This window comes from Bradyrhizobium sp. YCK136, assembly GCF_044570075.1.
GTDB lineage: Bacteria > Pseudomonadota > Alphaproteobacteria > Rhizobiales > Xanthobacteraceae > Bradyrhizobium > Bradyrhizobium diazoefficiens.
Genome location: NZ_CP172424.1, coordinates 8769639 through 8825357, shown reverse-complemented (window position 1 = coordinate 8825357; position 55719 = coordinate 8769639). Strand labels below are relative to the sequence as shown.

At 63.2% G+C, this 55719-nt stretch carries 51 protein-coding genes and 1 pseudogene (2 of these 52 running past the window's edge); 23 read left to right on the top strand and 29 right to left on the bottom strand.

What is annotated here, in order from left to right:
• Positions 1-1179: the 3' portion of an IS256 family transposase gene (locus tag ACFLEY_RS42640; RefSeq protein WP_396604997.1), read on the top strand. The gene continues 9 nt to the left of window position 1, outside the view; 1179 of the gene's 1188 nt are visible here — the last part of the coding sequence; its start codon lies off the left edge, out of view; it ends in the stop codon at positions 1177-1179.
• Positions 1180-1911: 732 nt separating this feature from the next.
• Here ACFLEY_RS42640 and ACFLEY_RS42635 read toward each other — a convergent pair.
• Positions 1912-3255 (bottom strand): IS1380-like element ISBdi2 family transposase, encoded by a 1344-nt coding sequence (locus ACFLEY_RS42635; RefSeq protein WP_396604427.1) that lies wholly within the window; start codon positions 3253-3255, stop codon positions 1912-1914.
• A gap of 463 nt (positions 3256-3718) precedes the next feature.
• Between ACFLEY_RS42635 and ACFLEY_RS42630 the strand changes: the two genes are divergently transcribed.
• Positions 3719-4303, top strand: a complete 585-nt coding sequence (locus tag ACFLEY_RS42630) for an NYN domain-containing protein (protein WP_060909209.1) — start codon at positions 3719-3721, stop codon at positions 4301-4303.
• Between the two features lie 78 nt (positions 4304-4381).
• Here ACFLEY_RS42630 and ACFLEY_RS42625 read toward each other — a convergent pair.
• Positions 4382-5511 (bottom strand): IS3-like element ISRj2 family transposase gene (locus ACFLEY_RS42625; RefSeq protein WP_085967151.1). Its coding sequence is split into 2 segments (ribosomal slippage): positions 4382-5259 and positions 5259-5511, totalling 1131 coding nucleotides; the frame shifts between segments, so codons are not numbered across the junction.
• A gap of 378 nt (positions 5512-5889) precedes the next feature.
• Between ACFLEY_RS42625 and ACFLEY_RS42620 the strand changes: the two genes are divergently transcribed.
• Positions 5890-7602 (top strand): outer membrane beta-barrel protein, encoded by a 1713-nt coding sequence (locus ACFLEY_RS42620; RefSeq protein ID WP_211434535.1) that lies wholly within the window; start codon positions 5890-5892, stop codon positions 7600-7602.
• A 115-nt stretch (positions 7603-7717) separates the two neighbouring features.
• On the opposite strand, the gene ACFLEY_RS42615 is transcribed toward ACFLEY_RS42620, so the two are convergent.
• The 3 genes from ACFLEY_RS42615 to ACFLEY_RS42605 all read right to left on the bottom strand — a co-directional run bounded on the left by ACFLEY_RS42615 (position 7718) and on the right by ACFLEY_RS42605 (position 9600).
• A complete protein-coding gene (locus ACFLEY_RS42615; protein ID WP_060909208.1) occupies positions 7718-8026 on the bottom strand; it encodes a GMC oxidoreductase in 309 nt (102 codons plus the stop codon).
• Between the two features lie 25 nt (positions 8027-8051).
• On the bottom strand, positions 8052-8189 hold the full coding sequence (locus ACFLEY_RS42610; RefSeq protein WP_249163558.1) for a hypothetical protein: 138 nt from the start codon (positions 8187-8189) through the stop codon (positions 8052-8054).
• 640 nt (positions 8190-8829) lie between these two features.
• Positions 8830-9600: a hypothetical protein gene (locus tag ACFLEY_RS42605; protein ID WP_060909207.1), complete on the bottom strand. Its 771-nt coding sequence runs from the start codon at positions 9598-9600 to the stop codon at positions 8830-8832.
• Between the two features lie 168 nt (positions 9601-9768).
• Here ACFLEY_RS42605 and ACFLEY_RS42600 point away from each other — a divergent pair, with 168 nt between their 5' ends.
• Together ACFLEY_RS42600 and tnpB are read left to right on the top strand one after the other, a co-directional pair.
• Positions 9769-10167 (top strand): transposase, encoded by a 399-nt coding sequence (locus ACFLEY_RS42600; protein ID WP_026192391.1) that lies wholly within the window; start codon positions 9769-9771, stop codon positions 10165-10167.
• Positions 10164-10466 carry an IS66 family insertion sequence element accessory protein TnpB gene (gene tnpB, locus ACFLEY_RS42595; protein ID WP_060909277.1) on the top strand — a complete coding sequence of 101 codons (303 nt, stop codon included), beginning with the start codon at positions 10164-10166 and terminating at the stop codon, positions 10464-10466. The genes ACFLEY_RS42600 and tnpB overlap by 4 nt, the downstream gene beginning before the upstream one ends.
• Here tnpB and ACFLEY_RS42590 read toward each other — a convergent pair.
• A complete protein-coding gene (locus ACFLEY_RS42590; RefSeq protein WP_060909278.1) occupies positions 10420-12525 on the bottom strand; it encodes a recombinase family protein in 2106 nt (701 codons plus the stop codon). The genes tnpB and ACFLEY_RS42590 overlap by 47 nt on opposite strands.
• Before the next feature lie 550 nt (positions 12526-13075).
• On the opposite strand from ACFLEY_RS42590, the gene ACFLEY_RS42585 reads away from it, so the two are divergent.
• The 4 genes and pseudogenes from ACFLEY_RS42585 to ACFLEY_RS42570 all read left to right on the top strand — a co-directional run.
• Positions 13076-13288, top strand: a complete 213-nt coding sequence (locus tag ACFLEY_RS42585) for a hypothetical protein (RefSeq protein WP_396604426.1) — start codon at positions 13076-13078, stop codon at positions 13286-13288.
• A 29-nt stretch (positions 13289-13317) separates the two neighbouring features.
• Complete coding sequence (istA, locus tag ACFLEY_RS42580) at positions 13318-15075, top strand: IS21-like element IS1631 family transposase (RefSeq protein WP_100214066.1); 1758 nt, start codon at positions 13318-13320, stop codon at positions 15073-15075.
• A 4-nt stretch (positions 15076-15079) separates the two neighbouring features.
• A complete protein-coding gene (gene istB / locus ACFLEY_RS42575) occupies positions 15080-15847 on the top strand; it encodes an IS21-like element IS1631 family helper ATPase IstB (protein WP_038952109.1) in 768 nt (255 codons plus the stop codon).
• A gap of 72 nt (positions 15848-15919) precedes the next feature.
• Positions 15920-16246, top strand: a pseudogene (locus tag ACFLEY_RS42570) (SDR family oxidoreductase); the annotation flags it as partial.
• A gap of 3 nt (positions 16247-16249) precedes the next feature.
• On the opposite strand, the gene ACFLEY_RS42565 reads toward ACFLEY_RS42570, so the two are convergent.
• From ACFLEY_RS42565 to ACFLEY_RS42555, 3 genes are read right to left on the bottom strand one after another with little or no spacing between them, the layout of a single operon-like run.
• Positions 16250-16432, bottom strand: a complete 183-nt coding sequence (locus tag ACFLEY_RS42565) for a hypothetical protein (RefSeq protein WP_396604425.1) — start codon at positions 16430-16432, stop codon at positions 16250-16252.
• Positions 16429-17136: a hypothetical protein gene (locus tag ACFLEY_RS42560; protein WP_396604424.1), complete on the bottom strand. Its 708-nt coding sequence runs from the start codon at positions 17134-17136 to the stop codon at positions 16429-16431. Before ACFLEY_RS42560 ends, ACFLEY_RS42565 begins: the two co-directional genes overlap by 4 nt.
• An 11-nt stretch (positions 17137-17147) precedes the next feature.
• Positions 17148-18506, bottom strand: a complete 1359-nt coding sequence (locus ACFLEY_RS42555; RefSeq protein WP_211434128.1) for an MBOAT family protein — start codon at positions 18504-18506, stop codon at positions 17148-17150.
• Positions 18507-18690: 184 nt separating this feature from the next.
• Between ACFLEY_RS42555 and glpK the strand changes: the two genes are divergently transcribed.
• Both glpK and ACFLEY_RS42545 read left to right on the top strand, forming a co-directional pair.
• Positions 18691-20193, top strand: coding sequence for a glycerol kinase GlpK (gene glpK / locus ACFLEY_RS42550; RefSeq protein WP_060909201.1), 1503 nt, complete (start codon positions 18691-18693; stop codon positions 20191-20193).
• A 242-nt stretch (positions 20194-20435) separates the two neighbouring features.
• Positions 20436-21029 (top strand): N-acetyltransferase, encoded by a 594-nt coding sequence (locus ACFLEY_RS42545; RefSeq protein WP_060909200.1) that lies wholly within the window; start codon positions 20436-20438, stop codon positions 21027-21029.
• Positions 21030-21466: 437 nt separating this feature from the next.
• On the opposite strand, the gene ACFLEY_RS42540 is transcribed toward ACFLEY_RS42545, so the two are convergent.
• Positions 21467-21892, bottom strand: coding sequence for a DUF6636 domain-containing protein (locus tag ACFLEY_RS42540; protein ID WP_011084229.1), 426 nt, complete (start codon positions 21890-21892; stop codon positions 21467-21469).
• A 16-nt stretch (positions 21893-21908) separates the two neighbouring features.
• Positions 21909-22892, bottom strand: coding sequence for a threonine/serine dehydratase (locus ACFLEY_RS42535; protein WP_060909199.1), 984 nt, complete (start codon positions 22890-22892; stop codon positions 21909-21911).
• A gap of 27 nt (positions 22893-22919) precedes the next feature.
• Here ACFLEY_RS42535 and ACFLEY_RS42530 point away from each other — a divergent pair, with 27 nt between their 5' ends.
• The gene (locus ACFLEY_RS42530; RefSeq protein ID WP_011084231.1) at positions 22920-23222 is read left to right on the top strand and encodes a helix-turn-helix transcriptional regulator; all 303 of its coding nucleotides are present in this window, start codon (positions 22920-22922) and stop codon (positions 23220-23222) included.
• Positions 23223-23353: 131 nt separating this feature from the next.
• Positions 23354-23983, top strand: a complete 630-nt coding sequence (locus ACFLEY_RS42525) for a glutathione S-transferase family protein (RefSeq protein WP_060909198.1) — start codon at positions 23354-23356, stop codon at positions 23981-23983.
• Positions 23984-23999: 16 nt separating this feature from the next.
• Here the strand turns inward: ACFLEY_RS42525 and ACFLEY_RS42520 are convergent, their stop codons facing one another.
• The 5 genes from ACFLEY_RS42520 to metF all read right to left on the bottom strand — a co-directional run bounded on the left by ACFLEY_RS42520 (position 24000) and on the right by metF (position 31448).
• Positions 24000-25007, bottom strand: a complete 1008-nt coding sequence (locus ACFLEY_RS42520) for a DUF3592 domain-containing protein (protein ID WP_211434129.1) — start codon at positions 25005-25007, stop codon at positions 24000-24002.
• A 358-nt stretch (positions 25008-25365) separates the two neighbouring features.
• Entirely contained in the window at positions 25366-26058 is a 693-nt protein-coding gene (locus ACFLEY_RS42515) for a hypothetical protein (protein ID WP_244423869.1), read from the bottom strand.
• Between the two features lie 56 nt (positions 26059-26114).
• Positions 26115-26246 carry a hypothetical protein gene (locus tag ACFLEY_RS42510; RefSeq protein ID WP_277996652.1) on the bottom strand — a complete coding sequence of 44 codons (132 nt, stop codon included), beginning with the start codon at positions 26244-26246 and terminating at the stop codon, positions 26115-26117.
• A 426-nt stretch (positions 26247-26672) separates the two neighbouring features.
• Entirely contained in the window at positions 26673-30530 is a 3858-nt protein-coding gene (gene metH, locus ACFLEY_RS42505; RefSeq protein WP_060909197.1) for a methionine synthase, read from the bottom strand.
• 6 nt (positions 30531-30536) lie between these two features.
• The gene (gene metF / locus ACFLEY_RS42500) at positions 30537-31448 is read right to left on the bottom strand and encodes a methylenetetrahydrofolate reductase [NAD(P)H] (RefSeq protein WP_060909196.1); all 912 of its coding nucleotides are present in this window, start codon (positions 31446-31448) and stop codon (positions 30537-30539) included.
• 384 nt (positions 31449-31832) lie between these two features.
• On the opposite strand from metF, the gene ACFLEY_RS42495 reads away from it, so the two are divergent.
• Positions 31833-32846, top strand: a complete 1014-nt coding sequence (locus tag ACFLEY_RS42495; RefSeq protein WP_060909195.1) for an LLM class flavin-dependent oxidoreductase — start codon at positions 31833-31835, stop codon at positions 32844-32846.
• Positions 32847-32937: 91 nt separating this feature from the next.
• Here ACFLEY_RS42495 and ACFLEY_RS42490 read toward each other — a convergent pair whose 3' ends face one another.
• Both ACFLEY_RS42490 and ACFLEY_RS42485 read right to left on the bottom strand, forming a co-directional pair.
• Entirely contained in the window at positions 32938-33798 is an 861-nt protein-coding gene (locus ACFLEY_RS42490; RefSeq protein WP_011084238.1) for a prephenate dehydratase, read from the bottom strand.
• 21 nt (positions 33799-33819) lie between these two features.
• On the bottom strand, positions 33820-34560 hold the full coding sequence (locus ACFLEY_RS42485) for a 3-deoxy-manno-octulosonate cytidylyltransferase (protein ID WP_011084239.1): 741 nt from the start codon (positions 34558-34560) through the stop codon (positions 33820-33822).
• Positions 34561-34780: 220 nt separating this feature from the next.
• On the opposite strand from ACFLEY_RS42485, the gene ACFLEY_RS42480 reads away from it, so the two are divergent.
• The 6 genes from ACFLEY_RS42480 to ACFLEY_RS42455 all read left to right on the top strand — a co-directional run bounded on the left by ACFLEY_RS42480 (position 34781) and on the right by ACFLEY_RS42455 (position 43295).
• Complete coding sequence (locus tag ACFLEY_RS42480; RefSeq protein WP_011084240.1) at positions 34781-35335, top strand: cytochrome c family protein; 555 nt, start codon at positions 34781-34783, stop codon at positions 35333-35335.
• Between the two features lie 210 nt (positions 35336-35545).
• Positions 35546-37462: an extracellular solute-binding protein gene (locus tag ACFLEY_RS42475; RefSeq protein ID WP_060909193.1), complete on the top strand. Its 1917-nt coding sequence runs from the start codon at positions 35546-35548 to the stop codon at positions 37460-37462.
• 14 nt (positions 37463-37476) lie between these two features.
• A complete protein-coding gene (locus ACFLEY_RS42470; protein ID WP_060909192.1) occupies positions 37477-39363 on the top strand; it encodes an extracellular solute-binding protein in 1887 nt (628 codons plus the stop codon).
• Positions 39364-39365: 2 nt separating this feature from the next.
• Positions 39366-40475: a microcin C ABC transporter permease YejB gene (locus ACFLEY_RS42465; protein ID WP_011084243.1), complete on the top strand. Its 1110-nt coding sequence runs from the start codon at positions 39366-39368 to the stop codon at positions 40473-40475.
• On the top strand, positions 40475-41653 hold the full coding sequence (locus ACFLEY_RS42460; protein WP_028173513.1) for an ABC transporter permease: 1179 nt from the start codon (positions 40475-40477) through the stop codon (positions 41651-41653). The genes ACFLEY_RS42465 and ACFLEY_RS42460 overlap by 1 nt, the downstream gene beginning before the upstream one ends.
• Before the next feature lie 4 nt (positions 41654-41657).
• Entirely contained in the window at positions 41658-43295 is a 1638-nt protein-coding gene (locus tag ACFLEY_RS42455) for an ABC transporter ATP-binding protein (protein WP_060909191.1), read from the top strand.
• 86 nt (positions 43296-43381) lie between these two features.
• Here the strand turns inward: ACFLEY_RS42455 and ACFLEY_RS42450 are convergent, their stop codons facing one another.
• Positions 43382-43612 (bottom strand): hypothetical protein, encoded by a 231-nt coding sequence (locus ACFLEY_RS42450; RefSeq protein ID WP_060909190.1) that lies wholly within the window; start codon positions 43610-43612, stop codon positions 43382-43384.
• A gap of 37 nt (positions 43613-43649) precedes the next feature.
• A complete protein-coding gene (locus ACFLEY_RS42445) occupies positions 43650-43931 on the bottom strand; it encodes a hypothetical protein (RefSeq protein WP_082755581.1) in 282 nt (93 codons plus the stop codon).
• 283 nt (positions 43932-44214) lie between these two features.
• Here ACFLEY_RS42445 and ACFLEY_RS42440 point away from each other — a divergent pair, with 283 nt between their 5' ends.
• Complete coding sequence (locus ACFLEY_RS42440) at positions 44215-44466, top strand: hypothetical protein (RefSeq protein ID WP_171901085.1); 252 nt, start codon at positions 44215-44217, stop codon at positions 44464-44466.
• Positions 44467-44594: 128 nt separating this feature from the next.
• Here ACFLEY_RS42440 and ACFLEY_RS42435 read toward each other — a convergent pair whose 3' ends face one another.
• From ACFLEY_RS42435 to ACFLEY_RS42420, 4 genes are all read right to left on the bottom strand, one after another.
• Positions 44595-45704 (bottom strand): IS630 family transposase, encoded by a 1110-nt coding sequence (locus ACFLEY_RS42435; protein ID WP_060908300.1) that lies wholly within the window; start codon positions 45702-45704, stop codon positions 44595-44597.
• A gap of 77 nt (positions 45705-45781) precedes the next feature.
• Entirely contained in the window at positions 45782-46891 is a 1110-nt protein-coding gene (locus ACFLEY_RS42430) for an IS630 family transposase (protein WP_060908300.1), read from the bottom strand.
• A 63-nt stretch (positions 46892-46954) separates the two neighbouring features.
• Entirely contained in the window at positions 46955-47809 is an 855-nt protein-coding gene (locus ACFLEY_RS42425) for a C40 family peptidase (RefSeq protein WP_011084247.1), read from the bottom strand.
• Positions 47802-49175 (bottom strand): M17 family metallopeptidase, encoded by a 1374-nt coding sequence (locus tag ACFLEY_RS42420; RefSeq protein ID WP_060909188.1) that lies wholly within the window; start codon positions 49173-49175, stop codon positions 47802-47804. The genes ACFLEY_RS42425 and ACFLEY_RS42420 overlap by 8 nt, the downstream gene beginning before the upstream one ends.
• Before the next feature lie 204 nt (positions 49176-49379).
• Between ACFLEY_RS42420 and ACFLEY_RS42415 the strand changes: the two genes are divergently transcribed.
• Together ACFLEY_RS42415 and ACFLEY_RS42410 are read left to right on the top strand one after the other, a co-directional pair.
• Positions 49380-49580 (top strand): hypothetical protein, encoded by a 201-nt coding sequence (locus ACFLEY_RS42415; RefSeq protein WP_060909187.1) that lies wholly within the window; start codon positions 49380-49382, stop codon positions 49578-49580.
• 203 nt (positions 49581-49783) lie between these two features.
• Positions 49784-50599 carry a tetratricopeptide repeat protein gene (locus tag ACFLEY_RS42410; RefSeq protein WP_060909186.1) on the top strand — a complete coding sequence of 272 codons (816 nt, stop codon included), beginning with the start codon at positions 49784-49786 and terminating at the stop codon, positions 50597-50599.
• Between the two features lie 62 nt (positions 50600-50661).
• Here ACFLEY_RS42410 and ACFLEY_RS42405 read toward each other — a convergent pair whose 3' ends face one another.
• The 5 genes in view from ACFLEY_RS42405 to ACFLEY_RS42385 are tightly spaced (at most 21 nt apart) and all read right to left on the bottom strand, a layout consistent with a single transcriptional unit that may run on beyond the window.
• Positions 50662-51636 carry a type II secretion system F family protein gene (locus ACFLEY_RS42405; RefSeq protein ID WP_011084251.1) on the bottom strand — a complete coding sequence of 325 codons (975 nt, stop codon included), beginning with the start codon at positions 51634-51636 and terminating at the stop codon, positions 50662-50664.
• 9 nt (positions 51637-51645) lie between these two features.
• Entirely contained in the window at positions 51646-52623 is a 978-nt protein-coding gene (locus ACFLEY_RS42400) for a type II secretion system F family protein (RefSeq protein ID WP_060912739.1), read from the bottom strand.
• Between the two features lie 16 nt (positions 52624-52639).
• Positions 52640-54103 (bottom strand): CpaF family protein, encoded by a 1464-nt coding sequence (locus tag ACFLEY_RS42395; protein ID WP_011084253.1) that lies wholly within the window; start codon positions 54101-54103, stop codon positions 52640-52642.
• 21 nt (positions 54104-54124) lie between these two features.
• Positions 54125-55393, bottom strand: a complete 1269-nt coding sequence (locus tag ACFLEY_RS42390) for an AAA family ATPase (RefSeq protein ID WP_060909184.1) — start codon at positions 55391-55393, stop codon at positions 54125-54127.
• Positions 55390-55719, bottom strand: the final stretch of a protein-coding gene (locus tag ACFLEY_RS42385; RefSeq protein ID WP_060909183.1) for a CpaD family pilus assembly protein. It continues 405 nt past the right edge of the window; only the last 330 of its 735 coding nucleotides appear in the window; its start codon lies beyond the right edge, outside the window — the gene reads right to left on this strand; its stop codon occupies positions 55390-55392. Before ACFLEY_RS42385 ends, ACFLEY_RS42390 begins: the two co-directional genes overlap by 4 nt.

The window sequence follows — 55719 nt, the reverse complement described above, 5'->3', positions numbered from 1 at the left end:
GTGATCCAAATTGATGAGGCCCGGATTCGAGATCACCTGGGCGAGATGGTCCGCGGGACGGTGGAAGAGACACTGAACGCCATGCTGGAGGCCGAAGCGGACCAGCTGTGCGGTGCTGGGCGTTATGAGCGCAGCCCGGCCCGGCAGGACACGCGGGCGGGCAGCTACGAGCGAACGCTGCAGACCAAGGCGGGCGACGTCAATCTGAAGGTTCCGAAGCTACGGCGGCAAACCTTCGAGACGGCGATTATCGAGCGCTACCGGAGGCGGGAGAGCTCGGTCGAGGAGGCGCTGATCGAGATGTATCTGGCCGGGATTTCGGTTCGGCGGGTCGAAGACATTACGGAGGCGCTGCGGGGCACCCGGGTCAGCCCGAGCACAGTGTCGAACCTGAACAAGAAGATCTATACCAAGATCGAGGCGTGGCGGAATCGCAGGATCGAAGGCGAGCATCCGTATCTCTACCTCGACGGCATCGTGATGAAGCGCAGCTGGGCTGGTGAGGTTCGCAACGTCTCGCTGCTGGTGGCCTCGGCGGTCAATGCCGAGGGGTTCCGGGAGATCCTCGGCATCTGTGAGGGCGCCAAGGAGGACAAATCCGGCTGGTCATCGTTTCTGCGGCATCTCGTCGATCGCGGTCTCAAGGGCGTGCAGTTGGTGGTTTCCGACGCGTGCCGAGGTCTTGTCGAAAGCGTTGCGGATTATCTGCCCGAGGCACGCTATGAACGCTGCATGGTGCATTTTTATCGCAATGTCTTCAGCCACGTGCCGTCGACCCGGGTCCGCGAGGTGAGCCACATGCTCAAGGCCATTCATGCCCAGGAGAGCCGCGCCGCGGCCGACGACAAAGCCAGGACCGTCATCGCGGATCTGCGGGCAAGCCGTATGGCCAAAGCTGCTGATCTCGTCGAGCAGGCAGTTCACGAGACGCTCGCCTACTATGCCTTTCCAGATATCCATTGGCGGAAGATTCGAACGAACAATCCGCTCGAGCGCATCATGAAGGAGATCCGGCGACGAACCCGTGTCGTCGGCGCCTTCCCCGACGGTCAATCCTGTCTCAATTTGGCGGCGGCCCGGCTGCGGCACATTGCCGGAACGGCGTGGTCGACCAAATGCTACATGAACATGCGACCGCTCTATCAGCCACAACTCTCTGAAACCGGAGCCGTCGCCTGATCAAAGTGCGAAAGATTCTGGACAGTACCTCGTCGCGCACAGCTCGTCGAGGATCCGTCCCTTCTCCGCTCGTTTGGCCGATCGGTAACGCTCCGTTACCACCGACACCACCTCGCGCCGCGCGCCCATGCTGATCTTCCCGCCATAGACGCCACCGAACCAATTCGATGGCACCGACCCAATCATCGGCGAGAAGTTGTCCAGTAACATTCTGGGTGAGGCAATGCGGGGGTCCTTATTCCATGCCGAAACACAAGCGGTCATGCGTACCGCGTAAACAGGCCGAACACATGGCTGCTCCGACCAATGCTGCAAAGTGAAGTTTCTTCTTGCCAACCCGGAGCCGTCCACACATGGCCCAACGCGGAAGTCCTGCGACGTCCGCTTTCGCGCCGAGGCATCCCGGATCAGACGGCGTCCCCATTATGAGTACACGCCCTTCTGTAATGGGCCCGATGATGTCAAGCCTCCCGAGTGAACGCCACGCCGCCGAGCTCATGCTTCTGTTCGTGGTCGACGCCTGGCCGCCACATCATGCTGTCAGAGGGAGCGGTGAGCCTATCTAGCCCGTCCTATTCGTGAGAGTGCGGCTTTTGGGCCCGATTGATGCGGCCGCACATCTTGTCTGACGAGGCGCACAGGATTGCCTTCGGCTTTTCGCCGCCTGACGACCGGTACTTTGCAACGCGCTTGAGGGATGGGTTGGGCGAAGGGGGGCGGACGCCCCGCCGGTCAAGGACCGAGCGGCAGCAGCGCGCCGGGCAAGCAGCGGATCAGGTCGGCTTCGGGACATGCCGCGGCAAACGCAAGGCGAATGCGGCTCGAGGTCTCGACCACACGGGCGGCGAGCTTCAAGAGCCGAAGACGCAGCGTCGCGAACTCGGCAGCGGCCAATTCCCGGACTTTGGGAATGGCCTCGCGCACGGTCAGCATCAGCCAATAAGCGGCCGTATGGAGCACGAGACGGACCTGGTTGGCGAGCGCCGAACGGCAGCTGGTGCGGTCGGAGGCGAGCTGTGTCTTATGCAGCTTGATCAGATTCTCTGCTTGGCCGCGCGCGCAATACAGGCTGTCGTAGATCCACTCGGCCGAGCCGACATCGAGGCTGGTGACGACGAAACGGATGTCGAGGCCGAGCATCGTCGCCTCAATACGGGCGACGGTGCGCCGTTCGCGATCCCAGGACTTTGCCTTGTGGCGCGTCTCGGTATAGCCACGCAGAACCGGCAGGTTCTCGATGGCGCGTCGGGTGCGGATGTCGTCGGCGACCTCGTCGACTTTTCTGGCGAGAGGCTTGGTGCCGGACAGACCGAAGATGTAGTCGATGCCGTTGGTCTCGCACCACGCCATGGCCTCCGGCCGGGCATAGTGCCCGTCGCCACGGAACGTAATTTGCGTGTTGTGCCACCGCGTGCGGATATGCCGTACCAGGCGGCGCAGAAGGGCACGCACCTCGACGCCGCCCGGCGTCTTGCCGGGCCGCAGCACGACGGCCACGGGCCGGCTCTTCTCCGTGTCGTAGACGTGGATCGGCAGAAAGCAGCGTTCATCATAATGAGCGTTGAACAGCGAGAGCTGCTGATGGCCGTGGACGACGTCGCAGGTATCATCGATGTCGAGCGTGACGGATGCCGGCTCGTGGGGGTAGCTATCCATCCATGCGTCGACCAAAATGTAGGTCAGCCGGATCACGTCGCGCAGGCGCGGAGCATTCTCCAGCCGCGACAGCGTCGGCTGGGAACACAAATATCGGCCCGTGTCCGGCAGGCGACCGCAGGCCAGCTTGAATGCCGGATCGGACCGCAGATGATCGAGGTCGTCGGCGTCCTCGTAGCCGCAGCAGATCGCGAACATGCGCGCGCGGAACATATCGACCAGGCTGTGCACGACCCGCGTCGGATCGCGCCGATCCGGGAACACCCGGGCCAGATTGTCGGCCAAGCCGAGACGCCGCTCGGCCATCGCCAGAAGCATCACGCCCCCGTTCGAGGTTAGGCGCCCACCATCGAAGGCAGCTGTGACTTTCTTGGCGTGAATGGCTGGAAACGAGAAGGGCGGAATCGTATCGTCGGTCATGGCGGGCGTGGCGTTCGCGGTTGGAGGTGATGGGGTTGGCTTCACAACCGAATCCTACGCCGTATCAGCGCTTTACACCACGCTCGCCAGCCTCTCGGGCGCCTCTTACGAATAAGACAGGCTAGCAAGTTCGCCCAGGCGCTCTACCTCACCTCTTCAGTTCTTCATTTTGAGACAAGTTGGGTCTTCGGATAGCTGCATCAGTCGGCCTTCGAGAACGGCCGCCTAAGCCGGGAACGATTGGGGAGTAAGGCTGTTGGTCTCTTCCGCAACATTCTAGCGCTCAGTTGAGCTGAAACAGTTTGGAGGTTTTTTGTGGAGATGGAGAGCTTGCTTGGCCTCTTGTGAAGAGCGATCTTTCATCCACACGACGGACCGCTCCAACTCTCCGTCTAATATTCGCCGTGTTCTAGCGGATAACCTGGGCGGCCCCCGCGCATTGATTTTGAAAGTCGGAGCAGCAATGTCACCTTTCGGCAAGACCGCACTCTTTATCGATGGCGCCAACCTCCACGCAACCGCGAAGACCCTGGGCTTCGACATCGACTACAAGCGCCTCCTCAAGGAATACCAGAGTCGGGGCACACTGCTGCGCGCGTTCTACTACACGGCGATCATCGAGGATCAGGAGTATTCGTCGATCCGTCCGCTGATCGACTGGCTCGACTACAACGGCTACGCCGTCGTCACCAAGGCAACCAAGGAGTTCGTCGACGCCAGCGGCCGCCGCAAGGTCAAGGGCAACATGGACGTCGAGCTCGCGGTCGACGCCATGGAACTCGCCAGGCACATCGACCAGATGATTCTGTTCTCCGGCGATGGCGACTTCCGTTGCCTGGTGGAGGCGGTACAGCGCCGCAGTGTTCGCGTGACCGTGATCTCCTCCCTCGCCAGCCAGCCGCCGATGGTCGCCGACGAACTTCGGCGCCAGGCGGACGAATTTATTGACCTAGCGGAGTTGATGCCAAAGGTGGGGCGCGAGAGCTGGCCCCGGTTGTTTGGACAGCGCCCCGCTGGATTTAAGTGGATTCCTGCCGGGTTATGCTGAACGCGGGGCTTTACGGTTTTGTCGTTGCGTCGGGAGGGCGTAGCCCGACCAGAGCGACGACAAAACCGTCGGCGACGGTCATGCGGCCATCACCATAGCTTGCGTGCCGAAGTAAGCCTCGTCGGGCGTGCGCCCGTCAAGGCTCGAGTGAGGGCGTCCCTGATTGTAGAAGGCCAGATACTTGGCAATTGACGCTCGCGCCTCGGACACGCTGTCGTAGGCGCGGAGATAAACTTCTTCGTATTTGACCGTGCGCCAGAGCCGCTCGACAAACACGTTGTCGCGCCAGGCGCCCTTGCCGTCCATGCTGATGGCGATCTTCGCGTCCAGCAGCACATCGGTGAACTCGAGGCTGGTGAACTGGCTGCCCTGATCCGTGTTGAAAATCTCGGGCCTGCCGTGCTTCGCCAACGCCTCCTGGACCGCTTCGACGCAGAAGGCCGCCTCCATTGTGATCGAGACGCGATGGGCCAGGACCCGTCGGCTGAACACATCGACGACCGCCGCGAGATAGACGAAGCCACGCCGCATCGGAATGTAGGTGATGTCCATTGCCCACGCATGGTCGGGCCGCTCGATCTTCAATCCGCGCAACAGGTACGGGTAGATCTTGTGACCCGGAGCCGGCTTGCTCGTGTTCGGGCGACGATAGACCGCCTCGATCCGCATGCGCTTCATCAGCGTCGCGATGTGGCGGCGACCGGCGTATACGCCCTCCCGCCGCAGCAACGATCGCAGCATACGCGCTCCCGCGAAGGGATAATCGAGATGCAGCTCATCGAGCCGACGCATCAAGGCAAGGTCCTCGGCCGAAACTGGCCGAGGTTCATAGTAGACCGTGCTGCGAGCCAGCTTCAGGACCTTCGCCTGGCGCACGATAGAAAGATCATGATCGCGGTCGATCATCGCTTTGCGCTCAGCAGGCCCGCCTTGGTGAGCGCGCCGGACAAAAAATCGTTTTCCAACGCCAGCTCGCCGATCTTGGCATGTAACGCCTTCAAATCGACCGGCGTCTCGGCCGATGTCTTGTCATGCCCAAACACGCCGGCGGCGCCTTCCAGGAGCTGGTTTTTCCAGATCGTGATCTGGTTCGGATGAACATCAAACAGCTGCGCCAGCTCCGCCAGTGTCTTGTCGCCTTTGACCGCAGCCAAAGCAACCTTCGCCTTGAATGCCGGAGAATGCGTCCGGCGGCTCTTCTTCGTCATCTTCGCTCCTGATTCGCAGCAAGAATCCTCGCCGCTGTCAGGCAGAAAATCCACTCAAGCTACTGTCCGAATTTGCGGGGCCAGCTCTGTGGCGCTCGCGGTCGAAGGTGATCGGTTGGCTTCGCAACCGAATCCTGCGCCGCATCAGCGCTACACCACGCTCGCCAGCCCCTCAGGCGCGCTCTTGCGAATAAGACGGGCGAACAGCGCGACTGTCGGGTTTGAGACCAATGTTCCCAATTTGACGCGCGTATCCAGTAGTAGGCGTGGAGAACCTCGATTTTCGAGCGGCACGCTGCTTGCTTCATTCGCGGCGCCGCCACCGATGCCGGCGCGAAGGCGCTCGGTAATGGACGGGAATGCGCAGCGGAGTGTTTGATGCGATCTGGAGTTCTTGTTTGGGGAGCCACAACAATTGCGCTCGTCACAAGCGAAGCAACCAATTCGGCTGACCTTGAGCCAGCGGTGCAACTGCCCTCGGCGGTGTGGAGCTGGTCGGGAGGCTATATTGGCGGGCACGTCGGCGGTGGTTACGGCCGAACGTCCTTCAGTGATCCCTATGGTCCATCGATCTATGGCGACGTCGTGGATACCCCTGTGTTCCTGGCGGGTGGGCAGATCGGCTACAATTGGCAGAAGAATAGCTGGGTGTTTGGCCTCGAACTGGATGCCAGCGGGGCTGTTTCCGACGGCACCAATACCTGCCTCGCGGCCTCTGGCTTTGTTGTGAGCGCAAACTGCAAGGCAGGTCCAAACCTCTTTGCCACCGGGACCGGTCGCGTCGGTTACGCGTTCGGCGCTCTCGGCCATACGCTGGCCTATCTCAAGGGAGGCGTGGCTTGGCAAGCCAATCACGGCAACGTCCTCAATAACAACGAATTTAATGGCTTCTGGCCACAGGAGAAAACCCATTTCGACTATGGTCAGGTCGGTGGCGTCATCGGGCTGGGCGTCGAGCAAGCGCTTACGCCTGCATGGTCGGTCAAAGTAGAGTATGACTATCTGCATTTCAGTGGGCCGAGTGTCGCGCTCCCTCCGACGGTGCAGTTTCCGCCGTTCGCAATCGTTCCGGCGAACACAACCAGCCTGTCCAGTAACTACCACATCGGAAAGATCGGTTTGAACTATCATTTTGGCGCCGACCCGCAAGCGGCGCGATGGTCCGATGCGCCGTTGTTCGCGAAAGCAACGGACAGCGTGCCGCCGATTGCTGACACAGCCGGTTGGTCGTTCGAAGGCGGCTCGCGGCTCTGGCTCAGCCGCGGACGATTCCAATGGGACGCCAGCGCTGTGCCCGATGAGATCGCTACTGGAGATCCTAATATTCTTATATCAAGGCTCACCTACCACGGCCTCGACGGACTTTCCGGGGAGTTATTTGGCCGCCTTGACAGCCCGTGGGGAGTGTTCCTGAAGAGCAACGTTGGCATCGGGCGCTTCGACAAAGGAAACATAAACGATGAAGATTGGGGCCTCGATCGCAGTCTCTCCTATGTCAACACGATATCAGGCCAGGCCAACGGGAGGTTCACTTATTACACGGCCGACGTAGGTTACGATTTCCTGCGCGGCGCCAACTACAAGGTCGGCGGCTTTATCGGCTGGACCTACTACGAACAGAGCTCCGACTCCATCGGATGTGTAGAGATCGCCAACCCGATGAGGACATGCTTGCGGCCAGGTGACGACACGGTCATTGGAAGCCAGAATACTCAGTGGAATGCACCTCGTGTCGGTCTAAGCGCTGAAACCATGCTCACCGAGCGTTGGCGCTTGAGCACCGACGTCGCTTACCTGCCTTGGACCAATTTCAAAGGGCGTGACTATCATCTCTTGCGCCCGTTCACCACCTTCATTGATCAACGCGGGAACGGAGGCGGGGGCGTCCAGCTCGAAGGCGTGTTGTCTTACTTCATTACCAAGAACTTCAGCGTCGGCGTCGGCGGCCGCTATTGGGCAATGTGGACCCAAAAGGACAGCGATGTGATATGCACAGGCTGTGATGGCCCGGGAACCACTTTGACTGAGTTTTCGAAGTTCAGCATGGAGCGCTGGGGCACGTTCTTTCAGGCGTCCTATAAGTTCAATTGAGAGCGCCGACCGCAGCCAAGCTTGGGAAGAGCAGTGACTGGACCCAGTGGCCTTCGTTCAGCGCCGCTTGGCGCGAACGTATGGCTGGTGTGTAGACCGATGTAGAGTTGAATGACTAGACTTGGCCGGGGACTTGCCCCTTCCTTAAGGCATTCACGATGTGAGTGCCGACGCGCAGGGCGTTTGCAACCACCGTGACCATTGGATTGAGGCCGAGCCCAGTCGGCATGAAGCTGGAGTCTACCACGAACACGTTTTTCGCTTCGTGTAGTCGGCAAAATCGATTTACGACGGAGGTCTCCGGGTCATCCCCCATGCGGCAGGTGCCCATTTGATGATCGCCGACCAATGATAGGATGGCTGGGGTTGGTTCCGCGCGCAAGATAACCCCGGCATCCGTTTGCTTTTTGAATATCTTGGCCATCGCAATCTGGCCCACGCGATCGACATTAATCTCGTTGGAGATCGAACCGGTTGAGCTGGTTGAACGAGATCTTCTCGCTCTCGGAGGTGGCCGGGTAGAGCGCGACCGGACAGGTCACCAGGGACAAACGCAGGAAGCCTTTCCAGTTGGCGCGGGGGGCCATGTACGCAGAACTCCGGTCGGGGCGGCTTGGATTCAAGACGAACGGCGGAGCCTGGTTCCGACATGGTGGCGCTTCGCCACGCGATTTTACCAAAACCAACGGGCGGCATCGCCTCCCGGGTGCCGTCTTGGCCATCGCAAGCCGAGGGGATCTGAAGCCCCTCGGAATCGACTGAGATTGACGGCCCGACGGACCGAATCGTTGAAAGAGCCTTTGAGGCTGACTCGCGCGCGAGGCAGTCCATATCCCATCCTCTGGCGAATGGGTCCGATTCAGTCCTAAGTTATATTACGTCAGCTCCGCTTCCTGCAGCGTAGTTGGTAGCGTTGGTGGTATCGGTCGCGGTCGCGAGGTGCATACCTTAGATCTTTCATATAGTTAATCGGCATTTTCGATGACGATTGCAGGAACGTCGCTCACCCTCACACTATCGACCGCGCCTTCGTCGCGCTTGAAAGCGCGGGATGAGAGCTCGGATTGAGCGCGCGGGCGCCTTAAGCGCCGCGCCCCCCAAGCACGCCGGCCGTCGCCACTCCAGTTCGCCGTTACTACGTAACCGGCGAAACTGGCGAACTGGCGGAAGCTCCGACCTTCAAGCGAGCAGCGGTCGCCAATTCATCGCCAGTTGTCGCCGGTTGCTCTATTCGTCGTCCTCTCTACGATCTGGTAGCGGCAATTCAGGCTGGAAAGGTCCGGGTGCGATAAAGTCGCGCTCCTTGCCATCTCTGTCCTTCCGGCGATCGACCTTGAGAACCTTGTTAGCAATCCATGTTTTGATGATGGTTTTGATACGTTCGATCTGCCCCGGATCGTTCAGGCCACCGTGCGAGATTGGGATGTTCAGCCGCGTCGCGAGCGCATAACCGATCCAGTTCGGCGACCGCATGTCGGTTCGATATTCGCCAGTTGCCGCCAGTGATCTCGCCAGTTCCACGTGTTCCGGGGTGACACCGTGAAAGGGGTTCGGCGGCGACCATGAAATGGCGGCTGCAACCTGATCCCCGTTCGCGAGAGTTACGACAATCAGGCGCATCCATTTGGCCCGCCCAAGCGGGCCCATGTTGGCTTTACCGTTCGAGGCCCGGATATGCAGTCGCCGCTCGTCCTCGGAAAGTCCGAGCTTGCGGGCTTCCTCCTGGCTCATGAAGTTGAAGACTCGCGCCGAGCGCACTGCCCAGATGACCGCCGAAGCTCCGCGAGCGTCTTCAACGGTGGTCTCAGTTTGCCCTGGCTTGGGCTTGCCGGGGTGATAGACTTCGCCGGCCGAGTTGGTTCGGTTGGCGATGGCGCCGAATCCTTCCTTGATGACGACATCCATGTGGCCATTGTCGTTCTCGGCCACCGCGTGGAACCCGACGAGGGGGTCGACCAAGAAGACGTCGATCCTCTGTCGCTGGATGAAGCCTTCCATATACGCCGCGACCGCTGCATCGATGACCGGCGCGCCTCTGTCCAGAACGGCAATCCGTAGCGGATTGTCGGTAAGCGGAGCTTTTCTCCCATTTGATTGACTGGTTTCGCTTCGGCTTTCGCTCTGCGATCCTTGGCTTGTCAGAGAGCCGAGAGGAGACTGAAGGCGATGGAACAATCGGGGGAGGAAGCCGAAGCTGATGGCTTTGTAGGGAAGCTTACGCGCCGGACGCGTTCTGGAGGCCGGTTATGGTCTGCGGAGATCAAGGGGCGCGCTGTTTTCGAGAGCATGAAGCCCGACGCCCGGGTATGTGATGTCGCACGGCGTTACGGTGTGAAGGCCCAGCAGTTGACGACGTGGCGCAGATTGGCGCGTGCTGGCCGGCTCGCATTGGTCACGGACGACGCGGCGGATTTCGTGTCGATCGAGCTAAGCGATCCAGTGGCGTCAGGCAAGAGCGAGGGGCCCGTCGAGATTACGATTGGCAAGGTTTCGGTCCGCCTGGATGCGGACGTGTCGGCGGTGCGGATCGCGGAGATCGTGACTGCGATCGAGCGCGGCGCATGATCATTCCGGCGCAGGGACTGCGGATTGTGCTTGCTGTGCGTCCTGTTGACTTCCGGTGCGGGCACGACGCGCTGGCCGGTCTTGTGCAAAACACGCTTGGGCTCGATCCGCATTCGGGCCTGATCGTGGTTTTTCGTTCGAAGCGCGCCGACCGGCTGAAGATTTTGCTATGGGACGGCACGGGCCTCGTTTTGGTCTACAAGCGCCTTGGCCGCGATGGTCGTTTCGAGTGGCCGCAGATCAGCGACGGCGTCATGCATCTGACGCGCGTGCAGTTCGAAGATGCCCCTCCTTGTTAGGCTGACAGATTCTTAGATCAAGTTGCGCGATGACGTGGTTTCGAAGGTCTCCGATGGCGTGAAGAACGGATGGTGTATTCGGGAAGAGATAGGCGCCGCTGGGCTGGCGATCAATTAGCAAACGCTTGGTTCGGATCTGAACATAGAGCCAGTTTACTGGAATCTCGAGCCTTCGGGCCAGTTCGGGCGGGCTGAGGTATGAGTCGTCATGCTCCCATCGGCTGCGCTGGGCAGTTACCTTGATGGCGGCGGCACGACGGAGCCGCCCAACGGTGATAGGCAGCACCTTATCGGCGCAACGGGGAGAGCGGTGACCTTCCCGAGTAAGGATTGTGGCGATCTTGTCGTCTGGGACGCCGTCGCGAGCGAGCGTCAGAAGGCGTTCCCGCATCTCTGTGCCTCGCGTCAATCTGGTGACGGAGTTGACGCTCATCTTCACTTCGAGCTCCGTCACGGCGCCTCCCCGCCAGACGATCCTAGCCAGGGCCAAGTCGCGCTCACCGCGGTCGAGAACGACCTTTTCGATGAGACATCGCAACAACGCCTTGCGATGCGCATCCGAGATAGTCTCGTCACCCCATATCTGCGGGAGGCGGCCGGTGAGGCTGATGACCTTGTCGTTGAGCTCCTTGCTTATGGCCACTTGTGTGATGGCTTTGGGCGGCGTCTGTCGGGCAAGCGCCTCTTCGGCGGCGCGCACGTCGTTTAGCGCCGCTTCCCATCGACGCTCGAGTTCCGAGGCGACCAACCGATTATCTGGATCAGCTCGGTTGAACTGCCGTTCGGCGAGCGCCGCCGTGTATCGCTTGCGCTCGAGCTCTCGTTCTGCACTGGAGCGTAGCGCATTGTTCGTCTGCTGCTGCACCCGGCGGGAGCGCGACAAGGCATCGAGTTCGGCCGGCGCTAGTGCGGTTAGGAATGCGTCGCCAACGGCTGCATCGATATGGGCGGCGCGGATGTGTTGGCAGGTTGGCTGACCTTCCTGGGTACGCAGGTGATTGCATACATATTCGCCGCCGCCCTTGTAGCGGACGTACATCTTATGGCCACATCGTGCGCACCAGGCAATGCCGTGGAGCAGGAGCTCGCCATTGCGAGGCGCGCCGCGGGTTTTGATGCGCATGTATTCGGCTCGGTTATCTCTGATGACGGATCGGATTTTTTCATAAATTGGCCAGTCGATATAGGCTGGATATCGATCTTTAACGACGATCCGCCACTCCTCCATCGGCCGCGGAGCCTTTTGTGGCAGGGCCCCCTCCCGCTTCGGCGGCCGGAAGCGGGTTCGTCCATAGACAAAGGCGCCCGCGTATGCGGGGTTCTTCAAGATCGCCGCGACGGCAGCCAGCGTCGCGCGCGTCCAGCACAAATCGCCATATCGATCACGACGCGGCAGTTCCAGGTCACGCTCGTTCAACGCTCGCATGACCTTGGCAACGCTGCGCAGCTGCAGGAATAACTGGAAGACGAGACCGAGCCGCCCTTGCACGGCCATGTCGGGATCCTTAACGACCACACCGCTCGGGTCCCGCATCAGCCCGATTGGCAGCATAACCGCAAGTTCGCCGCGTTCGGCTTTGGCCAGCAGGCCGGCGGTCAGCCGGCTGCGGATCGTATGTAGCTCAAGCTCGGAGATCGAACCCTTCAGCCCGAGAAGCAACCGTCCGTTGGGAGTGCCCGGATCATAGACACCATCGCGGTCGGCGATCAGGCAGCCACGTAGACCACAGATATCCAGGAGCGGATACCAGTCGGTACAATTACGCGCCAAGCGGGTCACGTCGATCGACAGGATGAGTCCCACTTCACTCAGGCCAACACGGCCAACGAGTTCCTTGAAGCCGTTACGCTGTGCTATAGACGCGCCGCTCAACCCGAGATCGGCATCAATCACGTCGATGGCCGCCTCACGCCATCCGAGTTCGCGGGCGCGCTGGCGAAGCGCGTATTGAAGGCGCAGGCTCTCCTGATTGCTTACGACCTGATGGGGCGTCGACTGCCGGATGTAGACTACGGCTTTGCGCGCCAAGTGGCTTGGTGTGACCAGCTCGGACTTCATGAGGGATCTCCGCCAAAATTGCGGCGACGTCTTCGACGATCTGGCGTCGGAGCGCGGGCGTCAGCGTCGACCAAAGATCGGCTGGATCCATGCTCATGTGCGTCGGGACAATCCGCTGTCGATAAAAGCTCGAGTAGAGCCTCCATACTCAGCTTAATCTGATTTGCCTCTTGCTCATAATATTCGATTGCGGTTGCTTGAATCAGAAGACTGCTTCCTGCGCGATACTCAACTTCATACGAAGCGGGAATGCCTCGGCCTCGCTGACCGATCTTCCTAATCACTCGATATGAGCGCCCCCACAAAGGATGGTGGGGGTCCCGAACCTCGACCACCTCCGGAAATGATTCGTCAGACTCACTATCAGGAAGCGAGTGGGCGAACGGATTGTCGCGACGCCAGCTGCGGCGAACTGACTCAGACCCGACAACCTGTTTCGCGCGGGGCTTTGGGATGATAGCTTGCGGATGTGCCGCCGTCCCCCATTGATCCCGCCCGTCTTGCAGCGCTGCCCGCCGATTTGCGCGCGCTCTTCCGCGCGCAGGAAGCGATGATTGAAGCCGAGCGTCGTCGCGCAGACGATGAATGCTCGGCGCGCCTTCATGTCGAGAGTGAACTGGCTGCGTCCAAAGAGAGCGTCGAACGCCTCGAACTGCTCGTGAAGGAGTACGAGCGCGCACGTTTCCCCCGTGGGTCGGTCAAAATCCCCCGGGTATGGTCACTTGAAACTCCCCCACCTGATGATCGCCGTCAGCGCCGCTGAACAGCAGTAGCCGGTCAGGCAGGACGTTTATGTTCGACCCCTTTAGCCAGCAAGGGGCCGGGGAGTTGAACGTCTTGAAGCGACATCTGCAAAGCACCGTACTTACATTACTTGATCGCAACACCAGCCAGCGCGAGATTCACCGGCTGACGGGTGTCGATCGCAAGACGATCCGGCGTTATCAGGCGCTGCGGGCCGGTGCGGAGGCAAATTCCCCCGGGGAAGTGACCACCGGCTCGGTGAGCGCGGACGGCCAAATTCCTCCACCCCGACCACCGGCTTTTGGGACATCGGAAGCGACGGTCACCAGCAGCCTGGCCCGTTCGGCTTGCGAAGCGCATCGGACGTGGATCGAAGAACAGGTCCGGCTGAAGCGGAACGCGCAGGCGATTTACCAGGACCTGGTTGATCAATTTGGCTTTCCGTCCAGCTACCAGAGTGTCAAGCGGTTTGTGCGCCGGTTGCGGCACGCTGATCCTGAGCAGTTTGATCGTCTTGAGTTCCTCCCCGGCGAGGAAGCTCAGGTCGACTATGGCGAGGGCGCGCCGACGGTTGATCCGAAGAGCGGGCGGTACCGTCGTCCCCGCCTGTTCGTGATGACGCTACGCTACTCGCGGCGCAGCTTCCGGCGGGTAGTCTGGAAGTCCAGCCAACAAGTCTGGGCGCAGCTCCACGAAGAGGCGTTCCGGTATTTTGGCGGGGTCCCCAGCTATGTCGTGCTCGACAACCTGAAGGAAGGCGTCCTCAAGCCGGATTTGTACGAGCCCCAGCTCAACCCGATTTACAGCGCGATGCTGGCTCATTACGCCGTGGTCGCCGATCCCGCGCGCGTGGCCGATCCAAATCGGAAAGGATGCGTCGAGAATGCGATTCAACATACCCAGGGCACTGCGCTGGCCGGACGGCGCTTCGAGACGCTGGAGGCGCAAAACGAGTTCTTGAGGCACTGGGAGGAGAACTGGGCTTCCAAACGCATCCACGGCAGCACGCGCCGTCAGGTCGAGGCGATGTTCCAGGAAGAGAAGCCGCACCTGCGGCCGCTGCCTGTCGCTCCCTTCCGCATCTTCACCGAAGTCGTCCGGACTGTCTGCGACGACACCACCGTACGCGTCGACAACAGCTATTACGCCGCGCGGCCCGCGCCGATCGGCAGCCAGGTCGTCGTGCGCATCTACACCACCACGATCGAGATCCGTGATCGCCACACCCGTGCGCTGCTGCGTGTTCATTCCCGGATGGCGCACCCCGGTTCTGTCGTCCTGCCGACCAGCGAACGGCCGTTCAACCCGTCGCGGCAAACCGCCGTGCTGCTGGCGAGCGCCGAGCGCATCGGACCGCAGACCAGGGCCTTGTGCCAGCAGGTGTTCGACACCGAAGGGCGCCCCGGACAGCGCGCGATGTGGGGCATTGTCGGGCTGGGCCGGAAGTATCCGGCGCGGCTGGTCGAGCAGGCCTGCGCGCACGCCATCGACAACCGCATCTACCGCTACAAGCACGTGCGTGCGACCGTCGAGCGGTTGTTCGAACAGGCGATCGAGCAGGTTGGAGTGACGCCACAGCCGGCATCGCCGCTCACCCAGGATCATCCGCTGATCCGTACCCCCGCGGAATACGGCGACCTCTTCAGCCGCGCTGTGCGGCGCGACGCCGACGACAATGGTCGGCAGGCCGAGGCTCACGACGATCACGCCACGGCAATCCGCGCTCGTGTCGCCTGCGCAACCCCGGCCAACTCCGGCGCCACGAGCGCTCCCGCTGCACCTTCTCACCTTAAACTGGAGACCTAGCCACATGATGACCATGCCGGAAATTGAGCGTTGCCTACGACAGCTGCGCCTGTCGGGTGTCCGCGACACGCTGCAGACGCGCGTGCTCCAGGCGCAGGGCGCCAACCAGCCCTTCCTCGAGACCTTCTCCCTTATCCTGCAGGATGAACTGGACCGTCGTCAGTCCCGTCTTATCGAGCGGCGATACCAGCAATCCGGGCTCGACGAAAAGCTGACGCTCGCCGAGTTCGACTGGTCCTTCAATCCCAAACTGCCACGTCAGACCTGCTTCCAGCTCCACACCCTGGCGTTCATTGCCGCTGGCGAGAACGCTCTGCTTGTTGGCAAACCTGGCACCGGGAAGTCGCACATCGCCAAGGCGATTGCCTATCAGGCGATCCTGCAAAGCCACAAGGTCCAGTATCTTGAGACCGACGACTTCTTTCACCGCTACGCCCTGAACTCTCCGGCACAACGCGAGGTCCGGCTGCGAACCATCATCGACTGCGATCTCCTCGTGCTGGACGATCTATTCCTCGCACGCGCCATCCCCGACGACGCCGGCACTTTGCTGCAGACCCTGATCCATCAGCGTTACAAACTGCGCCGCAGCGTCATCGTCACCTCCAATCGCGTCGTGCAGGATTGGGGGGCATACCTTGGGGACAACACTATGAGCACGACGATCCTCGATCGCCTTATGCATCATTGCCATCTGCTTGAGTTCGACGGACGCAGCTATCGGCTCAAAGAAGCCGCTGAAGCTCTTGCCCGGGAAACAAACTCAAACTAACAGTCCCTTGTCCTGCCTCGCGGGTGGAGGAATTTGACTGACCACACCCGGAGGAATTTGAAGTGACCCGCGGGGCTGCGCGGCTCCACCGTGATCGGTGCCTACGGCATCTCGAAAGCCGCCGACTTTGCGCTGTGCCGCTCGCTCGCCGGCGAATGGGGCCCGAGAGGCGTCCGCGTCAACTGCATCGCGCCCGGCCTCGTCAAGACCGACTTCGCCCGCGCGCTGTGGGAAGACGAAGCCCTGCTGAAGCGCCGCACCGCCACCACGCCGCTGCGCCGCATCGGCGAGCCCGACGAGATCGCAGGTGCCGTGGCCTACCTCGCCTCCGACGCGTCGAGCTTCATGACCGGCCAGACCATCGTCATCGACGGCGGCGTCACCACCGCGGCGGTGTAGCCGTCACTTGTCCCGGCGTAGGCCGTCGCGTTCGCCGAGCGCGCTTTCGATGGCGCGCACGACGATCAGAGCCGATCGCTCGTCGAGATGTACACCATCGGCCCAGCGCAATTGGCCCCGCGGCGGATTGATCGGTAGCCACAGCGACTGATCCGGAAAAGCTGCGTGGACAATCGCCTTGCTCATGGCGACGAGGCGGGAGTCCTCGATCTCGGCCTCGAACGGAATCTCGATAGGAAGGCACGGGATCCACGCCGCTGGACGTCGTCGATCAGCTCTCTGGTGCGCGCGACATTGACGCGCACCGGCCCTGTCGCCTCACCTTCATTCATCTGTCGCAGCGCCAGGTCGAGATAGGCCTTGTTGTCGAACGTGCTCGGCGGTTCCTTGAGCAGGCGATCCTGCTCGGCGCGAGCCTGTGCGGGATTGGGCGGCGCGTGATTCCACCTCTCATAGGCCGCAAACGCTGTGCGCACGGGGCGTAGGAACGGCGCTTCCGCGCGCGCGCTACCGGAGAATTGTCCGATCAGCTCGCTGTCGGGCTCGCGCGATAGGACGTTCGTCTCGATCAGGATGATCTTCGGCAAGCTCGGCTGTTTCGCGAGGATCTCGAGGACGGTGACCGGCGAGCCTCCGGCCAGCGCGAGATTGCGGAAGCGGGGAAGCGAGAAATATTCCTCCTTGAGACGCCAGGCGACCGAGCTGCCGACCAGCACGACGTCTGGGACCGGCTCTCTCAGATAGCGATTGAGGGTGATGCGGCTGCCGTCGCAGGTCGTGACGGACGGCTGCTCGAGCGCGGAGCCGAACCGCGCCGTGGCAAGACCGCAGACCAGCAGCAGCGCGACGGCTGCAGCCGCACATCTGATCAACCATGGAAGTCCGGACATCTGTGCCATCATCAGAACTGGAAATAGATGAAGGCGGCGTCTGGCCCCGCCTCGAGATAGGCCAATGCCGCAAGCGCACCATAGAGATACGGCTCCCATCGCCGCAACCTGCCACTGGCGAGCGCACCGAGGCCGAGATGCTGGATGAGAACGGGAAGGGCGTAGAGCAGGGCCATGCTACGAAACAGTTTTGTCGGATTGGGATTGTCCGTCGGCGTGAACATGCCTGCGAGGTAGCCGAGCGCGTGATCGAAGCTCGGCAGCTTGAAGAAGATCCAAAGCATCGTCACGCAGAAGAAGACGACGCCCACGCGGGCGACGCGCACGACAGGGCCGGCTTCGCCCAGCACCTTCAGAAACGGCCGCTCGACGACGAGCAGGAGGCCGTGCAGCATGCCCCACAATGCGTAGCTCAGGCTCGCGCCGTGCCAGAGGCCGCCAAGCGTCATCACGATCATCAGATTGAGGCCGGTTCTAGCCGGTCCCTTCCTGTTGCCGCCGAGCGGGATGTAGAGATAGGTCCTGAGCCAAACGGACAACGAGATGTGCCAGCGCGTCCAGAACTCGGAGAACGAAGCCGAGATGTAGGGCAAGTCGAAGTTGACCGGCAGGCGGTAGCCGAACAGCAGCCCGAGGCCGAGCGCGATTGCCGAATAGCCGAAGAAGTCGGCATAGATCTGGTAGCCGTACAGGAACACGAGCAGCCAGCGGTCCTGCGTGGCCACCGTCTCATAGAGCGGATAGTCCATGTAGGACGTCATCTCGTTGAGATTGTTGGCGACGTAGAGCTTGAAGAAGAAGCCGGTCAGGATCCATTTGGCGGCTTCCGCGAAATCGACATTGGAGAGCTGTTTGGGGACGATCTGCGGCATAAACTGGCCCGCGCGCGTGATCGGTCCCGACACCAACTGCGGAAAGAAGATGATGTAGAGGAAGACGTCCCGCAGCGGCGGCGGCCGTTTCTCGCGGGTGAGGTCGACCAGAAGGCTGATGTTGTGGAACACGAAGAAGGAGATGCCGATCGGCAGCGGCAGCCGCAACAGGAAATCCGCCGGCGCGAAGCCGATCGGGTAAGCCGTGGACGCATCGACGAGCAGAAATTTGTATTTGAAGAACGCCAGCAGCGCGAGATTGAAGACGATTCCAGCCGGCATCCAGATCGCGCGGTTGTCGAAGGCCAGCACCAGACAGAGATGGGTCCCGAGCACGGCGAGGAGCAGCAGCGGCAGCAGCGCTGGCTGACCCGAACCATAGAACACCAGGCTCGCAAGCACCAGCAGCTGGACCTGGAAGCGGCGTAAAGGCGGCAGATAATAGGCGCCGAACACGATCGCGACGAAGAGGCCAAACTGAAAGGAAGTGAATGTCATGTCGCCCGAATTACCCGGCCCGGCATGTATCATCTTCGCTCCCGCTGTCCTAGCCTCCCGGCTCGCCCGGGCGGTGCACCGTCAACCGCCTCGGCGGGCGTGGCGGCCTTGACCTTCCCGCCCTAATCCGCTCCTTTTGGCGCAGCACAATGAACGCCACCAAGAAAACGCCAAGGTAGCTACCATGTCTTTCGTCCTCGCCATCGACCAGGGCACCACCTCCTCGCGCGCGATCGTGTTCCGCAGCGACATCTCGATTGCTGCGCGTGCGCAAGCCGAGTTTCCGCAGCATTTTCCGGCCTCGGGCTGGGTCGAGCACGAGCCGGAGGACATCTGGACCTCGACCGTGATGGTCTGCCGCGATGCGATCGCGCAGGCCGCCATCAGCGCGAAGGACATCGCCGCGATCGGCATCACCAACCAGCGCGAGACCACCGTGGTATGGGACCGCGCCACCGGGCAGGCCGTGCACCGCGCCATCGTCTGGCAGGACCGGCGCACCGCCGACATCTGCGCGAAACTCAAGGCCGACGGCCGCGAGCCTGTCATCTCCGAGAAGACCGGCCTGATCATCGATCCCTATTTCTCCGGCACCAAGGTCGCCTGGATCCTCGACCACGTGCCCGGCGCACGTGCGCGCGCCGCGCGCGGCGAGCTGATGTTCGGCACCGTCGACTGCTACCTGCTCTGGCGCCTCACCGGCGGCAAGGTCCACGCCACCGACGCCACCAACGCCTCGCGCACGCTGCTGTTCAACATCCACACTGGCCAGTGGGACGACGAGCTCCTGGAGATCATCGGCGTGCCGCGTTCGATGCTCCCCGAGGTGAAGGATTCGTCCGCCCGCTTCGGCGAGAGCGTGCCCGACCTGTTCGGCGGCGCGATCGCGATCTCCGGCATCGCCGGCGACCAGCAGGCCGCGACCATCGGCCAGGCTTGCTTCCGCCCGGGCATGATGAAGTCCACCTACGGCACCGGCTGCTTCGCGCTGCTCAACACCGGCACCACGCCCGTGGTGTCGAAGAACAAGCTGCTCACCACGGTCGCCTATCAGCTCGATGGCAAGCGCACCTACGCGCTCGAAGGCTCGATCTTCGTCGCCGGCAGCGCGGTGCAGTGGCTGCGCGACGGCCTCGGCATCATCAAGCACGCCGCCGAGACCGGACCTCTTGCTGATCAGTCCGACTCCATGCAGAGCGTCTATCTGGTCCCCGCCTTCGTCGGCATGGGCGCGCCTTACTGGAATCCGCGCGTGCGCGGCGCGCTGTTCGGCCTCACCCGCAACACGGGACCTGCCGAGCTCGCGCATGCAGCACTGGAGAGTGTCTGCTACCAGACCTTCGACCTCTGGGCCGCGATGCGCGCCGACTGGCCGAGCTCGGAAACCGCCAGCGTCGTGCTGCGCGTTGACGGCGGCATGACCGCGTCGGACTGGACCATGCAGCGCCTCGCCGATCTCCTCGACGCGCCGGTCGATCGCCCCGTGATTCAGGAAACGACTGCGCTCGGCGCCGCCTATCTCGCCGGCCTCAATGCTGGCGTCTATCCCGAGCCGACCAAATTCGCCGACAACTGGCGCCTCGAGCACCGCTTCAAGCCGAACATGAGCGAGGCGACGCGCGAGCGGAAGCTCGCGGGCTGGGCGCGGGCGGTGAAGGGCGTGCTGGCGAGCGACGAGGGGGCGTGAGCGCGCCTAAAGCCGCGATGAAAGTGCGGCGAAGGAACGCGGCCCCAAACACTATCGTCGTCCCGGCGAAGGCCGGGACCATACCCGCAGGGAGAAGTTTTGCGAAAGCTCGGAGTGGGCGTCTTCGCGCCACGAACAGTCGTGGTTATGGGGCCCGGATCTGCGCTTACGCTTGTCCGGGACGACAATGGAGTGTGTAGCGCCGCTCTGGAGCCTCTCGCGATGAATCGGAACAAGCACGAATGATCCTCCCCGGCGGCTATTCCGACATCCCCGCCGGCAAGATCGCCGCCGTCGTCACGCATCTTGAGATGATCGCACCTCCTGCGCGCCGTGACGATCCTCCCGGCGCCTGGACCCTGCGCAAGGCCGACGCGCCCGCGCTTCATTGGTATCGCGACCTCTTCCGCCGCGTCGGCGAGGAGTGGCTGTGGTTCTCGCGGCCGCGCATGAATGATGCCGAGCTCGCCGCAATCATCCACGCGCCTGATGTCGAGGTCTACGCCCTGGTCGCGGACGGCCGCGACGAGGGCCTGCTGGAGCTGGATTTCCGCGAGGCCGGCCAGTGCGAGCTGGTCTATTTCGGCGTCACCGCCGGCCTGATCGGGACGGGCGCCGCCCGCTTCCTGATGAACCGCGCACTGGAGCTGGCCTGGTCGCGCGAGCTGCACCGCGTCTGGGTGCACACCTGCACCTTCGACCATCCCTCCGCCGTCGAATTCTATCAGCGCTCCGGCTACCGCCCCTTCCGCCGCCAGATCGAGATCGCCGATGATCCACGTCTCGATGGCACGGCGCCGCGCGATGCGGCGAAGCACGTGCCGATTATCGAATAGTGCGCGGCTGCCGCTCCACCGTCATTGCGAGGAGCCCTTGCGACGAGGCAATCCAGGCTGTTTCCGCGGAAAGATCCTGGATTGCTTCGCTGCGCTCGCAATGACGGAGCGTGGGCGCCGCCCTGGCTCTTCGAATCGGCACATCAACGCGTGATGGCGCCGTAGCCCCGACGGAGCCAAGCGTAATCCCAGACGATGTCCCCGCATTCCGCTCCATGCGCGCTGCGCCTCGCTCCTCGCCGTCATTCCGGGGCGCGCCACTTGGCGCGAGCCCGGAATCCATTTTGTCCGCATGAGACGGTGCACGATGGATTCCGGGTTCGCGCTCCGCGCGCCCCGGAATGACGGCAAGCCGCGAATTCGTAGCCCGATGGAACGCAGCGAAATCCGGGGCGGTTTCCCCGCATTCCGCTCCGCTCCATGCGGGCTACGGCTCGTCAAAACAACTCCTGCTTCCCCCTTGCCAGCGAGAACCCGTGCTGCATGGCGTTGAAGCAGGTCAGCCCCGCCTGCTCCGAGCGGCAGGTGAACCCCGCCCGCCGCCACACTTCGCCATAGGCGAGCACCGGCAGCGATGGGTCCATCACCGTGTCGCCGGCGCAGATGCGCTCCGCGTTGCCCTTCGCGCTCATCTCGAAGGCGTGGCCGTAATCGAGATCGCAGTCAGCGGGCCGGCGCGGGCGCGTCTCCATGTTCAGGATGTCGCAGCGGAGCACGCCTTGTCCGTTGTCGATGAAGAACTGGCAGACGATGTTTTTCGACGGCGCCAGAAAGCCGATCGGGCGGTCCTCGGCGCTTGCGGCGCCGGCTCCGATCAACAGAAGCAGGGTCGATGCCAGGACGACGGCGCGGAGCCCGATCATGCAATCCCGCTTGAGACTAGCCGTCGAACTTCACCGCCGTGGTGTTGGCGCCGCAGAGCAGCACTGCGACGCGTTCGCCGGGTGAGGGACGATAGCGGCCGGACAGTAGCGCGGCAAATGCGGCTGCGCCGCCGGGCTCGGCCACGAGACGCAGGCTCGACCACAGCGCTGCCTGCGCCTGCCGGATTGCCTCGTCGCTGACCAGAACGACCCGCTCGACATGGGCCTGCGCGATGGGGAACATCAATTCACCGACGCGCCGCGGCGCGAGGCTGTCGGCGGCGAGGCCGCCGGCCGGCGCATCGACCGGTGCTCCCGCCGCGATAGCGGCGTGCAGGGTCGGTGACTGCTCCGGCTCGATCGCAACAACACGCGTCCTGCCAGCGTACCACGCCGCGATGCCGCCGATCAGGCCGCCGCCGCCGACCGCCACCAGCAGCGTATCGATGCCGGGCGCGTCCTGCTCCAGCTCCAGGGCGACGCTGCCCTGGCCGAGCAGGGTTTCGGCCTGGTCGTAGGCGTGAACGGCCATCGCACCGGTCCGTGCGACATGCGCTTCGCTCGCGGCGAGCGCATCGGCGTAGCGGCTGCCCGCGATCACGAGTTTCGCACCATTCCCCTTGATCCGCTCGGCCTTGGCTGGCGAGGTGATGTCGGGCACGAAGATCGTGGCGGGGATGCCGAGCCGCTGCGCCGCGTAGGCGACCGCCGCCCCGTGATTGCCGCCGGATGCGGCGACCACGCCCGCCTCCGGCACCGGCCGCAGCAGCAGGTTGGCAAAAGCGCCCCGCGCCTTGAAGGATCCGGAATGCTGCAGCATCTCGAGCTTGAACGTGATGGGCGCCGCCGGCAGGCCGAAATCGGCAAGATCGGCCATAACGAGTGGCGTGCGCCTTATGTGCGGACGAATGACGACCTCGGTCGCCGCAATCCGCTCCCGCGTGATGTCCATTGTCGCTGTCATGATGCCGTTCCTTATAGCGCATCGGAGAGTTGACATCAATTAGGTAATTAGCAAAATGACTAAATGAAAGTCACTGTCGCCCTGCGCGCGCTGGCCAACGAGCGCCGCCTGCAGATCCTGGACTGGTTGCGGGATCCGCGGAAGCATTTTCGCGAGCAGGCCGATGGCGATCTGGTCGATGACGGCGTCTGCGGATTGCTGATCGCAGAGAAGCTCGGTGTCAGCGCGCCGACCCTGAGCGAGCACATGCGGGTCCTGACCGCCGCAAAGCTGGTGCGCGCCAAGCGGATCAAGCAGTGGACGATGTACAGGCGCAACGAAACCGCGATCGCCGCCATCAAGCGCTCGATCCAGGACGGCCTTTGATCGCGCAGATGTTGCTGCAGGCGACGTTGCACCCGACGCAATGCTCCATTTCCATCTTCTTTCTTGCGCCGCGCCGATCTTGTCGTGGAAACTGACCGGCCCTGCCGTGTTCCAACGAGTGAGCGCGAACCATGTTCCTGATCGGCCAATACGACTCCCCCTTCGTCCGCCGCGTCGCGATTGCGCTGCGGCTTTACGGGCTCTCCTTTGAGCACAGGCCGTGGTCCACCTTCGGCGATGCCGACAAGATCGCGCCCTATAATCCGCTGCGCCGCGTCCCGACGCTGGTGCTTGACGACGGCGAGGCGCTGATCGAGAGCGCGATCATCCTCGAATATCTCGATGAGCTGGTCGGCGAGGGCAAGGCGATGCTGCCGCGCAGCGGCGCCGAGCGACGACAGCACCTGCGCATCTGCGCGCTCGCTTCCGGTCTCGGCGACAAGGCGGTGAGCCTGCTCTATGAGCGCGTGCTGCGGAAGGAGCAGCTTGCGCTGTGGGTCGAGCGCTGCCAGGCGCAGATCGGCGACGTGCTCGGCGTGCTGGACGCCGAGCGCGCCAAGGTGACGACGCCATACTGGCTGGGCGACCGCATTGGCCACGCCGATATCGCGGTGGCCTGCGTCGTGCGCTTTACCCGCGAGGCGCATCCGCAATTGTTCGACGCGGCGCGCTATCCGGCGCTCGCGGCGCATGCCGAGCGCTGCGAGGCGCTGACGCCATTCCAGGAGATCGTGCAGCCGTTGGCACCGCCGAAGGGGTGAGCCGCATCAAGCGCCTCTATGCGAACCCGACCTTGATCAGGATTGTCAGGAAAAGACCTCCGACGACCGCGCAGACCGCGGCACCGATCAGCGGCCCCAGCGCGCCCTCCCGGCTCGCAGGCTCCAGCACCGCATGTCCCGGTCGTTCCGGATCGTAATAAACTTTGACGTTCTGCCCGGGACGATATTTCGCTGCGGCCTTTTCGGCGACCTCGCGCAGCCCGGAGATCATGGTGCCGCCCCAATCGACCTCGGTGCCGATGAAGTCGCGCTTGTCGACCCTGTAGGCGTAGCGCAGGTCGACCTGATAGCGGTGCTGGAGCTTGCTGGACCGGGACTTGTCGTCGTCGTCGCTCTTCTCCTCGATGATTTCCTCGATCACGTCGCAACGGGTGACCCTGCCAGCCGCGGTCGGCCAGCGCAGGCTGGCGCTCGCCAGCCGGCGCGTCCGGACATACTCTGCGACGCAGAACACGCCGCCTACGAGCACGATGATCGGCAACGCGAACGCGAACAGCGGAACGCCGTTGTTTGTGTAGAGCACGTGACCCGCGAGCGAATGCGCGGTGAGGGTGGTGGCAATGAAGCCGAACACGATTGTGAACGCCACCAGTGCCGCGACGTTCTGCGCGGCAGCAGGTTCGAGCAACGCCTCGGTCGGTTGCTTCGGATCGACATGGACGTCGACATGCGCGCCGACCGGATATCGTCCGATTAGTTTTGCGGCCAGTACCCTCGTCGTGATGGCGGGGCCGCCGACAAAGACCTTGTCGCTTTCCAGTTCCTGGCCGCCGGCCTGATAGCGATAGCGGATGACAGGCTTGGCGTCGTTCCGATCGTCCGAGGCGTGCGTCGCCGGCTGATCGACACTTGAGACCGTGATGATGCCCTCCACCTTGTCCCAGCTCCGCGCGGCCTGCATCCGGCCCCGCATGCGGACCAGATTGAACAGCATCAATCCAAACAGCAGCACCGAGATGCCGGCCGCAATCTGCGTCCACATCAATTGTTGGGCGTCCAGCATCCGATTCCCTGCTCTGCGGCGGCGATCGCCATTGGTCGCGGCGAGCGCGCGTCGCGTTCACGGCACTGCCGCCTTTTCGGGAGATCATGCAACCGCTGGTGCCGCCGAAGGCAGTGCTATCGCATGTGACTTCCTGGCGGAGGCCTGAGCGCACACCTCGTCCTTCGAGACGACCGCTTCCAGCGGTCTCCTCAGGATGAGGCTGAGCGGCATCTTTGCCGGTCGAAATTGCTGCCGCGCACTCCGTCCTCATCCTGAGGGCCCGCCAAAGGCGGGCGTCTCGAAGGATGGGCCGCAGCGCAACGGCCTTAAATGCGATTGCCCTGCCGCCGAGGGGATGAAGCGCGGAACGCAGGCCTTATTTCCGCGAACAGGGCTTGATCTCGCCAGCCGCGGTGTTCAGGACGATCGGATTGGGCGACAGTCTTATGCCGAAGAACAATTGAGAGCCGGACACCTTGTCGTCCGCGCCCTGATGGACGTCCAGGTCGAGTTTCGCTGCGATCTCGGATGTCAGCTTGGCCTTCTCCTCCATCGAGATCTTGTTGTGATATTTGATCTCGTAGACGACATCGGCCTCCAGAACGGACCGCGTCTGGCACACGACGCCGCCACTCGACACGTTCTGGGCCACCGCGTCCTCGCATTCCGCCTTCAGCAATGCGTTCCGGGCCGAGATCAGCGACTCGTCGGAAATCAGCAGGATGTTGGCGTTCTCGAGCTTGAGGTTGACCGCTTCGACCTGCTGCATCCCGGCGACAGCCGACAGCTTCTCCCTCACCTCGGCCGAGACGTCGAGTTTCTTCTCGAGCGTTTGCTTCAAGTCCCGGTCGACGGTCCGTGATTTCTGGATCTTGCTGGCCAGGAGCGCAGGGTCGACATCGCAGGTCGGATGCAGTTCCAGCCGGCCGTTGCTCAGATACTCGATCGTGTTGATCGTGCCGGGACCGCCGAACGTGCTCGGCGGCACCACCTCGAAATATCCGGTCTCGGAGAGGATGGCCGTGATCGTCTGCTTCTTGCGCGGGATTCCGACGAAGACTGCGACCATCACCAGGCCGATCGCGACAAATACCCCGCTACCAAGCCAAAGCCATTTGCGGCTGGCTATTTTCCCGGGCAGCACAACTGACTTCGTTCGCCGCATGGCACGTAGCCTTTCGGACAGTCCGCCGCGGCAATCGTGGGCAGGACGACAAGGGCGATCGCGGCGACGAACAGTGCAATGAACTGCTTCATATGTTCGATCCCAAGCAAACCGTCGGTTTGAAGGTAGTAGGCCGATAGATTAGCGAATCAAGGTTGAGCGGACAAGTGAACGAGTTCACAAGCGGCGGGTTCCCGCGAGCAAAGTTGTGTCTGCTGTTTGAAGATGTAAGTGGAACGTCGTGACGTCGAAACTTGCTCCGTCATTGCGAGCGCAGCGAACCAATCCAGACTGTTGCGGTGGAAAGATTCTGGATTGCTTCGCTGCGCTCGCAATGATGAGATTGGGACATCGCATCCGCCGGAGTGCGAAACCGGCACGGTGGGCGATGATCGCATATTACTGGTGTTCTGCCCGACGTCGCAAGTCGCTTCGGTAAGACCGAAATTCCTCAGGTCTTTCAACCCCATCCCTACTGTGCATGGGGTTGTTTTCGCATTTTTGATTTAGAGGCGGGTCTATCCCGCCCCCGCGCGCTTCTGCTGCCAGACGAGGTGCACCGCGCAAGTGCAGCCCGGCGGATGCGAGGCGAGGTCCTTTGACGTCTCGTCGTTCGCCGGCGTCGCCGCGAAGGCCTTGTCGGTCCCCTCTCGCGCAGGGATGTAGTTCAGCACCGGCGCGAGCCAACGCTCGGCCTCCGTGACCGTCATGCCCTTGCGCGCGGCGTAGTCTTCGACCTGATCGCGCTCGATCTTGCCGACGCCGAAATAATAGCTCGCGGGGTTCGCGAAATAGAGCCCGGACACAGAGGAGCCCGGCCACATCGCAAAGCTCTCGGTCAGCTTCACGCCGGCCGTGGCCTCGGCATCGAGCAGCTCGAACAGCGTCGCCTTCTCGGTGTGATCGGGCTGCGCGGGATAGCCCGGCGCGGGACGGATGCCCTGGTATTTTTCCAGGATCAGATCGTCGCAGGAGAGCGCCTCGTCCGGCGCATAGGCCCAGAACTCGCGGCGCACGCGCGCGTGCATGCGTTCGGCAAAGGCCTCGGCGAGGCGATCGGCCAGCGCCTTGCACAGGATCGAGGAGTAGTCGTCGTTCGCCATCTTGAAGCGGTCGGCGACCGCATCCTCGCCGATCCCGGCGGTGACGACGAAGCCGCCGACATAATCGGGCACGCCCGTGTCGACCGGCGCGATGAAGTCGGCGAGCGCCGCGTTGAAACGGCCCTCGCGCTTTTCGAGCTGCTGGCGCAGCGTGTGCAGCGTCGCGATCTGCTTGGTCCGGCCCTCGTCGGCGTACAGCACGATGTCGTCGCCGACCGCGTTCGCCGGCCAGAAGCCGACGGTGGCGCGCGCCCGGAACCATTTCTCCTTGACGATCAGGTCGAGCATCTTGCGCGCGTCGTCATAGAGCGAGCGCGCGACCTCGCCGACCTTGGCGTCGTCGAGGATCGCGGGGAAGCGGCCGGCGAGCTCCCAGGTCTGGAAGAACGGCGTCCAGTCGATATAGGGCACGAGCTCGGCGAGGTTGTACGCGTCAAAGCTCTTGGTGCCGAGGAACGTCGGCTTTACCGGCTTGTTCGCGGCAAAATCGACCGGCACGCGGTTCTTGCGGGCGTCTGCCAGCTTCAGCCGCTTCTTGTCGGCCTGCGCGCGCAGATGCGCGTCCGAGATCTTGGCGTATTCGGCGCGGATCTCGGCGGCATAGGCCACGCGCTTCTCCGGCGAGAGCAGCGCGGAGGCGACGCCGACGGCGCGGCTGGCGTCGTTGACGTGCACGACGGGACCGGCGCGGTAGCTCGGGTCGATCTTGACCGCGGTATGCACGCGGCTCGTGGTGGCGCCGCCGATCAGCAACGGCAGCTTCAAGCCCTCACGCTGCAATTCGCCGGCGAAGAACGCCATCTCGTCGAGCGAGGGCGTGATCAGGCCGGACAGGCCGACGATGTCGGCCTTCTCCGCCTTCACGGTCTCGACGATCTTGGCGGCGGGCACCATCACGCCGAGGTCGATGACCTCGAAATTGTTGCACTGGAGCACGATGCCGACGATGTTCTTGCCGATGTCGTGGACGTCGCCCTTGACGGTTGCGAGCACGATCTTGCCGGCGGACGAGGAGCCTTCGGTGCCGATGCCGTTGGCGAGGTTGCGCGCCTTCTCTTCCTCCATGAACGGCATCAGCCAGGCGACCGCCTGCTTCATGACGCGCGCGGATTTCACCACCTGCGGCAGGAACATCTTGCCGTCGCCGAAGAGGTCGCCGACGACGTTCATGCCGGCCATCAGCGGGCCTTCGATCACGTCGAGCGGACGCGACGACGCCTTGCGCGCTTCCTCGGTATCCACTTCGATGAACTCGGTGATGCCGTGCACCAGCGAATGCGACAGCCGCTTCGCCACCGGCCATTCGCGCCAGGCGAGGTCGGCTTCCTTGGTTTGGGCCTTGTTGCCGCGGAATTTTTCCGCAAGCGCCAGCAATCGCTCGGATGCGCCGGGGTCGCGATTGAGGATGACGTCCTCGCACACCTGGCGCAGCTCGGGATCGATGTCGTCATAGACGATCATCTGCCCGGCATTGACGATGCCCATGTCCATGCCGGCCTTGATGGCGTGATACAGGAACACCGAGTGCATGGCCTCGCGCACCGGCTCGTTGCCGCGGAACGAGAACGACAGGTTGGAGACGCCGCCGGAAATATGCGCGCCCGGCAGGTTCTGGCGGATCCAGCGCGTCGCCTCGATGAAGTCGACGCCGTAATTGTTGTGCTCCTCGATGCCGGTCGCGATCGCGAAGATGTTCGGATCGAAGATGATATCCTCGGGCGGGAAGCCGACGCGGTTCACCAGGATGTCGTAGGCGCGCCTGCAGATCTCGGTCTTGCGCGCGAACGTATCGGCCTGGCCGACCTCGTCGAAGGCCATGACCACGACAGCCGCGCCATGACGGCGGGCGATCTTGGCCTCGTGGATGAACTTCTCCTCGCCTTCCTTCATCGAGATCGAGTTGACGACCGGCTTGCCCTGCACGCATTTCAGGCCGGCCTCGATCACCGAGAATTTCGAGCTGTCGACCATCGCGGGGACGCGGGCGATGTCGGGCTCGGCGGCGACGAGGTTGAGGAACGTCACCATCGCCGCTTCGGAGTCGAGCAGGCCCTCGTCCATGTTGACGTCGATGATCTGCGCGCCGTTCTCGACCTGGTCGCGCGCGACTTGCAGCGCGGCGGTGTAGTCGCCGGCGGTGATGAGCTTGCGGAAGCGCGCCGAGCCCGTGACGTTGGTGCGCTCGCCGACGTTCACGAAGGGAATGGCGTCGGTTAGAATGAACGGCTCGAGGCCGGAGAGCCTCAAGCGCGGCTCGATCTCCGGCACGATGCGCGGCTTGTGCGGGGCCACGGCCGCGGCAATCGCCGCGATGTGGTCCGGCGTGGTGCCGCAGCAGCCGCCGACGATGTTGACGAGGCCATCACGCGCGAACTCGCCGACCAGGCGCGCCATGTATTCCGGCGTCTCGTCATACTGGCCGAACTCGTTGGGCAGGCCGGCATTGGGGTAAGCGCAGACAAGCGTGTCGGCGACGCGCCCGATGTCGGCGATATGGGCGCGCAGATCTTCGGCGCCGAGCGCGCAGTTGAAGCCGATGGTCACAGGCTTTGCGTGCCGCACCGAATTCCAGAACGCCTCCGGCATCTGGCCTGAGAGCAGGCGGCCGGATTTGTCGGTGATGGTGCCCGACACCATCACGGGCATGTCGATGCCGCGCGCTTCGGTGATCTCGGCGATGGCGTAGAGCGCCGCCTTGGCGTTCAGCGTGTCGAAGATGGTCTCGACCAGCAGCAGGTCGACGCCGCCGTCGAGCATGCCGCGGATCTGCTCGCCATAGGACTTGCGCAGATCGTCGAAGGTGACGGCGCGGTAGCCGGGGTTGGAGACGTCGGGCGAGATCGAGGCGGTGCGGTTGGTGGGGCCGATGGCGCCGGCGACGAAGCGCGGCTTGCCGTCCTCGGCTTCGACGCGCCTTGCGGCATTGCCGGCGAGGCGGGCGCCTTCGCGCGCCATCTCGTAGACTATGTCGGTGAGGTCGTAATCGGCCTGTGCGATCGATGTGGTGGAGAAGGTGTTGGTCGCGACGATGTCGGCGCCGGCGCGAAGGTACGCGGCGTGGATGTCCTCGATCGCCTGCGGCTGGGTCAGGATCAACAGGTCGTTGTTGCCGCGCAGGTCGCGATGGAAGTTCTTGAAGCGCTCGCCGCGGAAGGCGGCCTCGTCGAGCTGGAGGTTCTGGATCATCGTGCCCATGGCGCCGTCGAGCACCAGGATGCGCTCGTGCGCGGCGTTGAGCAGGGCAGTTCGCTTGGGAGAGGTGGGTACGGTCATGTTGTCTTACGCCGCCTTCTGCGCGCTCTTGGCGCGAATGCCGAGCAAATGGCTGATCGCGAACACGAGATCGGCGCGGTTCATGGTGTAGAAATGGAAGGTGTCGACGCCGTGCTTCGCCAGCTTCTGCACCTGGCCGGCGGCGACGGTGGCCGCCACGAGCTTGCGGGTCTCGGCGTCGTCGTCCAGGCCCTCGAATTTCTCCGCGAGCCAGTCCGGCACGGATGTCCCGGCCCGCGTGACGAAGGCTCTCGCCTGCTTGAAATTGTGCATGGGCATGATGCCCGGCACGATCGGAATGTTGATCCCGCGCGCGCGGACGCGGTCGAGATAGCGGAAGTAGAGGTCGTTATCGAAGAACACCTGCGTGATCGCGCGGGTCGCGCCGGCATCGACCTTGGCCTTCAGCGTGTCGATGTCGGCGTCGAAATCGCGCGCTTCAGGATGCTTCTCGGGGTAGGCGGACACAGAAACTTCGATATCGCCGTGGCGTTTCTTGATGCCCGCGACGAGATCGGCGGAGCTCTGGTAGCCGTCGGGATGGCTGGAATAGGGCGTGCCGATGCCGCCGGGCGGATCGCCGCGCAAGCCGACGATGTGGCGGACGCCGACCTCGTGGTAGCGGTCGACGATCTCGTCGATCTCGCCGCGCGAGGCGCCGACGCAGGTCAGGTGCGCGGCCGGCAGCAGCGCGGTCTCCTTGAGGATGCGGGCGATGGTCGAATGGGTGCGCTCGCGGGTCGAGCCGCCGGCGCCGTAGGTCACCGAGACGAATTTCGGGTCGAGCGGGGCGAGCCGGTTGATGGTCTCCCAGAGATTGCGCTCCATCTCCTCGGTCTTGGGCGGAAAGAACTCGAAGGAGATCGCAGGCCGCTTCAGGTGCCCGTCGGCTGTCGCAGGCTTCGTCAGATCAGTCATGGCACCACTCACTCCGGGTCTTCGCGGCCTGCGGTCAGGTCTAGATCAGGAGCCGCTAAGATAAGCCAACGCGGCCGCACTCGACAGCCCATCGGGGATGGGAAATGGCCCACTTAACCCGAGGAGGGTTGAATTTTTGTGCCTTCGGAATGAATTGTGGGAAGTGCGTCAATTCAATAAACTATGTAAAATCAATAATATATCTTGAATTGCGGTAGTCAGATGGTTGATCGTCGCGATGGGCAGGATGGAATTCGCCGTCACGCCAATGTCGTCTGTCCCAACGCTTCGTTTGGCGGGGCGTATCGGCTCGCGGTCCGCACACGCCAGACCTGCGCTGTCTGCCCATTGCCGCCGCGCAGCCCTCCACTACGTTAGCGCGCCATGATCCCGCTCTCAGTCCTTGACCTCTCCGTCGTCACCACAGGCACAAAACCCGCCGCGTCGCTGCGCAACAGCATCGATCTGGCGAAGCATGTCGATGGGCTCGGCTATGTCCGCTACTGGCTCGCCGAGCATCACAACCTCGCCTCCGTCGCGAGCCCGGCGCCCGACGTGATGATCGGGCAGATCGCGGCGGTGACGAAGCAGATCCGCGTCGGCTCCGGCGGGGTAATGCTGCCCAACCACGCGCCGCTGGTGGTGGCCGAGCGCTTCAAGATGCTGGAGGCGCTGTTTCCCGGCCGCATCGACCTGGGCCTCGGCCGCGCGCCCGGTACCGATGGTGCCACGGCCTACGCGCTGCGCAGCCGGCTCGATCGCCGCGAGGGCGACGATTTTCTGGAGCGGCTGCACGAACTGATCTTGTGGGAGACGAGAGAATTTCCGTCAGGGCACCCCTACAACAACGTCGTCGCGATGCCCGACGACACCAAGCTGCCGCCGATCTGGCTGCTCGGCTCCAGCGATTATTCGTCGGAGCTTGCCGCGCAAGTCGGCATGGGCTTCGCCTTCGCGCATCATTTTGCGTCCCATGATGCGATCGATGCGATGGTGCATTACCGCAACCGCTTCCAGCCCTCGGCCTGGCGCGCCACGCCGCACGCGATCCTTGCCGTCGCCGTCATCGCGGCGGAGACCGACGAGGAAGCTGAAAAGCTCGCGACATCCTTCGACCTCAATCGCCTCCGCCGCGACCGCGGCCAGTATCTGCCGCTGCCGAGCGTCGAGGAGGCGCTGGCCTATCCCTACTCCGACGCCGAGCGCATCTCGATCGCCCGCAACCGCTCGCGCTTATTCGTCGGCAGCCCTGCGACCGTGCAGAAGAAGCTCCAGCCGCTGATCGATTCCAGCAAGCCGGACGAATTGATGGTGATCACGGCGGTGTACGACCACGAGGCGCGAAAGAAGTCGTATTCGCTGCTGGCGGCGGCGTTCGGATTGGCGAAGGCGGCGTAAGCACTCACCGTCATTCCGGGGCGATGCGATGCATCGAACCCGGAATCTCGAGGTTCCGGGTTCACGCTTTGCGTGCCCCGGAACGACGGCATCAATCCTGCTGCGTCTCGCTGAACGTCGCGCGGAACGGGTGCCCCGGATACACGCCGACGATGCGGAATTCGCGCGAGAAGAATTTCAGCTCCTCGATCGCGAAGGCGAGGCCCTTGTCTTCGGGGTGGCCGTCGACGTCGGCATAAAACTGCGTGGCGAAGAAATTGCCGTCGACCATGTAGCTCTCGAGCTTGGTCATGTTAACGCCGTTGGTGGCAAAGCCGCCGAGCGCCTTGTAGAGCGCGGCCGGCAAGTTGCGCACCCGGAAGACAAACGTGGTGACCAGCGGGCCCGACCCTTGCGCGGCCCATTTCGGCTCACGCGCCAGCACCACGAAGCGCGTGGTGTTGTGGGCCTCGTCCTCGATATCCTCGGCGAGGATGTCGAGGCCGTAGATCTTTGCGGCCAGACGCGAGGCGATCGCGGCGACCGTCTTGTCCTTGCGCTCGGAGATGTCGCGTGCGCTGCCGGCGGTGTCGGCGTGCACGATCGGCTTGATGCCGAGCTTGCGGATGATGCGCCGGCACTGGCCGAGCGCGTGGACATGGCTCTCGACGGACTTGATGTCGGAGATCTTGGCCCCCTTCACCGCCATCAGCTGATGCCGGACCGGCAAGAACCATTCGCCGATGATGAAGAGGCCGGAGGCCGGCAGGAGGTGATGGATGTCGGCGACGCGGCCGGCGACCGAGTTCTCGATCGGGATCATGCCGAGATCGGCTTCGCCCGACGAGATTGCCGACAGGGCGTCCTCGAAGGTGGCGCAGGGCATCGGCTCGGCGTCGGGATAGGCCTCGACAATGGCGATGTGGGAATTGGCCCCAGGCTCGCCCTGGAATGCGATTTTCAGCTTGCTCATGATCGGCCTTGTAGCAGCGGCTCAGGATTTGGAAAGGATGCTGCGGGCGGTTTCGAGATCGGGCGGTGTGTCGACGCCGCGGGGCACGCTGTCGACGATCATGATGTCGATGCGCATGCCGGCCTCCACCGCCCGGAGTTGTTCCAGGCTTTCCTGAAGTTCTAGGGGCGAAGGCGGCAGCGACACGAACCGCTCCAGCGCAGCGCGGCGGTAGGCGTAAAGGCCGATGTGGTGGTAACGCGGTCCGTTGCCGTAAGGGGCCGTGGCGCGGGTGAAATATAGTGCCCGCAGCCGCCGCGGCCCGATCGGCGAGCCGACGGCCTTCACGACGCTCGGCGCGAGGTCCTCCTCCTCGGTGTGGATCTGCGAGGCCAGGGTTACGATGTCGACCGCGGGGTCGGCAAAGGGCGGCAGCACCTCGCGGATGGTCTGCGGCGTGATCGTCGGGAAATCGCCCTGGAGATTGATCACGATCTCGGCCTTGCCCTCGGGGTCGAGCTTCTGCATGGCCTCGTGGATGCGGTCCGAGCCGGAGGGGTGTGTGGTGCGGGTCATCACGGCCTCGCCGCCATGGGCTGCTACGACGGCCGCGATCTCCGGCGTGTCGGTAGCCACAGCGACCCGGCCGATGCCGGCGGCTTCCGCACGGCGCAGCACATGCACGATCATCGGCAGGCCCGCGATATCGGCGAGCGGCTTGCCGGGCAGGCGGGTGGCGGCCATGCGGGCCGGGATCAGCACCAGGATGCGGGGATCGGTCATCGGGTCAAGAGCCTGGAAACGGGGCGTTTTCCGCGCCGAGAAATGGGGTGGGGACGGGTTCAAAGCCGGGTCGCTTATACGGGTTGCCAGACCCCGGGCAAACCGATATCTCAATGGCAGAACTCGGGGGAAAGACAAGGAACGTGTGATTCTCCCGGGGCTCGTCCTGGCGGCCGCCCGGCCGCTCAATCCTTCTCAGCGGTGTGGGGCCTGGCCGGAAATGGACTCTTTCGAACTCAATAAGATTCTCGGTGCCGTGCTCGGCACCTGTCTCATCCTGCTGGTCACGAGCTTCACCGCGAATGCGCTGTTCTCGCCCAAGATGCCGGAAAAGCCGGGCTTCGAGATCGCCGTGAAGGAAGACGCCGGCCACGGCAAGGAAGGCGGCGCTGCCGCTGCGGCTTCCGAACCCATTGAGAAGTTGCTCCAGACCGCCTCGGTCGAGAAGGGCGCTGCCGCCGCCAAGAAGTGCGGCGCCTGCCACACCTTCGAGAAGGGCGGTCCGAATCGCGTCGGTCCGAACCTCTATGGCGTCGTCGGCGAGGCACGGGGCGAGGGCCGCAATGGCTTCAACTTCTCGGCGGCCATGAAGGGCAAGGGCGGCACCTGGACGTTCGACGACCTCAACAAGTTCATCGCCAATCCGAAGGGCTTCATCCCGGGCACCGCGATGGGCTTCGCCGGCATTCCCAAGGATTCCGAGCGCGCCGATGTCATCGCCTATCTGAATTCGCTGTCGGAGCATCCCAAGCCGTTGCCGACGGCGTCGAAGTAAGGCCTTAAAAACCCGTCTTGGAATATGCGGCCAGGCTGAAAAGCCTGGCCGTTTCCTTATCCGGGCCTCGCGAGGTCGTTATCGGGGCGTTTGGCCGCAGCGAATGGCGCGGCGGGCTACCAAGATGAGGAAAAAGCAACATATTCCGTCGAAACCTCGCCTATATTGGGAACTTAAAGGAGTAGCCTCCTTCAAGACAGGAATGTTGATTTGGCCATTACCCGACGCGATCTCCTGCTCACCGGCACTGCGGCTGCAGCGCTCCCCGCCCTCGGTTCCGTCGCGGGCGTTCCCGTCATCGGCACGGCCGCGGCGCAATCTGCCGGAGAAGCGGCTTCAAGCGCGTTCCCTTGGCGCCATGCGTTGTCGCTGTTCGGAAAGGTCAAGTACCCCGCCGACTTCAAGCGCTTCGACTACGTCAATCCGGAAGCGCCCAAGGGCGGGGTCGCGCGCCAGATCGCGGTCGGCACGTTCGACAATTTCAACATCGTCGTCTCCGGTGTGAAGGGCCAGGTTTCCGGAGCCGTCGCATTCATCTACGAATCCCTGCTGACGCCCGCGCTCGACGAAGTCTCGACCGAATACGGCGCGCTGGCCGAAGCCGTCAGCCACCCGGACGATTTCTCCTTCGTCACCTATCGGTTGCGGTCACAAGCCAAATGGCATGACGGCAAGCCGGTGACCGCGGATGACGTGATCTTCTCGCTCGATTCCTTCAAGAAGCACCATCCGATGTACTCGGCGTACTACAGTCATGTGGTGAAGGCCGAAAAGGTCGGCGAGCGCGAGGTCAAATTCGTGTTCGACGCGCCGGGCAATCGCGAGCTGCCGCAGATTGTCGGGCAGCTCACGGTCCTGCCGAAGCACTGGTGGGAGGGAACGGACGCGCAGGGCCGCAAGCGCGATGTTTCCGCCACCACGCTCGAAGTGCCGCTTGGCTCCGGCCCCTACAGGGTCAAGGAATTCGTTGCCGGACGATCGATCGCGCTCGAGCGCGTCAAGGACTATTGGGGCCGCGACCTGCCCGCCAATGTCGGCCGCAACAATTTCGACGAGCTGCGCTACGAGTATTTCCGCGACGCCACCGTCGCGATCGAGGCTTTCAAGGCTGACCAGGTGGATTGGCGCACCGAGAACAGCGCCAAGAACTGGGCGACTGCCTACGACTTCCCGGCCGTCACCGAAAAGCGCGTGATCCTCGAGGAGTTCGCAAATCGCAGCTCGGGCGTGATGCAGGCCTTCGTGCCGAACCTGCGCCGCGCCAAGTTCAGCGATCCCCGCGTGCGCCGTGCGCTCAACTACGCGTTCGATTTCGAGGAGATGAACAAGCAGATATTCTACGGTCAGTACAAGCGCATCAGCAGCTATTTCGACGGCATCGAAGATCTCATGGCGACCGGCTTGCCGCAGGGCAAGGAGCTCGAGATCCTCGAAACCGTCCGCTCCGAGGTCCCGCCCGAAGTCTTCACGACGGCCTACACCAATCCGATTGGCGGCAGTCCGGAAGCCGTTCGCGACAATCTGCGCGAGGCGCTGCGCCTGTTCAAGGAGGCCGGCTATGAGGTGCGCGACCGCAAGCTGATCGACGTCAAGACCGGCACACAGTTCTCCGTGGAATTGCTGAATTCCGATCCGAGCTTCGAGCGGATCACGCTGTTCTACAAGCCGTCGCTGGAGCGGCTCGGCATCGCCGTCAGCGTGCGGACGGTCGATCCCACCCAGTACGAGAACAGGACACGCGAGTGGGATTTCGACATCGTCACCAACTCGTGGGGCGAGTCGCAGTCGCCGGGCAACGAGCAGCGCGAATTCTGGTCGTCCAAGACGGCCGACATCGCCGGTTCGCGCAACATTGCCGGCATCAAGAATCCGGCGATCGACAAGCTGATCGAGCGGGTGATCTACGCCAGGGATCGCGACGATCTCGCCGCAGCGACCAAGGCGCTCGATCGCGTGCTGCTGTGGAATCACTATGTCGTGCCGCAGTGGACCTATACGAAGGTGCGCACCGCGCGCTGGGACCGCTTCGGCCGGCCGTCGGAATTGCCCAGATACGGTCAGTCCGGCTTCCCGTTCATCTGGTGGTACGACGCAGACAAGGCGGCGCGGATCGCAAAGAAGTCGTGAAGGACATTTCCCGCATGACGCAGATGTCACGCCGCCATGTGGTTGTTTTGGGTGCCGGCGGCACCCTCGGTGCATCCCTTGGCGCACCGCTGCTGCGCGGCGCGCGTGCTTCGGAGGCGGGGACCGAGGCGCACGGCATTTCGGCATTCGGCGATCTCAAATATCCCGCCGGCTTCCGTCATTTCGACTACGTCAATCTGGACGCGCCGAAGGGCGGCACGTTCTCGCTCATCCCGTCGGTGAAGGCGTACAACCAGTCCTATCAGACCTTCAACTCGCTCAACGCCTTCATCCTGAAGGGCGACGGCGCGCAAGGCATGGACATGACGTTCGTGCCGCTGATGGTGCGCGCCAACGACGAGCCAGACGCGATGTACGGCCTTGCCGCCAAATCCGTGCGGATATCGCCGGACAGGCTGGTCTATCGCTTCACGATGCGGCCCGAGGCGAAATTCCACGACGGCACCAAGCTCACTGCTCATGATGCGGCGTTTTCGCTGACGGCGCTGAAGACCAAGGGCCATCCGCTGATCATCGTGCAGATGCGTGACATGGTCAGCGCGGAGGCGATCGACGACGCGACGCTGGTCGTCACCTTTGCCAAGGGACGCGCGCGCGACGTGCCGCTCTATGTCGCGAGCCTGCCGATCTTCTCGAAGGCGTACTATGCGTCCCGCCCGTTCGACGAAACGTCGCTGGAGATTCCGCTGGGCTCGGGTCCGTACAAGGTCGGCAGGTTCGAGGTCAATCGTTACATCGAATACGAGCGGGTGAAGGACTGGTGGGCCGCCGATCTGCCGGTTTGCCGCGGCAGCTACAATTTCGACGTCGTGCGCTATGAGTTCTATCGCGATCGCGATGTCGCCTTCGAGGGCTTTACCGGCAAGAGTTATCTTTACCGCGAAGAGTTCACCTCCCGCATCTGGGCGACACGCTATGACTTTCCGGCCGTGAAAGATAATCGCGTCAAGCTCGAAACCGTACCCGACGACACGCCGTCCGGCGCGCAAGGCTGGTTCATCAACACGCGGCGCGAGAAGTTCAAAGACCCGCGCGTGCGCGAGGCCCTGATCAATGCCTTCGACTTCGAATGGACCAACAAGACCATCATGTACGGCGCCTATGCCCGTACGGTATCGCCGTTCCAGAACTCCGATCTCATGGCGGGAGACAGCGCGCCTTCGCCGGAAGAACTGAAGCTGCTGGAGCCGTTTCGCGGTCAGGTTCCCGATGAAGTGTTCGCAGCACCGTTCACGCCGCCGGTCTCGGACGGCTCCGGGCAGGATCGAAGCCTGTTGCGCAAGGCGCAGCAACTGCTGAGCGAGGCCGGCGTGCCGATCAAGGACGGCAAACGGGTGCTGCCGAACGGCGACGTGTTCAGGATCGAGTTCCTGCTGGACGAGCCCTCCTTCCAGCCGCACCATGCGCCCTACATCAAGAACCTGGGCACGCTCGGCATCGAAGCGAGCGTGCGCCTCGTCGATGCCGTGCAACACAAGGCGCGCCAGGAAGATTTCGACTTCGACATGACGATCCAGCGTTTCAGCATGTCGGCGACGCCGGGCGATGCCATGCGTGCGTTCTTCTCATCGCAGGTTGCGAACACCAGGGGCTCGTACAATCTCGCCGGCGTTGCCAGCCCGGCCATCGACGCCATGATCGAGAAGATCATGGCGGCCGACAACCGCGAGGACTTGACGATCGCTTGCCGGGCCTTCGATCGGCTGTTTCGCGCCGGCCGCTATTGGGTGCCGCAGTGGTATAACAAGACGCACCGGCTCGCTTATTGGGATCTATTCGGTCATCCGCAGAAGCTGCCGCGTTACGCAAATGGCGTAGGCGCTCCCGATATCTGGTGGTCCGACCGCGCCAAGGCGGCCAAGCTCGAGCAGGCGAAATAATCATGAGCGCGTATATCGCCCGCCGCATCCTCCTGATGATCCCGACATTGCTCGGGATCCTCTTCGTCTCCTTCGTCGTCGTGCAGTTCGCGCCTGGCGGTCCTGTCGAGCGCGTGATTGCGCAACTCTCCGGCGCCGATACCGGCGGCACTTCGCGCATTTCGGGCGGTAGCGACTTTGCGCAGCGTGCCCCGGGGCAAGTCGGCGCGGGCGGCGATTCCATCAACTCGAAATATCGCGGCGCGCAGGGGCTCGACCCTGATTTCATCAAGAAGCTGGAGGCGCAATTCGGCTTCGACAAGCCCGCACCGGAACGCTTCGCGCTGATGGTGTGGAATTTCGCCCGCTTCGATTTCGGCAAGAGCTATTTTCGCGACGTCAGCGTGATTCAGCTGATCAAGGAGAAGCTGCCGGTCTCGATCTCGCTCGGCATCTGGTTGACGCTGATCACCTATCTGATCTCGATCCCGCTCGGCATCCGCAAGGCGGTGAAGGACGGCACGCGGTTTGACACCTGGACGTCGACCATTCTCGTGCTGGGCTATGCCATTCCCGGCTTTCTGTTCGCAATCCTCCTCATCATCCTGTTTGCCGGCGGCTCCTTCTTTAACTGGTTCCCGCTGCGCGGACTGACTTCGGACGGCTGGTCGCAGTTTCCCTGGTACTGGAAAATCCTCGATTACTTCTGGCACCTGACGCTGCCGCTGATCGCCATGGGGCTCGGCGCGTTCACCACCATGACGTTCCTGACCAAGAATTCGTTTTTGGATGAGATTCGCAAGCAATACGTCATGACCGCGCGCGCCAAGGGCTGCAGCGAGGGCCGGGTGCTTTACGGCCACGTCTTCCGCAATGCGATGCTGATCGTGATCGCCGGATTCCCCGGGACCTTCATCCACGCCTTCTTCTCAGGCTCGCTTCTGATCGAGACCATCTTCTCGCTGGACGGGCTCGGGCTGCTAAGCTTCGAGAGCGTGCTCAACCGCGACTATCCCGTGGTGTTCGGCACACTCTACATCTTTTCGTTGGTCGGCCTCGTGATCAACCTGATCTCCGACCTGACCTATATGTGGATCGACCCCCGGATCGATTTCGAGGCGCGGGAGGTCTGATGACGGTTATCGCGCCGACGCCGATCGAGACCACGACCCAGTCTCCGCTGGGTGAGATCGTTCCGATCACGCGAAAGCCGTTCGCGCCTTCGCCGCTGAACAGGCGGCGATGGCAGAACTTCAAGGCCAACCGCCGCGGCTATTGGTCGTTCTGGATATTCATCGCCCTCTTCGTGATCTCGCTGTTCGCCGAGCTGATCGCCAACGATCGACCTTTCCTGGTCAAATTCGACGGCCGTCTCTATTGGCCCGCCTTCGTGACCTATTCGGAAACCACCTTCGGCGGCGATTTCGAGACGGCGGCCGACTACCGCGACCCCTACTTGCAGAAGCTCATCAAGGACAAGGGCGGCGCCATCGTCTGGCCCCTGATCCGCTATTCCTACGACACTCACAATCTCGACTTGCCGACGCCGGCGCCGTCGCCGCCGACCTGGATGCTCACCGAAGCGCAATGCAAGCCGGTGGTCGAGAAGAAGGGGCTGAAGAGCTGCCGCGACCTCGAATACAACTGGTTAGGTACGGACGACCAGGGGCGCGACGTGGTGGCGCGGCTGATCTATGGCTTCCGCATCTCGGTGCTGTTCGGCCTTTGCCTCACGATCATCTCATCCGTCATCGGCATCGCGGCGGGAGCGGTGCAGGGTTATTTCGGCGGCCGGGTCGATCTCATCTTCCAGCGCTTCATCGAGATATGGACGGCAATTCCGTCGCTCTATCTTCTCTTGATCCTGTCCTCGGTCCTCGTGCCCGGCTTCTTCGTGCTGCTCGGCATTCTCCTGCTGTTCTCCTGGGTCTCGCTGGTCGGTCTCGTGCGGGCCGAGTTCCTGCGCGGGCGCAACTTCGAATACATCCAGGCCGCCCGCGCGCTCGGCGTCTCCAACCCGGTCATCATGTTCCGTCACCTGCTGCCGAACGCGATGGTCGCGACCATGACGTTCCTGCCGTTCATCGTCTCCTCGTCGGTGATGACGCTGACGGCACTCGACTTCCTTGGCTTCGGCCTGCCGCCGGGCTCACCATCGCTCGGCGAGCTGCTGTCACAGGCCAAGTCCAACGTGCAGGCGCCGTGGCTCGGTTTCTCCGGCTTCTTCTCGGTCGCGATCATGCTGTCGCTCCTGATCTTCATCGGCGAAGCCGTGCGCGACGCCTTCGATCCGCGCAAGACGTTCAGGTAGGCCAATGGACGCGATCAACCAGCCCCTGCTTGCCGTGCGCGACCTTTCGGTGGCCTTCCACCAGGGGGGCGCCACGACACTCGCGGTCGACAAGGTCTCGTTCCAGATCAAGCGCGGCGAATGCCTGGCGCTGGTCGGCGAATCCGGCTCCGGCAAGTCCGTGAGCGCGCTCTCGATCCTGAAGCTGCTGCCCTATCCGAACGCCTCGCATCCCTCGGGAAGCATCCGCTTCAAGGGACAGGAGCTGATCGACCAGTCCGAGCAGCAGATGCGGGAGGTCCGCGGCAGCGACATCTCCATCATCTTCCAGGAGCCGATGACCTCGCTCAATCCGCTGCACACGATCGAGGCGCAGATCGGCGAGATCATCCAGCTGCACAATCCCACCAGCAACGCGCTGGCGCGCAAGCGGACGCTGGAGCTGCTGACCCAGGTCGGCATCCCCGATCCGGAGACGCGGCTCAACAGCTATCCGCACCAGCTCTCTGGAGGCCAGCGCCAGCGCGTGATGATCGCGATGGCGCTCGCCAACGAGCCCGATCTGCTGATCGCCGACGAGCCGACCACGGCGCTGGACGTCACCGTGCAGGCGCAGATCCTGGCGCTGCTCGCCGAGATCCGCGCGCGGCTCGGCATGAGCCTGCTCTTCATCACCCATGATCTCAGCATCGTGCGCCGCATCGCCGACCACGTTTGCGTCATGAAGAGCGGCGAGATCGTCGAGCAGGGGCCGGTCGAGCAGGTGTTCAAGACGCCGAAGCATCCCTATACGCGCGACCTGCTCGCGGCCGAGCCGAAGCCGGATCCCGCGCCGCCGCAGCCGAATGCGCCGGTGGTGATGTCGGCCGACGATCTGAAAGTGTGGTTTCCGATCAAGCGCGGCTTGATGCGCAAGACGGTCGGCCACATCAAGGCGGTCGACGGCGTCAGCCTCGCCGTGCGCAAGGGCGAGACGCTCGGCGTCGTCGGCGAATCCGGCTCGGGCAAGACCACGCTGGGGCTGGCGCTGCTGCGGCTGATCTCCTCGAACGGGCGCATCGTGTTCCTGGGGAGAGACATCCAGGGCCTGCGCTTCAAGGAGATGCGGCCCTTCCGGCGCGACATGCAGATCGTGTTCCAGGATCCGTTCGGCTCGCTCAGCCCGCGCATGTCGGTCGCCGACATCATCGCCGAAGGCCTCACCGTGCATCAGCCGAAACTGTCGGGCGAGGAGCGTGAGGTGCGCGTCGTCAAGGCGCTCGAGGATGTCGGACTGAAACCAGACACCCGCTACCGCTATCCGCATGAGTTTTCCGGTGGCCAGCGCCAGCGCATCTCGATCGCGCGCGCGGTGGTGCTGGAGCCGGATTTCGTCGTGCTGGACGAGCCGACCAGCGCGCTCGACATGCTGTTCCAGGCGCAGATGGTCGATCTGTTGCGCGAGCTGCAACGCAAGCGCGATCTCACCTACATGTTCATCTCGCACGATTTGCGCGTCGTCGCCTCGCTCGCCAGCCATCTGATCGTGATGCGCGGCGGCAAGGTGGTCGAGGAGGGACAGGCGGCCGAGCTGTTCAAGAACCCGAAGAGCGATTACACGCGCGCGCTGTTCGCGGCGGCGTTCCGGCTGGAGACGGCCGGGAATGGATCGGTGGCGACGTAGCCCGGCATTCCGGTCGCGCGACGGCGCGAGCCCAAGGACGCTTCTGCTGGTGGCCGAAGCGGGCCGCACCTACCTGTCGCGTTGATCTACGCGGCGCGTTCCTTGTCTAATTGTTCCTCGACCGTGGTCGCTGTTTCTTCCAACTTCTTTTCGTAATTGCCCGCGAGCTTCTCAATACTATCGGCCCACATCCTCAGCATTGAGACCTGAAAGTGGATCATCGGCTTCAAGGCATTCATGCCGATTGCTGTCGCTGCGGCGATGCGCCGTTGTGAGTCGCCCGCGAGATGGTTTGCAGTAGCGGTCTTGTCTGCCATGCTGTTCGCTCCTTCGCGCTGGTGTTATGGCCTAAAGTCACCTCTCGGGTTGTGAATTGCGTGCTTCCAAACACTCGGCCAAAACTTGATCTGCCGCGAGTCGCGCACATTGGTCGTCATGCAATTCATCCAGTTTTTTCAAGTAGGCGACTGCGGCGATTTGCAGGAGATCGAAATCATCTTCGCCGGTATCGCGAAGACTGGCGATGTAGCGATAGAGGGCGGAACGCCTGTTATCATTCTCGCTGATGCCGCTGTGGAGCAGCAGGTAGTTCCGCCAAGCGAATGCACACGCGCCTTCTCTGGCCTGAGAACTCATGGGGCACCTCCCAAAGGCAGAAAGACTGACGACATGTTTCGTTCCGCAATTCTCCCAATTGTAACGTTGTTCCGTAGTTGCGCCGCGAGATGCCTGTCAGCCGGGGCGGGTTGCCCTTTCGAGTGACGGGTTGCCCGAATGATCGTGCGTGTATTCCCTGGAAAATGAGCCTGGGGAACGTACGAGACCTCCGGTTCTCTCTGCGCTGGAGTGTCGCAGCCCGCTTCGCTCAAATATGTCGATATCCACGGTAATATCTGTCCGTGGAGCCGCGGAGGCGGTGATGGCTTCAAAGCTGTCTTCTGGCACTGTTGTCTTGCTACTGGTTGGAGCAACGGTGCTTTTGATCGCAAGTCGGCCACCTGTGTGGATGCTGCTGCTGCTCGGTTCCTTCGCGCTGGCGGCGCTGTATATCGTCGTGCGAACAAAGTCGCGTTACGATCCGCTCGATCCACGCTTCGGCAGCTGCATCCCTCCGATTTCCAAGCCGAAGGCCAGAGCCGGTAATGTGCCCAAGCAACATAGCGACGTCTGACATCCGCAGATGCGGATCCGCTTCCAAGACCGACATTCGGCATACCGGTTTCAACGTCGCCTTCGGAGAGTAAAGCGGACGCGGCAAATTAGCGGTGAATTATGAGCTCACGCACTAGTCACCTGAATCTAAAGTTCGCCACATAATGTCTGCTGGGCTTTGTGGCAGAAGCGTTTGACGGACGCCAAAATCTGGTCTGCGGACTTGGTCCATTTGAAGGGCTTCGGGTGTCTGTTGTGCAAATCGATGAAGGTACGGATGTCGGCCTCGAGTTGCCTGACGGAGGTGTGAACACCTCGCTGGATCTGCTTTCTGGTGAGCTCAGCGAACCAGCGCTCGACCTGGTTGATCCATGACGCGGAAGTCGGCGTGAAATGGACATGATAGTGCGGCCGGCGGGCGAGCCACGCTTTGATCTTGGGTGTTTTGTGAGTGGCGTAGTTGTCCATGACGATATGGACATCGATCCCTTCAGGGACTTGAGCGTCGATCTCTTTGAGGAACTTCAAGAACTCGATTGCCCGGTGGCGTTTGTAACATTTGCCGATGACGAATCCCGAGGCGACATCGAGCGCGGCAAACAGCGAGGTCGTACCATGCCGCACATAGCTGTGCGTGCGCCGTTCCGGTACGCCCGGCATCATCGGAAGGACCGGCTGCTCGCGATCCAGGGCCTGGATCTGGCTTTTCTCATCGACACTGAGGACAAGGGCTCGGTTCGGTGGGGACAGGTAAAGGCCGACGATGTCGCGTACCTTGTCGACGAACAGCGGATCGCTCGATAGCTTGAATGTCTGGCCACGGTGCGGCTGCAAGCCGAACGCCGCCCACATTCGGCGGATCGTGGTGTGGGAAAAGCCGGTTTCCGCAGCCATCGAGCGGATCGACCAATGCGTGGCATCGGCTGGCGTCGTCCGCAACGTCCGCTCGATCACCTCAGCAACCTGATCGTCGTTGATGGTTCGAGGGCGGCCAGGGCGTGCCTCGTCAAGCAGGCCATCACAGCGGTCCTTCAAAAATCGGCGACGCCACTTGCCAATGGTGTGTTCGTGCAGGCCGAGTTCGGCAGCCACAGACTTGCTTGGCAATCCATCCGCGCATCGCAGGATCGCGCGGCATCGCTCAGATAGCGATCGGGCAACGCGATGACGACGAACTTGCCTCTCCAAGTACGCCCGCTCCTGCGGACTAAGCACCAACGGCGCGATCGGCCGGCCTCGCTCACCTGCATTAGCCACGAGCTCTCTCCTCTGTAGAGATTCGAGCTATCAACTAATGTGACGAACTTGCGTTCCAGATGACTAGTCACCTGAATCTAAAGTTCGCCACATAATGTCTGCTGGGCTTTGTGGCAGAAGCGTTTGACGGACGCCAAAATCTGGTCTGCGGACTTGGTCCATTTGAAGGGCTTCGGGTGTCTGTTGTGCAAATCGATGAAGGTACGGATGTCGGCCTCGAGTTGCCTGACGGAGGTGTGAACACCTCGCTGGATCTGCTTTCTGGTGAGCTCAGCGAACCAGCGCTCGACCTGGTTGATCCATGACGCGGAAGTCGGCGTGAAATGGACATGATAGTGCGGCCGGCGGGCGAGCCACGCTTTGATCTTGGGTGTTTTGTGAGTGGCGTAGTTGTCCATGACGATATGGACATCGATCCCTTCAGGGACTTGAGCGTCGATCTCTTTGAGGAACTTCAAGAACTCGATTGCCCGGTGGCGTTTGTAACATTTGCCGATGACGAATCCCGAGGCGACATCGAGCGCGGCAAACAGCGAGGTCGTACCATGCCGCACATAGCTGTGCGTGCGCCGTTCCGGTACGCCCGGCATCATCGGAAGGACCGGCTGCTCGCGATCCAGGGCCTGGATCTGGCTTTTCTCATCGACACTGAGGACAAGGGCTCGGTTCGGTGGGGACAGGTAAAGGCCGACGATGTCGCGTACCTTGTCGACGAACAGCGGATCGCTCGATAGCTTGAATGTCTGGCCACGGTGCGGCTGCAAGCCGAACGCCGCCCACATTCGGCGGATCGTGGTGTGGGAAAAGCCGGTTTCCGCAGCCATCGAGCGGATCGACCAATGCGTGGCATCGGCTGGCGTCGTCCGCAACGTCCGCTCGATCACCTCAGCAACCTGATCGTCGTTGATGGTTCGAGGGCGGCCAGGGCGTGCCTCGTCAAGCAGGCCATCACAGCGGTCCTTCAAAAATCGGCGACGCCACTTGCCAATGGTGTGTTCGTGCAGGCCGAGTTCGGCAGCCACAGACTTGCTTGGCAATCCATCCGCGCATCGCAGGATCGCGCGGCATCGCTCAGATAGCGATCGGGCAACGCGATGACGACGAACTTGCCTCTCCAAGTACGCCCGCTCCTGCGGACTAAGCACCAACGGCGCGATCGGCCGGCCTCGCTCACCTGCATTAGCCACGAGCTCTCTCCTCTGTAGAGATTCGAGCTATCAACTAATGTGACGAACTTGCGTTCCAGATGACTAGAGCCGCTTGATCGCCACGACCTCGCTGCCGGCCTGCTTGATCCGTGCAATGGCCGGCTCGATCGGCTCGATCACCGTCGCCATATGATGCGCGTTGGCGTGAACCATGGTGCCGGCGTCGCGGACGATGGCGACGTGGCCCTTCCAGAAGATTAGGTCGCCGCGTTGCAGCTTGCTCTGCCCGTGAGGCTCCAGGGCTCGTCCAAGGCCGGCCTGCTGCATGTCGCTGTCGCGCGGGCAGCCGGTGCCGGCCGCCGTCAGCGAGACCTGCACGAGACCCGAGCAATCGATGCCGAGGCTGCTCTTGCCGCCCCAGAGGTAGGGCGTGCCGACGAAGCGTTCGGCCACCGCAACGAAGTCCGGCTCGCGATGATCGAGCGGGCCGAGATGCGCCTTCGGCAGATAAGCTCCGTCGCGCGTCACCGCGAAGCTGCCGTCCTCGCGCGCCACCGCAATCTTCGATCCCATCACGAGCGTGCCGGCTGGCGGCAGCTTGATCGAGGGGCCCGGGAACGCAAACGTCCGCAGCGCGCTGACCTTGTGCGTCGGGGCGGCCGTCGGCTTCATGAGCGCCGCATCGGGAAGCCAGCCGACATAGCCGTCACTTCCCAGCTGGCCCCAGGCCCAGCCCTCGCCATTGCGATCGTAGACCGTGACGCGCTCGCCGCGCAGCGCCTCCGTCATCAGCATCGCGTCCGAGGACGGCTGTTCGCGCACCGCTGCAATCGCGTCCGTCACCTCGAATTCCTCGCCGGTGACGAAACGCTCCGCCTGCACCTTGCCTTCGAGATATTTGGCGGCGAGGTCGGCCCGCGCCGGTGTCAGCCTTGGATCGTGTCCTGGATCATGCATAGCGCTCGCTCAGCAATGTGTAGATGGCGCGCGCGGCCTGGCACTCGCCGCCTTCGGGGCGCGCCGGCTTCGCCGACGGCGTCCAGCCATAGATGTCGACATGCAGCCAGCTCTTGGCCTGCTCGACGAAGCGTTGCAGGAACAGCGCGCAGGTGATCGACCCGGCAAAGCCGCCGGACGGTGCGTTGGTGATGGTGGCGGTCTTGGAGTCCAGCCACGCATCGTAGGCCGGCCACAGCGGCATGCGCCACAACGGATCGTTCTCCTTGACGGCGCAGCGCGCGACGTCGGCGGCAAGCGTCTCATCATTGGTGTAAAAGGGCGGTAAATCCGGCCCCAGCGCGACGCGTGCAGCTCCCGTCAGCGTGCCGAGATCGATCAGCAGGTCGGGCTTCTCCTCGTCGGCGAGCGCCAGGGCATCGGCGAGCACCAACCGCCCTTCAGCATCCGTGTTGCCGATCTCGACCGTGATCCCCTTGCGCGATGTAAAAATGTCGAGCGGGCGGAAGGCATTGCCGGCGACCGCATTCTCGACCGCCGGAATCAGCACGCGCAGCCGGACCCTCAGCTTCGCGTCCATCACCATGCGCGCGAGCGCCAGAACGTTGGCGGCGCCGCCCATGTCCTTCTTCATGATCAGCATGCCGCTCGACGGCTTCAGGTCGAGCCCGCCGGTGTCGAAGCACACGCCCTTGCCGACCAGCGTCACCTTGGGATGGGCGGGATCGCCCCAGCCGATGTCGATCAGTCGCGGCGCGCGGTCCGAGGCCATACCGACGGCGTGGATCAGGGGAAAATCCGTCCTCAGATCCTCGCCGATGGTGCAGGCAAAGCTCGCGCCGAATTCGCTGGCGAGCTCTTGGGCGGCTGCGGCGAGCTCCTCCGGCCCCATGTCGTTGGACGGCGTGTTGATGAGGTCGCGCGCCAGCATCGCGGCATCGGCCATGCGGCTGATCTCGACGGCGTCGACGCCGTCAGGCGGCACCAGGCGGACATCGGGGCTATCTGCCTTGCGGTAGCGGGCGAAGCGGTAGCAGCCGAGCGCGAAGGCGAGTGCGGCGAGCCGTGCATCGTGCGGTGCATTCGCAAAGCGATAGGTGCCCGGCGGCAACAGGCCGGGCAGGGCGCCCGGCCGGAACAGGTCGCGGGATCTTGCACCCTCGTCCTCGAGGCCGAACAGCACTTGCGCGATCGTACCGCCGGGGGCGGGCAGGGCGAGATAGCCGCCCGGCTTGGCGGCGAAGGCGTTCGCCGTGGCGAACTGGCGTTGCGCCGGCGGCAGCGTCTCGGCGACCTGATCCCAGCTCGACTTGGTGACGAAGGTGATCGGGATGGCGGTTGGCGACGTCTCGAAGACAGAAGGCATTGGCGGGTCCAGGTCGTCAGATCAAGCTGGTTATGCGGATGAGGGAGACTTCGCAGAGTTTTGCGGTGGCCGCAATCGGCTTTGCCGTCACCGTTGAGCGAGCGGCTACTCGCAGCAAGGGGGCCATGCTAGGTTCCGGCAACGGCCGCCAGGTGCAAGGAGATCACCGGTGGCCGAAAGCGAAGCCTGCCGGGAGGAAATGCAATGGACGTCGTGTGGAGTATGGTCACTTTCATCGGCCAGGTCGTCGAGGCGATTTTCAGCTATGTCGAGCATCATCATTGGATCTTCGCGTTCCTTGCCGGCGGCTACGTCTTCTATCTCCACGACCGCTCCGTCCATGCGCGCTTCGATGCGCTCGACAAGCGCTACGAAATCCGCAAGCGGCTTGCCATCGAATATTGATCGGGTGAAACGAAACCGGCGACGGGCAGATCTCCAGACCTGAACGAGCAGGTGAAGGCGCTCGGCCTCGACCTCGGTCTCGGCGGAGAGGTGCCGCCGCAGACGCCGTCGTGAGGGGCATCCCGGCGTTAACCGGCCATTAGGGTTAACAGTCTATTGCTGGCGCGTTCGGCTCGATCCATCCGCTCGAGAGTCAAAGCGTCATGCGTCAACGGTTCAGTCCTGCCCGGCTTCTCGCATCTGCCTCGCTCGTTGCGGTGGTGGCCATGAGCCTCGGCGGCTGCACGGCAATGTCAAAGCTCTCCGACGTCACCGGATCGATCGGGTCGCGTGCGGAGGCCTCCCCTCCCAGCGATCCCGCAGGCGCCGTCGAAGTCTATGGCGAGCGTTACCGTGCCAATCCCAAGGACGCCGAGGCCGCGCTCGGCTATGGTCAGGCCTTGCGCGCCAACGGCCAGCGCGCCCAGGCCGCCGCCGTTCTCGAGCAGGCGACCATCGCCAATCCCGGCAACAAGGCGCTGCTCGCCCAGTACGGCCGTGCACTCGCCGACAACGGAAATTTCCAGCAGGCCTTCGACGTGCTGTCGAAAGCGCATTCACCCGACAATCCGGACTGGCGTCTGCTCTCGGTGCAGGGCACGGCGCTCGATCAGATGGGCCGTCACGATGAGGCGCGTTCCTATTATGCGAGCGCGCTGAAGATCGCGCCGGGCGATCCCGGCGTGCTGTCCAATCTCGGCCTGTCCTACATGCTGTCGAGAGACCTTCCCAAGGCCGAAGAGGCGTTGCGGCAGGCCTACGCCTCGCCGCGCGCGAGCGCGCGGGTGCGGCAGAATCTCGGCCTGGTCGTCGGTCTCCAGGGCCGCTTTGCCGAAGCCGAGACTATCGTAAAGGCGGACCTGCCGCCGGAACAGGCCGCAGCCAACGTCGCCTATCTCAAGGAAATGCTGAGCCGCAGCGACGTCCCACGCGGCGCACCGAAGCGGACGCCCGTCGCCGCGCTCAGCCGACCCGACTGATCCGACCTGATCGTCTCATCCTGAAGCCGCTCGCGCGAACCGCACGCGGCTCAAGTCTTGCGTCACTGCATCTCGGAGATCTTGATGCCGGTCGGCCCGAGAATGACGACGAACAGCACCGGCAGGAAGAACAGGATCATCGGCACCGTCAGCTTTGGCGGCAGCGCAGCGGCCTTCTTCTCGGCCTCGGTCATGCGCATGTCGCGGTTTTCCTGCGCCATGACGCGCAGGGAATGTCCGAGCGGAGTGCCGTAACGTTCCGCCTGCTGGAGCGCCAGACACACCGACTTGACGCCCTCGAGCCCGGTGCGCCGCGCCAGGTTCTCATAGGCGACCTTGCGGTCCTGCAAATAGGACAGCTCGGCGGTGGTCAGCGTGAACTCTTCCGACAGCGCGATCGACTGGCCGACGATTTCGGTGGCGACTTTCCGGAATGCCATTTCGACCGACATGCCGGATTCGATGCAGATCAGCAGCAGGTCGAGCGCGTCGGGAAAGGCGCGCTTGATCGAAAGCTGGCGCTTGGAAATCGCGTTCTTGAGGAACAGCATCGGGGCCTGAAGCCCGAGATAGGCGGCGCCGATGCAGATGCCGATCTTGACCGGCACCGGTTTCTCCATATGCGCGATCAGGAACACGTACAGGACCGAGCCCACGAACAGGGTGATCGGAGCGACCATGCGCGCAAACAGGAAGGTGATGTAGGGCGCCTGACCGCGGTAGCCGGCCATGATGAGCTTGTCGCGGGCAGCTTCCTGCGCGAGCCATTTGGTGAGGTTGAAATCCTCGACGACCTTGGAGACGAGCTGCTTCGGGGTCTGGCGCAGCGAGACCTTCTCGCTCTTGTTGAGGCGCTCGCGCTCGCGCTGCCGGATCCGCTCGCGCTCGCTCGCCACCGCCTTCATGCGCTTGGAGAGGCCTTCGCCGGCGAACAGCGGCATCACCAGCGTATAGACGGTAGCGCTGGCGGCGATGGCCGCCAGCAGCATGGTCATGAAACGGACGTCATGCAGTTTCGAAACCAGAAATTCGACCATACGCCACCGTCAGAAATCGAAGTTGATCATCTTCTTCATCACCATGATGCCGACCGACATCCAGACGACGCAGCCGACCAGCATGAGCTGCCCGGTAGGATGGGTCCACAGCAGGGAGATGTAGTGCGGCGTCGTGAGATAGACGAGAAACATCACGATCGGCGGCAGCGAGCCGATGATGGCGGCCGAAGCCTTGGCCTCCATCGACATCGCCTGGATCTTTTCCCTCATCTTCTTGCGGTCGCGCAGCACCTTGGAGAGGTTGCCCAGCGCTTCGGAGAGGTTGCCGCCCGACTTCTGCTGGATCGAGATGACGATGCCGAAGAAGTTGGCTTCCGGCAGCGGCATGCGATCGTAGAGGCGCGAGCAGGCTTCGCCGAGCGGCATGCCGATCGCCTGGGTCTCGATGATGGCCAGGAACTCGCTGCGCAGCGGCTCGGGCGAATCGGCAGCGACCACCTTGATCGATTCGAACAGCGGCAGGCCCGCCTTGATGCCGCGGACGATCACGTCGACGGCGTCGGGCAGCGCGGCCAGGAATTTGCTTTCGCGGCGCTTCTTCAGGAAGCTGAGTGCCCAGCGCGGCAAGCCGAAGCCGCCGGCGAAGGCTAGGCCGGCGCCGCCGAGCAGGCCGCCACCGACGAACATGGCGGCTACGAACAGCACGCCCGCCACGACGGCGGACACGATCCAGAGTTTCTGCGGCGTCCAGTCCAGCCCCGCCTGCGACAGGCGGATGTTGAGCGGAACGCTCTTCTCCTGCTGACGTCGTGCCTCGAGATCCTTCAGCGAAGTCTCGACCTGCTCACGGCGTGAGCGCTGGCTCTTTTCGGTCTGCTTGGCCGCGGGCGCGTCGGCGCGCGCGATCGAGGCACGGCGGTTTTCCGCCTTCCGCTCCCCGGACAGCAACGGATAGAGGAAGACCCAGGCGATGCCGCCGACAGCGGCGGTGGCGAGGAAGGCGAGGGCGAGGACCTGCATGTTCATGGCGGCGCTGACCTGCTCACGTCGTTGGCGCCACTTCCGCCGCATCGAGTGCGGCGGCAAGGCGCTTCTCGTCGCCGTAATAGCGAGCGCGTTCCCAGAACTTCGGACGGCCGATGCCGGTCGAGCGGTGCCGCCCGATGATCTTGCCGTTGGCGTCCTCGCCGATCATGTCGTAGAGGAAGATGTCCTGGGTGATGATGGTGTCGCCTTCCATGCCCATCACCTCGGTGATGTGCGTGATGCGGCGCGAGCCGTCGCGCAGGCGCGCGGCCTGGACGATGACGTCGATCGAGGCGCAGATCATCTCGCGGATGGTCCGCGACGGCAGCGAGAAGCCGCCCATCGTGATCATGGATTCGCAGCGCGACAGCGCCTCGCGCGGGTTGTTGGCGTGCAGCGTGCCCATCGAGCCGTCATGGCCGGTGTTCATGGCCTGAAGCAGGTCGAACGCCTCGGGTCCGCGGACCTCGCCGACGATGATGCGTTCGGGGCGCATACGCAGGCAGTTGCGCACCAGCTCGCGCATGGTGATCTGGCCCTCGCCCTCGATGTTGGGCGGGCGGGTTTCGAGCCGCACCACGTGGGGCTGCTGGAGCTGAAGCTCGGCCGCGTCCTCGCAGGTGATGATGCGCTCGTCGTGCTCGATGTAGTTGGTGAGGCAGTTGAGCAGCGTGGTCTTGCCCGAGCCGGTACCGCCGGAGATCAGCACGTTGCAGCGGACGCGGCCGATGATCTGGAGGATCTCGGCGCCCTCCGGCGAGATTGCGCCGAACTTGACGAGCTGATCCAGGGTCAGCTTGTCCTTCTTGAACTTGCGGATGGTGAGTGCGGGCCCGTCGATCGACAGCGGCGGCACGATCGCGTTGACACGGGAGCCGTCGGCAAGGCGCGCGTCGCAGATCGGCGAGGATTCGTCGACGCGCCGGCCGACCTGGCTGACGATGCGCTGGCAGATGTTGAGGAGCTGCTGGTTGTCGCGGAAGCGGATACCGGTGCGCTGGATCTTGCCGCCGACTTCGATGTAGACGGTGTTGGCGCCGTTGACCATGATGTCGGCGATGTCGTCGCGCGACAACAGCGGCTCCAGCGGGCCGTAGCCGAGCACGTCGTTGCAGATGTCGTCGAGCAGCTCTTCCTGCTCGGCGATCGACATCACGATGTTCTTGATCGCGATGATCTCGTTGACGATGTCGCGGATTTCCTCGCGGGCCGATTCCGAATCGAGCTTGGCGAGCTGGGCGAGGTCGATGGCCTCGATCAGCGCGCCGAAGATGGTCGCCTTGACCTCGTAGTAATTGTCCGAGCGGCGGGTTTCCATCGCCGGCGCAGGCCTCGCCGGGGCAAGCGGCGGCGAGGCGACGGCCGGCGGGGGCGGCGCGCGCGACACCGTCGGCGCCAGAGCCGGGGCAGGCTCTGGCGACACGGCGCCGGGCTTCGGGGCCCGAAGGTCGGTGTCTGTTCCGCTACGCTTACCAAACACTTAACGACTCCATGCGGCGGCTTATTTTCCCCGCAACTTATCAATCAGGGGTGAAAGCAGGGACGACTTTTGTTTCTTCGTTTCGCTGCGGCCGGTCAGGCGCTGGGCGATCTGGAGGAACATCTCGATCGATTTGTGGTTGGCGGAGATCTCCGCGATCATCTGGCCGTTGTTGGCCGCCGAGCCGAAGATCTGCGGCTCGAACGGGATCGAGACGACCGGCTGGCTCTCGATCGCCTTGGCGAACTCCGTAGCGGCGATTTCGGGACGTTTCGGCACTCCGACCTGGTTCAGGCAGTAGAGCGGCGGCCGGTCGTTGGGGCGCGAGGCCTTCAGCAGGTCGAACAGGTTCTTGGTATTGCGCAAATTGGCGAGGTCGGGTGCCGCCACGATCAGGATGTCGTCCGCCCCGATCAGAGCGCGCTTGGTCCAGCCCGACCATTGGTGCGGGATGTCGAGCACGATGCAGGGCATGGTGGAGCGCAGCGTGTCGAACACGGAATCGAAGGCGTCGGTGCCGAAATCATAGACCCGGTCCAGCGTCGCCGGCGCCGCCAGCAGGCTGAGGTGGTCGGTGCATTTCGACAGCAGGCGGTCGATGAAGGCGGTATCGACGCGATCGGGCGAGAACACGGCGTCCGCAATGCCTTGCGGCGGGTCCTGGTTGTAGTCGAGCCCGGCGGTGCCGAAGGCGAGGTCGAGATCGGCGACGACCGCGTCCATCGCGAGGTCGCGCGCGATCGCCCAGGCGACGTTATGGGAGATGGTGGACGCGCCGACGCCGCCCTTGGCGCCGACCACGGCGATGATGCGGCCGACCGCCTTTGCTTCCGGCGCGGAGAACAGGTTGCAGATCGAGCGTACGACGTCGATCGCGCCAACCGGCGCGAGCACGTAGTCGCTGACGCCGCGGCGCACCAGCTCGCGATAGAGCATGACGTCGTTGATGCGGCCGATCACGACCACGCGGGTGCCGGCGTCGCAGACGGTGGCGAGCTGGTCGAGCCCGCCCAGGAGGTCGTTGCGGCCGTCGCTCTCGAGCACGATCACGTTCGGTGTGGGCGCCGAGCGGTAGGCTTCGACCGCAGCCGCCATACCGCCCATCTGGATCTTCAGGTGGGCCTTGCCGAGACGGCGATCCTCGCCGGCCGACTGTACCGCGGCAGCAGTTTCCACGGTCTCGCAGAAGGCCTGGACCGAGACGCGCGGCGCAGGCGCGATATGCTCGTCGGCCGGCGGCGGAGCTGCTTCCGGCTGCTCTTCGTGTGTTTGCCTGGCGTAGCTGATCATTTGCCGGTGTCGCTGAGTTTGGCCCTGTCGGCCTCAGGATAGGAGACCGCCGTCGGCACTCCCTTGCGATACTTCTCGAACGCAGCGGTGCGGCGTGTCGTATAGGAGGGTGTCTCCGGCCGCGGCTGCTCGAGGTCCGAGGGATTGTCGACCATGGCTGCGAGGTTGCGCTGATAGGCGCAGCCGTAATTGTAGTATTCCTTGTTCTCGAACCAGCCCTTGTTCTTCATCGAGGGGCCGATGTCCTCCGGCCACAGGCCGCAGGGGCCCGCGACTGCGGCGATCTTGGAATAGGTCAGCCGGATCGGCGGCAGGAAGCGCTTGTC

Excerpts from the sequence above, each read along its gene's own strand:
- ACFLEY_RS42635 (WP_396604427.1), bottom strand. The coding sequence starts at position 3,255 with ATGACCGACGATACGATTCCGCCCTTCTCGTTTCCAGCCATTCACGCC.
- ACFLEY_RS42630 (WP_060909209.1), top strand. The coding sequence starts at position 3,719 with ATGTCACCTTTCGGCAAGACCGCACTCTTTATCGATGGCGCCAACCTC.
- ACFLEY_RS42620 (WP_211434535.1), top strand. The coding sequence starts at position 5,890 with ATGCGATCTGGAGTTCTTGTTTGGGGAGCCACAACAATTGCGCTCGTC.
- ACFLEY_RS42615 (WP_060909208.1), bottom strand. The coding sequence starts at position 8,026 with ATGGCCAAGATATTCAAAAAGCAAACGGATGCCGGGGTTATCTTGCGC.
- ACFLEY_RS42610 (WP_249163558.1), bottom strand. The coding sequence starts at position 8,189 with ATGGCCCCCCGCGCCAACTGGAAAGGCTTCCTGCGTTTGTCCCTGGTG.
- ACFLEY_RS42605 (WP_060909207.1), bottom strand. The coding sequence starts at position 9,600 with ATGGAAGGCTTCATCCAGCGACAGAGGATCGACGTCTTCTTGGTCGAC.
- ACFLEY_RS42600 (WP_026192391.1), top strand. The coding sequence starts at position 9,769 with ATGGAACAATCGGGGGAGGAAGCCGAAGCTGATGGCTTTGTAGGGAAG.
- tnpB (WP_060909277.1), top strand. The coding sequence starts at position 10,164 with ATGATCATTCCGGCGCAGGGACTGCGGATTGTGCTTGCTGTGCGTCCT.
- ACFLEY_RS42590 (WP_060909278.1), bottom strand. The coding sequence starts at position 12,525 with ATGAAGTCCGAGCTGGTCACACCAAGCCACTTGGCGCGCAAAGCCGTA.
- ACFLEY_RS42585 (WP_396604426.1), top strand. The coding sequence starts at position 13,076 with ATGATTGAAGCCGAGCGTCGTCGCGCAGACGATGAATGCTCGGCGCGC.
- istA (WP_100214066.1), top strand. The coding sequence starts at position 13,318 with ATGTTCGACCCCTTTAGCCAGCAAGGGGCCGGGGAGTTGAACGTCTTG.
- istB (WP_038952109.1), top strand. The coding sequence starts at position 15,080 with ATGATGACCATGCCGGAAATTGAGCGTTGCCTACGACAGCTGCGCCTG.
- ACFLEY_RS42565 (WP_396604425.1), bottom strand. The coding sequence starts at position 16,432 with ATGAGCAAGGCGATTGTCCACGCAGCTTTTCCGGATCAGTCGCTGTGG.
- ACFLEY_RS42560 (WP_396604424.1), bottom strand. The coding sequence starts at position 17,136 with ATGTCCGGACTTCCATGGTTGATCAGATGTGCGGCTGCAGCCGTCGCG.
- ACFLEY_RS42555 (WP_211434128.1), bottom strand. The coding sequence starts at position 18,506 with ATGACATTCACTTCCTTTCAGTTTGGCCTCTTCGTCGCGATCGTGTTC.
- glpK (WP_060909201.1), top strand. The coding sequence starts at position 18,691 with ATGTCTTTCGTCCTCGCCATCGACCAGGGCACCACCTCCTCGCGCGCG.
- ACFLEY_RS42545 (WP_060909200.1), top strand. The coding sequence starts at position 20,436 with ATGATCCTCCCCGGCGGCTATTCCGACATCCCCGCCGGCAAGATCGCC.
- ACFLEY_RS42540 (WP_011084229.1), bottom strand. The coding sequence starts at position 21,892 with ATGATCGGGCTCCGCGCCGTCGTCCTGGCATCGACCCTGCTTCTGTTG.
- ACFLEY_RS42535 (WP_060909199.1), bottom strand. The coding sequence starts at position 22,892 with ATGTCAACTCTCCGATGCGCTATAAGGAACGGCATCATGACAGCGACA.
- ACFLEY_RS42530 (WP_011084231.1), top strand. The coding sequence starts at position 22,920 with ATGAAAGTCACTGTCGCCCTGCGCGCGCTGGCCAACGAGCGCCGCCTG.
- ACFLEY_RS42525 (WP_060909198.1), top strand. The coding sequence starts at position 23,354 with ATGTTCCTGATCGGCCAATACGACTCCCCCTTCGTCCGCCGCGTCGCG.
- ACFLEY_RS42520 (WP_211434129.1), bottom strand. The coding sequence starts at position 25,007 with ATGCTGGACGCCCAACAATTGATGTGGACGCAGATTGCGGCCGGCATC.
- ACFLEY_RS42515 (WP_244423869.1), bottom strand. The coding sequence starts at position 26,058 with ATGGTCGCAGTCTTCGTCGGAATCCCGCGCAAGAAGCAGACGATCACG.
- ACFLEY_RS42510 (WP_277996652.1), bottom strand. The coding sequence starts at position 26,246 with ATGAAGCAGTTCATTGCACTGTTCGTCGCCGCGATCGCCCTTGTCGTC.
- metH (WP_060909197.1), bottom strand. The coding sequence starts at position 30,530 with ATGACCGTACCCACCTCTCCCAAGCGAACTGCCCTGCTCAACGCCGCG.
- metF (WP_060909196.1), bottom strand. The coding sequence starts at position 31,448 with ATGACTGATCTGACGAAGCCTGCGACAGCCGACGGGCACCTGAAGCGG.
- ACFLEY_RS42495 (WP_060909195.1), top strand. The coding sequence starts at position 31,833 with ATGATCCCGCTCTCAGTCCTTGACCTCTCCGTCGTCACCACAGGCACA.
- ACFLEY_RS42490 (WP_011084238.1), bottom strand. The coding sequence starts at position 33,798 with ATGAGCAAGCTGAAAATCGCATTCCAGGGCGAGCCTGGGGCCAATTCC.
- ACFLEY_RS42485 (WP_011084239.1), bottom strand. The coding sequence starts at position 34,560 with ATGACCGATCCCCGCATCCTGGTGCTGATCCCGGCCCGCATGGCCGCC.
- ACFLEY_RS42480 (WP_011084240.1), top strand. The coding sequence starts at position 34,781 with ATGGACTCTTTCGAACTCAATAAGATTCTCGGTGCCGTGCTCGGCACC.
- ACFLEY_RS42470 (WP_060909192.1), top strand. The coding sequence starts at position 37,477 with ATGACGCAGATGTCACGCCGCCATGTGGTTGTTTTGGGTGCCGGCGGC.
- ACFLEY_RS42465 (WP_011084243.1), top strand. The coding sequence starts at position 39,366 with ATGAGCGCGTATATCGCCCGCCGCATCCTCCTGATGATCCCGACATTG.
- ACFLEY_RS42460 (WP_028173513.1), top strand. The coding sequence starts at position 40,475 with ATGACGGTTATCGCGCCGACGCCGATCGAGACCACGACCCAGTCTCCG.
- ACFLEY_RS42455 (WP_060909191.1), top strand. The coding sequence starts at position 41,658 with ATGGACGCGATCAACCAGCCCCTGCTTGCCGTGCGCGACCTTTCGGTG.
- ACFLEY_RS42450 (WP_060909190.1), bottom strand. The coding sequence starts at position 43,612 with ATGGCAGACAAGACCGCTACTGCAAACCATCTCGCGGGCGACTCACAA.
- ACFLEY_RS42445 (WP_082755581.1), bottom strand. The coding sequence starts at position 43,931 with ATGAGTTCTCAGGCCAGAGAAGGCGCGTGTGCATTCGCTTGGCGGAAC.
- ACFLEY_RS42440 (WP_171901085.1), top strand. The coding sequence starts at position 44,215 with ATGGCTTCAAAGCTGTCTTCTGGCACTGTTGTCTTGCTACTGGTTGGA.
- ACFLEY_RS42425 (WP_011084247.1), bottom strand. The coding sequence starts at position 47,809 with ATGCATGATCCAGGACACGATCCAAGGCTGACACCGGCGCGGGCCGAC.
- ACFLEY_RS42420 (WP_060909188.1), bottom strand. The coding sequence starts at position 49,175 with ATGCCTTCTGTCTTCGAGACGTCGCCAACCGCCATCCCGATCACCTTC.
- ACFLEY_RS42415 (WP_060909187.1), top strand. The coding sequence starts at position 49,380 with ATGGACGTCGTGTGGAGTATGGTCACTTTCATCGGCCAGGTCGTCGAG.
- ACFLEY_RS42410 (WP_060909186.1), top strand. The coding sequence starts at position 49,784 with ATGCGTCAACGGTTCAGTCCTGCCCGGCTTCTCGCATCTGCCTCGCTC.
- ACFLEY_RS42405 (WP_011084251.1), bottom strand. The coding sequence starts at position 51,636 with ATGGTCGAATTTCTGGTTTCGAAACTGCATGACGTCCGTTTCATGACC.
- ACFLEY_RS42400 (WP_060912739.1), bottom strand. The coding sequence starts at position 52,623 with ATGAACATGCAGGTCCTCGCCCTCGCCTTCCTCGCCACCGCCGCTGTC.
- ACFLEY_RS42390 (WP_060909184.1), bottom strand. The coding sequence starts at position 55,393 with ATGATCAGCTACGCCAGGCAAACACACGAAGAGCAGCCGGAAGCAGCT.